The sequence below is a fragment of the Pseudolabrys sp. genome, assembly GCF_035943735.1.
Taxonomy (GTDB): Bacteria; Pseudomonadota; Alphaproteobacteria; order Rhizobiales; family Xanthobacteraceae; genus Pseudolabrys.
In genome coordinates, this window is the sequence record NZ_DASZBV010000012.1 from 1 (window position 1) to 56,475 (window position 56,475).

Annotated in this window: 55 protein-coding genes and 1 pseudogene (1 of these 56 only partly in view); 15 read left to right on the forward strand and 41 right to left on the reverse strand. The window is 67.4% G+C overall.

Features of this window, described 5'->3' with window-relative positions; all coding sequences use genetic code 11:
- Both VGV41_RS06780 and VGV41_RS06785 read right to left on the reverse strand, forming a co-directional pair.
- Positions 1–285: pseudogene (locus tag VGV41_RS06780) on the reverse strand (threonine synthase); the annotation flags it as partial.
- Between the two features lie 27 nt (positions 286–312).
- Positions 313–777, reverse strand: a complete 465-nt coding sequence (locus VGV41_RS06785; RefSeq protein ID WP_326863003.1) for a GtrA family protein — start codon at positions 775–777, stop codon at positions 313–315.
- Between the two features lie 103 nt (positions 778–880).
- On the opposite strand from VGV41_RS06785, the gene VGV41_RS06790 reads away from it, so the two are divergent.
- Genes VGV41_RS06790 through VGV41_RS06800 form a run of 3 tightly spaced genes read left to right on the forward strand, consistent with a single transcriptional unit; the run spans position 881 to position 3,632 of the window.
- Positions 881–1,921, forward strand: a complete 1,041-nt coding sequence (locus VGV41_RS06790; protein WP_414705070.1) for a glycosyltransferase family 2 protein — start codon at positions 881–883, stop codon at positions 1,919–1,921.
- Positions 1,918–2,781 (forward strand): ChbG/HpnK family deacetylase, encoded by an 864-nt coding sequence (locus tag VGV41_RS06795; protein WP_326863005.1) that lies wholly within the window; start codon positions 1,918–1,920, stop codon positions 2,779–2,781. The genes VGV41_RS06790 and VGV41_RS06795 overlap by 4 nt, the downstream gene beginning before the upstream one ends.
- Before the next feature lie 38 nt (positions 2,782–2,819).
- Complete coding sequence (locus tag VGV41_RS06800) at positions 2,820–3,632, forward strand: DUF2076 domain-containing protein (protein ID WP_326863006.1); 813 nt, start codon at positions 2,820–2,822, stop codon at positions 3,630–3,632.
- Positions 3,633–3,642: 10 nt separating this feature from the next.
- Here the strand turns inward: VGV41_RS06800 and VGV41_RS06805 are convergent, their stop codons facing one another.
- Both VGV41_RS06805 and VGV41_RS06810 read right to left on the reverse strand, forming a co-directional pair.
- Complete coding sequence (locus tag VGV41_RS06805; protein WP_326863007.1) at positions 3,643–4,263, reverse strand: hypothetical protein; 621 nt, start codon at positions 4,261–4,263, stop codon at positions 3,643–3,645.
- A 144-nt stretch (positions 4,264–4,407) separates the two neighbouring features.
- Positions 4,408–5,169, reverse strand: coding sequence for a L,D-transpeptidase (locus VGV41_RS06810; RefSeq protein ID WP_326863008.1), 762 nt, complete (start codon positions 5,167–5,169; stop codon positions 4,408–4,410).
- A gap of 208 nt (positions 5,170–5,377) precedes the next feature.
- Between VGV41_RS06810 and VGV41_RS06815 the strand changes: the two genes are divergently transcribed.
- The gene (locus tag VGV41_RS06815; protein WP_326863009.1) at positions 5,378–5,908 is read left to right on the forward strand and encodes a protein phosphatase CheZ; all 531 of its coding nucleotides are present in this window, start codon (positions 5,378–5,380) and stop codon (positions 5,906–5,908) included.
- On the opposite strand, the gene VGV41_RS06820 is transcribed toward VGV41_RS06815, so the two are convergent.
- Entirely contained in the window at positions 5,905–7,110 is a 1,206-nt protein-coding gene (locus tag VGV41_RS06820) for an MFS transporter (RefSeq protein WP_326863010.1), read from the reverse strand. The genes VGV41_RS06815 and VGV41_RS06820 overlap by 4 nt on opposite strands.
- A gap of 13 nt (positions 7,111–7,123) precedes the next feature.
- Positions 7,124–7,693 (reverse strand): hypothetical protein, encoded by a 570-nt coding sequence (locus VGV41_RS06825; RefSeq protein WP_326863011.1) that lies wholly within the window; start codon positions 7,691–7,693, stop codon positions 7,124–7,126.
- Positions 7,694–7,940: 247 nt separating this feature from the next.
- Between VGV41_RS06825 and groES the strand changes: the two genes are divergently transcribed.
- From groES to VGV41_RS06840, 3 genes are all read left to right on the forward strand, one after another.
- Positions 7,941–8,237: a co-chaperone GroES gene (gene groES, locus VGV41_RS06830; RefSeq protein ID WP_326863013.1), complete on the forward strand. Its 297-nt coding sequence runs from the start codon at positions 7,941–7,943 to the stop codon at positions 8,235–8,237.
- Between the two features lie 39 nt (positions 8,238–8,276).
- Positions 8,277–9,926 (forward strand): chaperonin GroEL, encoded by a 1,650-nt coding sequence (gene groL / locus VGV41_RS06835; protein WP_326863014.1) that lies wholly within the window; start codon positions 8,277–8,279, stop codon positions 9,924–9,926.
- A 276-nt stretch (positions 9,927–10,202) separates the two neighbouring features.
- The gene (locus VGV41_RS06840) at positions 10,203–11,207 is read left to right on the forward strand and encodes a cation diffusion facilitator family transporter (RefSeq protein ID WP_326863015.1); all 1,005 of its coding nucleotides are present in this window, start codon (positions 10,203–10,205) and stop codon (positions 11,205–11,207) included.
- Here VGV41_RS06840 and VGV41_RS06845 read toward each other — a convergent pair.
- The gene (locus tag VGV41_RS06845; RefSeq protein WP_326863016.1) at positions 11,158–11,595 is read right to left on the reverse strand and encodes a hypothetical protein; all 438 of its coding nucleotides are present in this window, start codon (positions 11,593–11,595) and stop codon (positions 11,158–11,160) included. The two genes, VGV41_RS06840 and VGV41_RS06845, sit on opposite strands and share 50 nt — an antisense overlap.
- A gap of 139 nt (positions 11,596–11,734) precedes the next feature.
- Here VGV41_RS06845 and VGV41_RS06850 point away from each other — a divergent pair, with 139 nt between their 5' ends.
- Entirely contained in the window at positions 11,735–12,589 is an 855-nt protein-coding gene (locus VGV41_RS06850; RefSeq protein ID WP_326863017.1) for a dienelactone hydrolase family protein, read from the forward strand.
- A gap of 7 nt (positions 12,590–12,596) precedes the next feature.
- On the opposite strand, the gene VGV41_RS06855 is transcribed toward VGV41_RS06850, so the two are convergent.
- Positions 12,597–13,931 carry an amidase gene (locus VGV41_RS06855; protein WP_326863018.1) on the reverse strand — a complete coding sequence of 445 codons (1,335 nt, stop codon included), beginning with the start codon at positions 13,929–13,931 and terminating at the stop codon, positions 12,597–12,599.
- A gap of 216 nt (positions 13,932–14,147) precedes the next feature.
- Between VGV41_RS06855 and VGV41_RS06860 the strand changes: the two genes are divergently transcribed.
- The gene (locus tag VGV41_RS06860; RefSeq protein WP_326863019.1) at positions 14,148–15,881 is read left to right on the forward strand and encodes an ABC transporter ATP-binding protein/permease; all 1,734 of its coding nucleotides are present in this window, start codon (positions 14,148–14,150) and stop codon (positions 15,879–15,881) included.
- Positions 15,882–15,944: 63 nt separating this feature from the next.
- Here the strand turns inward: VGV41_RS06860 and VGV41_RS06865 are convergent, their stop codons facing one another.
- The 7 genes from VGV41_RS06865 to VGV41_RS06895 all read right to left on the reverse strand — a co-directional run bounded on the left by VGV41_RS06865 (position 15,945) and on the right by VGV41_RS06895 (position 23,876).
- Positions 15,945–16,808, reverse strand: a complete 864-nt coding sequence (locus tag VGV41_RS06865; protein WP_326863020.1) for a TorF family putative porin — start codon at positions 16,806–16,808, stop codon at positions 15,945–15,947.
- A gap of 377 nt (positions 16,809–17,185) precedes the next feature.
- Positions 17,186–18,256, reverse strand: coding sequence for a hypothetical protein (locus VGV41_RS06870; RefSeq protein ID WP_326863021.1), 1,071 nt, complete (start codon positions 18,254–18,256; stop codon positions 17,186–17,188).
- Positions 18,257–18,477: 221 nt separating this feature from the next.
- The gene (locus VGV41_RS06875; protein ID WP_326863022.1) at positions 18,478–18,699 is read right to left on the reverse strand and encodes a hypothetical protein; all 222 of its coding nucleotides are present in this window, start codon (positions 18,697–18,699) and stop codon (positions 18,478–18,480) included.
- Positions 18,700–18,777: 78 nt separating this feature from the next.
- Complete coding sequence (gene glcF, locus VGV41_RS06880; protein ID WP_326863023.1) at positions 18,778–20,130, reverse strand: glycolate oxidase subunit GlcF; 1,353 nt, start codon at positions 20,128–20,130, stop codon at positions 18,778–18,780.
- Entirely contained in the window at positions 20,130–21,341 is a 1,212-nt protein-coding gene (glcE, locus tag VGV41_RS06885) for a glycolate oxidase subunit GlcE (protein ID WP_326863024.1), read from the reverse strand. The genes glcF and glcE overlap by 1 nt, the downstream gene beginning before the upstream one ends.
- Positions 21,342–21,354: 13 nt before the next feature.
- Complete coding sequence (locus VGV41_RS06890) at positions 21,355–22,380, reverse strand: LLM class flavin-dependent oxidoreductase (protein WP_326863025.1); 1,026 nt, start codon at positions 22,378–22,380, stop codon at positions 21,355–21,357.
- Between the two features lie 2 nt (positions 22,381–22,382).
- Positions 22,383–23,876, reverse strand: coding sequence for an FAD-linked oxidase C-terminal domain-containing protein (locus VGV41_RS06895; RefSeq protein ID WP_326863026.1), 1,494 nt, complete (start codon positions 23,874–23,876; stop codon positions 22,383–22,385).
- Positions 23,877–24,014: 138 nt separating this feature from the next.
- On the opposite strand from VGV41_RS06895, the gene VGV41_RS06900 reads away from it, so the two are divergent.
- From VGV41_RS06900 to VGV41_RS06910, 3 genes are all read left to right on the forward strand, one after another.
- Positions 24,015–24,410, forward strand: a complete 396-nt coding sequence (locus VGV41_RS06900; RefSeq protein WP_326863027.1) for a cytochrome c family protein — start codon at positions 24,015–24,017, stop codon at positions 24,408–24,410.
- Between the two features lie 129 nt (positions 24,411–24,539).
- Entirely contained in the window at positions 24,540–25,367 is an 828-nt protein-coding gene (locus VGV41_RS06905; protein WP_326863028.1) for a universal stress protein, read from the forward strand.
- 78 nt (positions 25,368–25,445) lie between these two features.
- Entirely contained in the window at positions 25,446–25,994 is a 549-nt protein-coding gene (locus tag VGV41_RS06910) for a GNAT family N-acetyltransferase (RefSeq protein WP_326863029.1), read from the forward strand.
- On the opposite strand, the gene VGV41_RS06915 is transcribed toward VGV41_RS06910, so the two are convergent.
- The 6 genes from VGV41_RS06915 to VGV41_RS06940 all read right to left on the reverse strand — a co-directional run bounded on the left by VGV41_RS06915 (position 25,991) and on the right by VGV41_RS06940 (position 32,288).
- Complete coding sequence (locus VGV41_RS06915) at positions 25,991–26,641, reverse strand: helix-turn-helix domain-containing protein (RefSeq protein WP_326863030.1); 651 nt, start codon at positions 26,639–26,641, stop codon at positions 25,991–25,993. The two genes, VGV41_RS06910 and VGV41_RS06915, sit on opposite strands and share 4 nt — an antisense overlap.
- Before the next feature lie 77 nt (positions 26,642–26,718).
- Positions 26,719–28,410, reverse strand: coding sequence for a thiamine pyrophosphate-binding protein (locus tag VGV41_RS06920; protein ID WP_326863031.1), 1,692 nt, complete (start codon positions 28,408–28,410; stop codon positions 26,719–26,721).
- Positions 28,411–28,513: 103 nt separating this feature from the next.
- Positions 28,514–28,855: an NIPSNAP family protein gene (locus tag VGV41_RS06925; protein ID WP_326863032.1), complete on the reverse strand. Its 342-nt coding sequence runs from the start codon at positions 28,853–28,855 to the stop codon at positions 28,514–28,516.
- 73 nt (positions 28,856–28,928) lie between these two features.
- The gene (locus VGV41_RS06930; protein ID WP_326863078.1) at positions 28,929–30,755 is read right to left on the reverse strand and encodes a glycoside hydrolase family 15 protein; all 1,827 of its coding nucleotides are present in this window, start codon (positions 30,753–30,755) and stop codon (positions 28,929–28,931) included.
- Positions 30,756–30,769: 14 nt separating this feature from the next.
- Positions 30,770–31,810 carry a glucose 1-dehydrogenase gene (locus tag VGV41_RS06935; protein ID WP_326863033.1) on the reverse strand — a complete coding sequence of 347 codons (1,041 nt, stop codon included), beginning with the start codon at positions 31,808–31,810 and terminating at the stop codon, positions 30,770–30,772.
- An 88-nt stretch (positions 31,811–31,898) separates the two neighbouring features.
- Positions 31,899–32,288, reverse strand: a complete 390-nt coding sequence (locus tag VGV41_RS06940; protein WP_326863079.1) for a hypothetical protein — start codon at positions 32,286–32,288, stop codon at positions 31,899–31,901.
- A gap of 92 nt (positions 32,289–32,380) precedes the next feature.
- Between VGV41_RS06940 and VGV41_RS06945 the strand changes: the two genes are divergently transcribed.
- Together VGV41_RS06945 and VGV41_RS06950 are read left to right on the forward strand one after the other, a co-directional pair.
- Positions 32,381–33,904, forward strand: coding sequence for an AAA family ATPase (locus tag VGV41_RS06945; RefSeq protein ID WP_326863034.1), 1,524 nt, complete (start codon positions 32,381–32,383; stop codon positions 33,902–33,904).
- Between the two features lie 141 nt (positions 33,905–34,045).
- Positions 34,046–35,200, forward strand: coding sequence for an MFS transporter (locus VGV41_RS06950; protein WP_326863035.1), 1,155 nt, complete (start codon positions 34,046–34,048; stop codon positions 35,198–35,200).
- 7 nt (positions 35,201–35,207) lie between these two features.
- Here the strand turns inward: VGV41_RS06950 and VGV41_RS06955 are convergent, their stop codons facing one another.
- The 19 genes from VGV41_RS06955 to VGV41_RS07045 all read right to left on the reverse strand — a co-directional run bounded on the left by VGV41_RS06955 (position 35,208) and on the right by VGV41_RS07045 (position 55,245).
- Entirely contained in the window at positions 35,208–36,410 is a 1,203-nt protein-coding gene (locus tag VGV41_RS06955; protein WP_326863036.1) for an NnrS family protein, read from the reverse strand.
- Between the two features lie 77 nt (positions 36,411–36,487).
- Positions 36,488–37,093: a hypothetical protein gene (locus VGV41_RS06960; protein WP_326863037.1), complete on the reverse strand. Its 606-nt coding sequence runs from the start codon at positions 37,091–37,093 to the stop codon at positions 36,488–36,490.
- A 10-nt stretch (positions 37,094–37,103) separates the two neighbouring features.
- On the reverse strand, positions 37,104–37,208 hold the full coding sequence (locus tag VGV41_RS23000) for a type II toxin-antitoxin system RelE/ParE family toxin (protein WP_414705071.1): 105 nt from the start codon (positions 37,206–37,208) through the stop codon (positions 37,104–37,106).
- Positions 37,209–37,383: 175 nt separating this feature from the next.
- Complete coding sequence (locus VGV41_RS06970; protein ID WP_326863039.1) at positions 37,384–37,644, reverse strand: hypothetical protein; 261 nt, start codon at positions 37,642–37,644, stop codon at positions 37,384–37,386.
- Between the two features lie 100 nt (positions 37,645–37,744).
- Entirely contained in the window at positions 37,745–39,673 is a 1,929-nt protein-coding gene (gene ftsH, locus VGV41_RS06975) for an ATP-dependent zinc metalloprotease FtsH (protein WP_326863040.1), read from the reverse strand.
- A gap of 126 nt (positions 39,674–39,799) precedes the next feature.
- On the reverse strand, positions 39,800–40,894 hold the full coding sequence (gene tilS / locus VGV41_RS06980; RefSeq protein ID WP_326863041.1) for a tRNA lysidine(34) synthetase TilS: 1,095 nt from the start codon (positions 40,892–40,894) through the stop codon (positions 39,800–39,802).
- Complete coding sequence (ybgF, locus tag VGV41_RS06985; RefSeq protein ID WP_326863042.1) at positions 40,881–42,008, reverse strand: tol-pal system protein YbgF; 1,128 nt, start codon at positions 42,006–42,008, stop codon at positions 40,881–40,883. The genes tilS and ybgF overlap by 14 nt, the downstream gene beginning before the upstream one ends.
- A 97-nt stretch (positions 42,009–42,105) precedes the next feature.
- A complete protein-coding gene (locus VGV41_RS06990; RefSeq protein WP_326863043.1) occupies positions 42,106–45,252 on the reverse strand; it encodes an efflux RND transporter permease subunit in 3,147 nt (1,048 codons plus the stop codon).
- Between the two features lie 11 nt (positions 45,253–45,263).
- Positions 45,264–46,424, reverse strand: a complete 1,161-nt coding sequence (locus VGV41_RS06995; protein ID WP_326863044.1) for an efflux RND transporter periplasmic adaptor subunit — start codon at positions 46,422–46,424, stop codon at positions 45,264–45,266.
- Between the two features lie 168 nt (positions 46,425–46,592).
- Positions 46,593–47,090 carry a peptidoglycan-associated lipoprotein Pal gene (pal, locus tag VGV41_RS07000; RefSeq protein WP_326863045.1) on the reverse strand — a complete coding sequence of 166 codons (498 nt, stop codon included), beginning with the start codon at positions 47,088–47,090 and terminating at the stop codon, positions 46,593–46,595.
- A gap of 213 nt (positions 47,091–47,303) precedes the next feature.
- Positions 47,304–49,010, reverse strand: a complete 1,707-nt coding sequence (locus VGV41_RS07005) for a DUF6895 family protein (protein ID WP_326863046.1) — start codon at positions 49,008–49,010, stop codon at positions 47,304–47,306.
- Entirely contained in the window at positions 49,010–49,222 is a 213-nt protein-coding gene (locus VGV41_RS07010; RefSeq protein WP_326863047.1) for a hypothetical protein, read from the reverse strand. The genes VGV41_RS07005 and VGV41_RS07010 overlap by 1 nt, the downstream gene beginning before the upstream one ends.
- A gap of 133 nt (positions 49,223–49,355) precedes the next feature.
- Positions 49,356–50,714 (reverse strand): Tol-Pal system beta propeller repeat protein TolB, encoded by a 1,359-nt coding sequence (gene tolB / locus VGV41_RS07015; protein WP_326863048.1) that lies wholly within the window; start codon positions 50,712–50,714, stop codon positions 49,356–49,358.
- A 19-nt stretch (positions 50,715–50,733) separates the two neighbouring features.
- On the reverse strand, positions 50,734–51,660 hold the full coding sequence (locus VGV41_RS07020; RefSeq protein WP_326863049.1) for a hypothetical protein: 927 nt from the start codon (positions 51,658–51,660) through the stop codon (positions 50,734–50,736).
- A gap of 7 nt (positions 51,661–51,667) precedes the next feature.
- Positions 51,668–52,129: a protein TolR gene (gene tolR / locus VGV41_RS07025; RefSeq protein WP_326863050.1), complete on the reverse strand. Its 462-nt coding sequence runs from the start codon at positions 52,127–52,129 to the stop codon at positions 51,668–51,670.
- A 6-nt stretch (positions 52,130–52,135) separates the two neighbouring features.
- Positions 52,136–52,849, reverse strand: a complete 714-nt coding sequence (gene tolQ / locus VGV41_RS07030) for a protein TolQ (RefSeq protein WP_326863080.1) — start codon at positions 52,847–52,849, stop codon at positions 52,136–52,138.
- A 349-nt stretch (positions 52,850–53,198) separates the two neighbouring features.
- Positions 53,199–53,648, reverse strand: a complete 450-nt coding sequence (locus tag VGV41_RS07035) for a DUF2852 domain-containing protein (protein ID WP_326863051.1) — start codon at positions 53,646–53,648, stop codon at positions 53,199–53,201.
- A gap of 227 nt (positions 53,649–53,875) precedes the next feature.
- The gene (locus tag VGV41_RS07040; RefSeq protein WP_326863052.1) at positions 53,876–54,523 is read right to left on the reverse strand and encodes a TetR/AcrR family transcriptional regulator; all 648 of its coding nucleotides are present in this window, start codon (positions 54,521–54,523) and stop codon (positions 53,876–53,878) included.
- Between the two features lie 68 nt (positions 54,524–54,591).
- Positions 54,592–55,245: a helix-turn-helix domain-containing protein gene (locus VGV41_RS07045; protein ID WP_326863053.1), complete on the reverse strand. Its 654-nt coding sequence runs from the start codon at positions 55,243–55,245 to the stop codon at positions 54,592–54,594.
- Between the two features lie 77 nt (positions 55,246–55,322).
- Between VGV41_RS07045 and VGV41_RS07050 the strand changes: the two genes are divergently transcribed.
- Positions 55,323–55,958: a glutathione S-transferase N-terminal domain-containing protein gene (locus VGV41_RS07050; protein WP_326863054.1), complete on the forward strand. Its 636-nt coding sequence runs from the start codon at positions 55,323–55,325 to the stop codon at positions 55,956–55,958.
- A gap of 114 nt (positions 55,959–56,072) precedes the next feature.
- On the opposite strand, the gene VGV41_RS07055 is transcribed toward VGV41_RS07050, so the two are convergent.
- Positions 56,073–56,475, reverse strand: the 3' portion of a protein-coding gene (locus tag VGV41_RS07055) for a methylated-DNA--[protein]-cysteine S-methyltransferase (protein ID WP_326863055.1). It continues 164 nt past the right edge of the window; only the last 403 of its 567 coding nucleotides appear in the window; the start codon falls outside the window, past its right edge; the stop codon is at positions 56,073–56,075.

Below are 56,475 nucleotides of genomic sequence, written 5' to 3' on the forward strand. Positions count from 1 at the left end.
CATCGGCACGATCGGCGTCATGATCTCGCCGAGGCTGACGATGTCCTCCTTGCGCCGCACCGGCAGCAATTCGCGATAGCGCCAGATATCGGCCGGGCGGCCGGCGAGCTTCTCTTTCGTCAGCGCCTTCTTCACGCCGGCGAGGTCGTAGCGCACCAGCAGCGGCTTGCCGGCGCGCGAAAGGTTGTGCACCTGATCCGCCTCGTGGCGCTCGCCGGTCATCGCGCATTCGAGATGCGTGACGAAGCTCGGCAGATCGGCGGTCAGGTTGTCGTCGTAGCGCATGTCCTCACCCGTGGCGCGGCGTTGTTCTTATTCGGTGGTCCCGCGCGGCCGGCGCGTGCGGAACACCAGAAAATGCGACAGCGAGAAGTTGACGACGAAGCTGACGCCGATCGCCGCCACCTTGCCGGCCCAGGCGGGCACGTGCGCCAGCTCGACCAGGCACCAGACAGTGGCCGTGTTGGCCAGGAAGCCGGCGAATTGCGACAGCGCAAAGCCGAGATAGCGGCGGATGGCGAGACTGCGGCCGGACTCGGCGGCGAACGTGATCGTCGAGTTCATCACGTAGGAGCCGGTCACGGCGACGATCCAGGCCATCGTGTTGGCCACGAGGATCGGCAGGCCCAGATAGTAATAGGCGAAGGAAAAGACCGCGAAGTCGACGGCGGAGTTGATGAGGCCGACAACGCCGAAGCTGATCGCCTTGATGAGGAGCGCGCGCTCCTGCCAGGCGACGGTGAGGCGCTCACGAAGGGTCTTGCGGGACGGGGTCATCGTCGGCCCCGATTAGCATGGTCCTTGGCCGCCCGGTAGGGCGGAGGCGACAGCGCCTTTGCCTTAAGCTATAGATCGGGGATATCGGAGAGAATTCGCGAAAATGCCGGTGAAAACAGCAAGATCGGGGGCACGCGGAACCCGGGCGAAGGGCGCGCCCGGCCTGTCGATCGTGGTCCCCGTTTTCAACGAGGCGCGCGGCCTGCCGGCCCTGCACGAGCGCATCGCCGAGGTGGCGCGCTACCTCGACGGCAAATACGGGCTCAAGATCGAACTCGTCTATGTCGACGACGGCAGCCGCGACGAGACGGCCGACGTGGCGCGGGCGCTGCCGGCGACGCCGTGCGACGTGCAGGTCGTGTCGCTGTCGCGCAATTTCGGCAAGGAGGCCGCCCTCCTCGCCGGCCTCGACCACGCCCGCCTCGGCGCCGTGATGTTCATGGACGGCGACGGCCAGCATCCGCCGACTTTGATCGAGACTTTGGTGTCGCGCTGGCTCGATGACGGTTACGACGTCGTCTACACCGCCAAGGCGCATCGCGAGAACGAGCCGAAGCTGCGCTCGGTCGGCGTCCACTGGTTCTATTCGATGATCAACTGGGGCCAGCGCCAGCCGATCCCCGAGGACGCCGGCGACTTCCGCCTGTTGTCGCCGCGCGCGGTCGAGGCGCTGCGGCAGATGCCGGAGCGCAACCGCTTCTTCAAGGGCATGTCGAGCTGGATCGGCTTCCGCCAGGCGCGCGTCGATTACGAGCCGGCGCTGCGCGCGCACGGCAAGACGACGTGGAACGTGTGGACCTTGATCGGCCTGTCGATCGAAGGCCTGACCTCGTTCACGGTGGCGCCGCTGCGGCTGGCGAGCCTTCTTGGTGCGCTGCTAGCGGCGAGCGCGATCATCTACGGCGTCTGGACCGCGATCACGACGCTGCTTTTCGGTCAGGACGTGCCCGGCTATCCCTCGCTGTTTGTCGGCGTGATGGTGATCGGCGGCGTGCAGCTCTTGATGATCGGCATCCTCGGCGAATACATCGGCAAGATGCTCAACGAGATCAAAGGCCGGCCGGTCTATTTCGTCGCCGAGCACACGGTGAAGTCGGCCGACGAAGCCAGGACGAAGTCCGAAGCAACGCGCGCCGCCGAATGAACGTGCTGCCGCGCCGCATCTGGCTCTGCGCCGACGACTACGGCATGGCGCCGGGCATCAACCGCGCCATCCGCACGCTCATCGCCCACGGCCGCCTCAACGCTACCTCGGTGATGACGGCGGCGCCGCATCTCGGCCACGAGGCGGACGAACTGACGAAGCTGAACGCCGGCGCGACACGGGCGCTCATCGGCCTCCACGTGACGCTCACCGCGCCGTTCAAGCCGCTGAGCAACCATTTCGCGCCGCTACGCCATCACGCCTTTCCGCCGCTGGCGGAGCTGATCCGGCTCGCGATGACGCGGCGGCTCAAGCGCGAGCATTTCACCGCCGAGATCGCGGCGCAGCTCGCGGCCTTCCGCGCTGCATTCGGCCGCGCGCCGGACTTCGTCGACGGCCATCAGCACGCGCACCTGCTGCCGGTCGTGCGCGACGCCTTCCTCGCCGTCATCGGCGCGCAGGCGCCGCACGCCTGGGTGCGGCAATGCGCCCGCGCGCCGCGCGCGCGACCGCTTCACGACCGCAAGGGCCTGGTGCTCGACGTGCTCAGCGTGCGCTTCCGCGCCAGGGCAAAGCGATTCGGCATCCGCACGAATCCCGCCTTCGCCGGCGCCTATGCCTTCACGCCGAAGGCGGACTTCCCGGCGATCTTCCCGCGCTTCCTCACCGGCCTGCCCGACGGCGGCCTGATCATGTGTCATCCCGGCTTCGTCGATCCGGCCCTAAAAAGCCTCGATTCCCTGACCGACTTGCGGGAACGGGAATTCGCCTATTTCGACTCGGATGCCTTCCCGCGCGATCTCGCGCGACATCACGTCGAACTGGCGCGCCCCGCTGGCGAAACGGGTCCGGCCGCCTAGATAGACCGGACAAGCCCCGGCCTTGAGAGGACGCGCCCATGACCCCGCAGGAACGCCAGATGATCGACGACCTGTTCGATCGCCTCGCCAAGCTCGAGACGGCGCCGCGCGATCCGGAGGCGGAACACGCGATCATCGACGGATTGAGGCGCGCGCCGAACGCCGCCTACGCGCTGGTGCAGACGGCCCTGGTGCAAGACGAGGCGCTCAAGCGCGCCGATGCGAAGATCCGCGAGCTCTCCGGCGAAGGTCAGCCGCAGCAGACGCAAGGTGGCAGCTTCCTCGACAGCATGCGCAATGCGTTCACGGGCAATGTGCGCACGTCGGTGCCGAGCGTGCATACGCCGGCCGCCGCCGCCGGCGCCGGCGGACCCGATCCGCGCTGGAATCAGGGCGGCACCACGCAGAGCGCACCGAACTATCAAAGCAGCCCGCAGCAGGGCTACGCGCCAGGCTATGCCCCCTCGGCCCCCTCGCCCAGCCTGTTCGGCGGCGGCAGTTCCTTCCTCGGCACCGCGGCGGCCTCCGCCGCCGGCATGATCGGCGGCTCGCTGCTTTTGAATTCGATCAGCTCGATGTTCGGCCACCACGGCAGCGCCTTCGGCTCGTACAACGACGCGCCGCCCACCTCGTCGCCGTGGGACAACAGCGCCGCCGGCAGCAACCTCGCGCAGGACGCCGGCATCAACGACATCGGCAATCAGCAGAGCGCGGTCGGCGACCAGCAGGCGGCCGGCCTGTTCGATAATCCGAACGACCCCGGCAACGCCGATGTCGGCAACGACTTCGGCGACGACTTGGGTGGCGATGCCGGTGACGGTGGCGACTTCGGCGGCAGCGATATGGCCTGATGCGCCCGCGTCAGCGGTCGATCGGCTCGCCGCCGATGGCCCGCAGGAACAGCATGTCCCGCGCCTGCGGCACGCGGCCCTCCGCCGTCGCTTCGGCATAGACGAAGCCCGGTGCGCTACGCCGGTTGAGCACGTACAGCTCGCGCACGAAATTCTTCGGCAACTGCAACGTTCCCGGCACGCGCAGGCCCATCCATTCCGCGACATCGGCGACGAAGCTGTTGCAGTTGTAGAAGGTCAGGTGCCAGAACGGCCGATCCCGGCGCAGCTCGCGAACCTCGGCCGGCAGCGCGCCATACCTGAACGCGCTGATCTCACGCCGGTACACCAGGTCGCTGCGCCTCGCGTCGCGCGGCTTGAACTTGATAAGCGACGGGGTCGCCAGCACGGCGAGCAACGGCGTGTCCTCAAGGATTCCGCTCGGATAAAACCCGGCATGACGCGGACGCAGCAGGCGGCCGCCTGCGTCGACGCGGCCGTAAGCGATATAAGCGTGCCCGAAGATGCCGCCGGAGCGCGCGCGGAATTCGATGGCGTAACGCTCGTTTGCACACGCCGGCGCCACGGCCGCCGCGGCCACCAACGCGGCAATCCCCATCAAAACGAACCGTACGCGCGATCTCGCGGCCATGCCGGTTCCGGCGGCTTTCCATATTTTCTTGTACCGGGCGAGAGTGCGTCCAGCGGGGGCGCAGGTTCAAGCGCCGGTGACCACGACGGTTAATGTCGGACCGGCCGCTTGAGGAATATCAAATGTTCGGCGCTGACCGCGCGCTCACATCACCACCACTTTGGTGCCGACCTTCACCCGATTATATAAATCGATGATATCGGTGTTGCGCATGCGGATACAGCCGGACGACACGTTGTGACCGATGGTCCACGGCTCGTTGGAGCCGTGGATGCGGTAGAGCGTCGAGCCGAGATAGAGCGCACGGGCGCCGAGCGGGTTGTCGGGGCCGCCGGCCATGAAGCGCGGCAGATAAGGCTGGCGCTGCAGCATCTCTTCCGGCGGCACCCAGTTCGGCCATTCCTTCTTCGCCGACACGTGATGTTCGCCGGACCAGGTGAAGCCGGGACGGCCGACGCCGATGCCGTAGCGGCGCGCCATGCCGTTGGCTTCGACCAGAAAGAGGAAGTGGTCGGGCGTATCGACCACAATGGTGCCCGGCGGCTCGCTCGTCCGGTACTCGACCTCGCGCGGCAGGAACTGCGGATCCATCGGCAGGTCAGGCCGGTTGATCTCCAGCACCGGGTCAGGCTGCGGCCCGACGTTGACGTAGAGCGGCTGCGGCGCAGCCTGCGGATAGGCCGGCGGCGGAGCGACGTATTGCGGCGGCGGCGCGGCGTAGGCCGAACGCTCCGCATGATCGCCGAACACGAATTCGATGAAGCCGCCGCCGAGCTCGTTCTGCATGCGCGGCGGCTGCGCCACCACCACCATCGGCGGCGACACCGCCATCTGCTGCGCCGCGGCCGGCACGGCGGCCGTGGCAATTAACGCTGTGGCGGCGTGGTGAATGAAACGTCTGCACATAGGCTCGAATACAAGCCGAAAGAGAAACCGAAACGTAAATTGCGCGGCCCTCGGGGCAATCGAGGCCATCTTTGCCGCGGCTTTCGCGTCAACAAGGTTGCCAGCGGGTAAAGCGCGCGCGCTTTTGGTAAAGGCGCGGTTACCCCGATCGGACACCGGGTATTAATGGCCCTGCGCTAGGGTCGCCCCGGACGGACGGGAGCGCGTGGTGCAGCAAAAGCAATTTCGCATCGAGCAGTTGCTCGCGGGCGAGCGCGGCCTTGCCGCGCCGGCGCCCGACGATACGGCGTCGCTGCGGCGCAGCCTCGCGGCCCTGGTGGTCGACGCCGACGGGCGGCGCCTGACGCGCGCTGCGGCCGAACTCGGCGCTGCGATCGAGACGATCGAGAAGGCGGCGCAGATCGTGCTGTCCGGCGCGGAATCGATCGACGATGGCGCCCGTGCGCTCGCCGCCGTCGAAACGACGGCCGACGGCCGCCGCCTCGCCCACGATCTGCAGGCGCGCGTGCAGCACATCTACGAAGCCTGCAATTTCCAGGATCTCGCCGGCCAACGCATCGGCAAGGTCATCGACCTGCTCGCCGATCTCGACGAGCAGCTCACGCGCGTCGTGTCCGACGTTGCGGTCGTCGCCGCGCCGGCGATCGCGGTCGGCCGCGACGGCCTGATCAACGGCCCTCGCCTCGACGGCGCGCCGGGCCACGTCAGCCAGACCGACGTCGATCTTCTGTTCGGCTAGGCCGGCCGCCGGATCAGAATTGCACACAGGAAGGCGACCGCGGCAAAGGCAGCGGCGAGCGCCAGCGCCGCGGCGTCGGAGATCTTCTCGACCACGAAAGCCATGACCAACGGCGCCGCCGACTGCACCAGCAGGAATGGCGCGGCGAGCCGACCCATCAATTTGCCATAGCCGCTGGCGCCGAACAGCGACAGCGGCACCGCGCCGCGCGCGATGGTGACGAGCCCGTTGGCGCCGCCGAACATCAGCGCGAACACCGCCGCCGTCAGCGTCGTGATGCCGGTCAGCGCCAGCAGCGCGAAGGCGACGAGCAACGCGCCGAACGCCGCGCGCGCGATCCATATCGGATGCAGATCGCGGCCGAAGGCGAACTCGATGAGCCGCGCGATGACCTGCGCCGGCCCGAACAGCGCGCCGATCCACACCACCGTGCCGGCGTCGATGCCGTCGCGCTGGAAGATCGCGAGCAGATGTGCCGACAGGCCGGACGGCACAAACGCATATGAGGCGAAGGCGGAGGCGACGAGCAGAAAGATCAGCCCGCGCGCCGGCAGCAGCGTCGTGGGCTTCGGCGTCGCGCGCGTGTCCGGTGTCGGCATGTCCGCGGCATGTCGCGTGCGCGGCAACAGGAACGCGTGCAGCGGCGCGTTGACGAGCGCGAGCGCCGCGGCATAGACGAGATAGCAGCCGCGCCAGCCGATGCTGTCGATGAGCAGATGCGTCATCGGCCAGCTCACCGTCGAGGCGAAGCCACCGGCAAGCGTCAGCGCGGTGATCGGCCGCCGCGCGCCCATGCCGAAGATGCGGCCGAGGCTGGCGAAGGCGGCGTCGTAGAGACTCGCCCCCATCGCCGCGCCGAGCAGTATCCACACGGCGTAGTAAGCGGCCGGGCTGGCGGCGAGCGTGATGAGCGCCAGCCCGAGCGCGCCGGCGAGCGAGCCGCAGGTCATCGTGATGTGGCCGCCGAGGCGGTCGATCGAAGCGCCGATCGTGCGCGCGGCGATGCCCGCGGTGAGCAGACCGAGCGAGAACCCGCCCATGGCGAAGGCGATCGACCAGCCGCGCTCGGCGGCGATCTGTGGCACGATCAAGACCGGCGTGTAGAAGATCGCGCCCCAGGCGATAATCTGCGTCACGCCGAGCACCGGCACGGCGCGCCAGGGGCCGTGAAGCAACGAGCGCGCGATGCCGGTCGTTGTCACGGCCTCACCGGCGTCAGCCGGCGGGTTTCGGCTTCGGCTTGGTCTTCGGCTTCGGCTTGGCCGCCGCGCGACGCGGCTTCTTCACGCCTTCGGCCGGGCAGCGCACGTAGACCATCGTGCCGTAGCGCCCCTGCACCTCCGGATCGATCCAGCGCAGGATCATGACGCGGCCGTCGAACTGCTCGACCTCGCGGTCCTGCTGGCCGCCCGGCGGGTCGTCGGCCGGGCCGATATAGGTCTTGCCGCCCGGCGCGCCCTTCAGGCGCAACTCGCTCGGCGTCGCCTGGTCGGCGAGATGCATCATCACGCCGCCGGTCGGGCCGAGCGTGATGACGTAAGGCTGCGTGCAGGCCTTGAGCGCGGCCGCCTCGGTGCGCTGGCGATCGGTCTCGACGTGGTAGGCGGCAAGTCCCCAGCGGCCGACGATAGCGCTCGGCGGGAAAGCCGGCGGCAGGGTCGGCGTCACCGGCGGCGCGGCCTGTTCCGGCGGCGGCGCGGGCGAGGTGGTGGTGCAGGCCGCCAATGCGAGGCCGAGCAGCGCAACGGAAACGATCGGGATGAGGCGGAGGGGGAACGGTCGCATCGGGACTCCTGCTTCGCGAAAACCGACATTGCTGGGGTGCGCCGGCAAGTGCAAGCAGAACCGTGGCTTTTGGCCGCAAGCGCGGCGGCGCACGGTAATCCGCGACGCCGCTCCGCCTTGACAGGTTTCCCGATCCGCAATATCTCCCGGGCGACCGTCTGGCACTCTCCGTTAATGAGTGCTAACGGCTTGCATTAGCGACACTTTCCAAAGTTCAGAGCCGCGCGGGAGCGCCGACGAGGAAGCCATGGCCAAGACCAAGTTCCGTCCCCTGCACGACCGCGTGGTCGTGCGCCGTATCGAGGCTGAAGAGAAGACCAAGGGCGGCATCATCATCCCCGATACCGCGAAAGAGAAGCCGCAAGAGGGCGAGGTTGTCGCCGTCGGCCCGGGCGGCCGTGACGAGAGCGGCAAGCTGACCCCGATGGACCTGAAGGTCGGCGACCGCGTGCTGTTCGGCAAGTGGTCGGGCACCGAGGTCAAGATCGACGGCGAGGATCTCCTGATCATGAAGGAGTCCGACATCATGGGCGTGATCGCCTGATCGCCCGCGCGCACAACACCATCATTGGAGTGAATTGAAATGGCTGCCAAGGACGTCAAATTCTCTGGCGACGCGCGCGATCGCATGCTGCGCGGCGTCGACATCCTCGCCAACGCGGTGAAGGTGACCCTCGGCCCGAAGGGCCGCAACGTCGTGCTCGACAAGTCGTTCGGCGCGCCGCGCATCACCAAGGACGGTGTGACGGTGGCGAAGGAGATCGAGCTCGAGGACAAGTTCGAAAACATGGGCGCGCAAATGGTGCGCGAAGTCGCTTCCCGCACCAACGACATGGCTGGCGATGGCACCACCACCGCGACCGTGCTTGCCCAGGCGATCGTGCGCGAAGGCGCCAAGTCCGTCGCCGCCGGAATGAACCCGATGGATCTCAAGCGCGGCATCGACATCGCGGTCGGCGCCGTCGTCAAGGACATCGAGAAGCGCGCCAAGAAGGTCTCGTCCTCGGCCGAGGTCGGCCAGGTCGGCACCATCTCGGCCAACGGCGACAGCCAAATCGGCAAGATGATCGCGCAGGCCATGCAGAAGGTCGGCAACGAGGGCGTCATCACGGTCGAAGAAGCCAAGGCGATGGAGACCGAGGTCGAGATCGTCGAAGGCATGCAATTCGACCGCGGTTATATTTCCCCCTACTTCGTCACCAACGCCGAGAAGATGATTGCGGAGCTGGAGGACGCCTACATCCTCCTGCACGAAAAGAAGCTGTCCGGCCTTCAGGCCATGCTGCCGGTGCTCGAGGCGGTGGTGCAGTCGGGCAAGCCGCTCATCATCGTCGCCGAGGACGTCGAGGGCGAGGCGATTGCCACGCTCGTCGTCAACAAGCTGCGTGGTGGACTGAAGGTCGCCGCCGTCAAGGCGCCGGGCTTCGGTGACCGCCGCAAGGCCATGCTCGAGGACATCGCGATCCTCACCGGCGGCCAGCTCATCTCCGAGGACCTCGGCATCAAGCTCGAGAACGTGACCCTCAACATGCTGGGCCGCGCCAAAAAGGTGATCATCGAGAAAGAGAAGACCACGATCGTCAACGGCGCCGGCAAGAAGGCCGACATCGAGGCGCGCGTGCAGCAGATCAAGGCGCAGATCGAGGAGACCACCTCGGACTACGACCGCGAGAAGCTGCAAGAGCGTCTGGCCAAGCTGGCCGGCGGCGTGGCCGTCATCAAGGTCGGCGGCTCGACCGAGATCGAGGTCAAGGAGAAGAAGGACCGCGTCGACGACGCGCTCAACGCCACCCGCGCTGCGGTGGAAGAGGGCATCGTGCCCGGCGGCGGCTGCGCGCTGCTGCGCGCCAAGAAGGCGGTCGGCAAGCTCACGAACGAGAACGCCGACGTGCAGGCCGGCATCAACATCGTGCTCAAGGCGCTGGAGGCTCCGATCCGCCAGATCGCCGAGAACGCCGGTGTCGAGGGCTCGATCGTGGTCGGCAAGATCCTCGAGAGCAAGGACGAGACGTTTGGCTTCGACGCGCAGAACGAAGAGTACGTCGACATGATCGCCAAGGGCATCGTCGACCCGGCGAAGGTCGTGCGCACGGCCCTGCAGGACGCGGCGTCGATTGCCGGCCTGCTGGTCACCACCGAGGCGATGGTCGCCGAGCTGCCGCGGGACGCTGCTCCGGCGATGCCGGGTGGCGGCGGCATGGGCGGAATGGGTGGCATGGGCGGCATGATGTAAGTGACGCCCGTCACGAACGAACAGACGAAAAGGCCGGCGCAAGCCGGCCTTTTTGCTTTTGGGCGCCCCGGCCGGCCCGCGTCCCCGGCGCGGTGCAGCATGCAATGCTGCGACGCTGACCCGGGACCCCGATTTTGCAACTGCCGCTTTCATCGGCACGCGAAACCCGGGGCCCCGGATCTGCACCGCATCACTTCGCTTCGCTCCGTGCTGCGGCGCGTCCGAGGCACCGGCTCTGTTATGAAACCCAAGTTCCGCCCCGTGCGTTGAGCGCGCATGGCCGCGGCACCCGCATCGAGACTCGTCGTTCATGCCGCGCTCGCCGGCAACTTGCTGGTCGCTGTGACCAAGTTCGTCGCCGCCTGGTGGACCGGCTCGTCGGCGATGCTCAGCGAAGCCATCCACTCAACCGTCGACACCGCCGACCAGATCGTCCTGCTCTACGGCCTCACGCGCGCCGAGCGGCCGCCCGACACGCTGCACCCGCTCGGCTACGGCCGCGAACTCTATTTCTGGAGCTTCATCGTCTCGCTGCTGATGTTCACGCTCGGCGCCGGCGTCACCGCCTACGAGGGCGTCGAGCACATTCTTCATCCACGCGCGATCGACAACCCGCTGGTCGCCTACATCGTGCTCGGCTGCGCTGCTTTGTTCGAAGGCACGAGCTGGGCCTTCGCGCTGCGCGAATTCCACAACGCCAAAGGCAGCGCCGGCTATTTCGAGGCCGTGCGCCAGAGCAAGGACCCGCCCACCTTCATCGTGCTGCTCGAGGACAGCGCCGCTTTGGTCGGCTTGCTCATCGCCTTCCTCGGCACCTTCTTCGCCTCGCATCTTGACCTGCCGGTCCTCGACGGTGCCGCCTCGCTTGGCATCGCGCTGGTGCTCGGCATCACCGCGCTGATGCTCGCGCGCGAAAGCAAGGGCCTGCTGATCGGCGAGCCCGCGAGCCGCGAGTTGCGCCAGGCGATCCAGCGCACCGCCAGCCGCATCGACGGCATCGAGCACGTGCAGATCGTGTTCACCGTGCACATGGCGCCGGATCAGGTCGTGGTGGCGCTCAGCCTCGAATTCCGCGACAGCATGACGGCGCCACAGATCGAGCGCGCCGTCGACGCGCTCGAAGCCGCGATCCAGGCGGCGCATCCGGAAGTGATCGCCATTTTCGTCAAGCCGGAGGACCAGGCGCAGCAGATCACCTTGCCCGGCCGCTTTCCGGGCCGCGTCCGCCGCATCAGTGGTCGTCCGCCAGGAAGCGCAGCGCGACCGGTCCCTCGAGCGTGACGCCGCCGCCGGCCTTGCGCCATGTCGTCACCTGCGCCAGCGCGTTGAGCAGGGTGACGTCGGCGTCCATGCGCTCGGGCGCGCACTGGCCGTCGCGCATGTACTGCGGCAAGCTCTCGGGCAGCGGGGCCGGCACGATGCGAATCTGATCGCCGTTCGTCGTCACCTGCGCACTGGCGGTCCGGCACCACAATTCCAGCCGCGCCGAGCCGTCCGAGTCGATGGTGATGCTCGGCGTCCGCCGCACCTTGCCCATCGGCGCGACGTCGAGCATCAACTGCCGGTCGTAGGGAAATACGTCGTTGCCGAGCGCGGGAGATGCGAGCAACAACAAGACCGTGGCGATACCGCGCGTCGAGCGGCGCGCGGCCGGGCGTAAATTCCACATCAAATTCTCCGGATTATCGACCGCGCTCGCGGCGCCAGCGTGCAGAGGAAGGGCCTCTACCTACTTCAGTCGCAATTCGATTGAAAGTAGGATAGCCGCCGCCGCGAACTGGCGTAGCAGGACTGCAAGGAACTCCGCCTTGGATCAACAGATCATCGACCTCTACGACCGGTTCACGCACGGCGAATTCAACCGCCGCGATTTCTTCGATCGCCTGGCGAAGATCGCCGGCTCGAGCGCGGCGGCGCTGGCGTTGTTGCCGCTGCTCACGAACGATTACGCGCGCGCCGAGACGGTCGCCGCCGACGATCCGCGCCTCGTGACCAACACCATCTATTACAAGGCGTCGCCATCGCGCATCGCCGCCTACATGGCGCGGCCGAAGGACAAGAACACCGTCCCCTCGATGATCGTCGTGCACGAAAACCGCGGGCTCAATCCGCACATTAAGGACATCGCGCGCCGGCTCGCACTGGAGGGCTTCGCCACTTACGCGGTCGACCTCCTGTCGCCGCTCGGCGGCACGCCCGCCGACGAAGACAGAGCGCGCGACCTGATCGGCAAGCTCGATCCGGCGGAGACGGCGGAGCACATCGCTTCGCTGGTGCCGATCCTGGCCGGGTCGCCCGGCTCGAACGGCAAGGTCGGCGCCATCGGCTTCTGCTGGGGCGGCGGCATGGTCAATCGCCTCGCCGTGCTGTCACCGGAGCTGAAAGCGGGCGTCGTCTATTACGGCCAGCAGCCGCCGGCGGCGCAGGTGCCGAAGATCAAGGCAGCGCTGCTCCTGCAATATGCCGGCCTCGACCAGCGCATCGACGCCGGCATTCCCGCCTTCGAGAACGCGCTCAAGGCCAACCACAAGCAGTTCGAGATCTTCGTCTATCCGGGCGTCAATCACGCCTTCAACAACGACACGTCGAGCCGCTACGACAAGGCCGCCGCCGAGCTCGCCTGGTCGCGCAGCATCGCCTTTCTCAAGCGCGAGTTGGGCTGAGCCCCGATTACTCGCCGAGCCGCCCGGCCAGCCAGTTCGCCGTGCGCAGGAGCCGCGCGTCGTCGCGCGGCGCGCCGACGAGTTGCAGCCCGAGCGGCAGGCCGGCCTCGCCGGTCAACAGCGGCAGCGACAAAGCCGGGACGCCGGCGAGCGTCCAGAGCGAGCAGAACATCGGGCTGCCGGTCGCCTCGCCGACCGGCGCGACGCCAACCGTCGCCGGCGTGATGATGGCGTCGTAATCGCTGAGGATGCCGGCGATGCCGTCGCGATAGCGGACGGCGTTGTCGCGCGCCTCGAGATAGCGCGCGGCACTAATCTCCCGCCCTTCGGCGAGGAAGGCGCGCAGCGTCTCGCTCGATTGCGACTCGTCGCCGCGCGCGATCATGCCCGAGAGGTTGTGCGCCATGTCCACCGCCATCACCACGCGCTGGTCGTCGACGGCGCCGGCAAACACATCCGGCAGGTCGACCGCGTCGCAATGATCGCCGAGCGCATCGGCGAGCTCCTCGAAGGCCGCGCGCGTCGTGGCGTCAGCCTTATCCCAGAACGGTGTGCCCACGAAAGCGAAGCGCGGCGGCGACGGCAATTCATCGACGGCGGTCGCGAGGAAGTCCGGCGCGGCGACCGGCCGCGTATCGGCGTCGCCCGCGTCGTGGCCGACGAGCACATCGAGCATCAGCGCAACGTCGCCGATCGTACGCGCGAAGACGCCGACATGGTCGAGCGCACGCGACAGCGTCAGCGCACCACGGCGTGAAATCGCGCCGTGCGTCGGCTTCATGCCGTAGACGCCGCAGAAGGCGGCGGGACGGATCATCGAGCCGTTGGTCTGCGAGCCGATGGCGAGCGGCACCATCTCGGCCGCCACTGCCGCGGCCGAGCCCGAGGACGAGCCGCCCGGCGTGCGGGTGAGATCGTGCGGATTGCGCGTCGGCCCCGGATGGTAATAGGCGCACTCGGTGGTCACGGTCTTGCCGATGATCACGGCGCCGGCCGCCCGCAGCTGCGCCACCGCCGCCGCGTCTTCGCGCGGCCGCCGTCCCTTGAGCAGCGGCGAGCCGCATTCGGTCGGATAATCGGCGGTGTCGAAGATGTCCTTGATCGCCACCGGCACACCATGCAGGGCGCCAAGCGGCTCGCCGTCGCGCTGCCGCTCGTCGAGCGCCTGCGCCTGCATGAGCGCCGCGTCGGGATCGAGATGCACGAAGGCGCGGACGTCGTCGTCCATCGCCGCGATCCGGTCGAGGCAGGCTCCGACATAGGCTTCGGAGGTGAGCTCGCCGTCGGCGATCAGCGCGGCGGCCTCGATGGCGGTCAGCGCCATGAGTTCGGTGTCGGCCACATTAAACTCCGTTAATCCGGCAGGCTTTATACGACGGAGCGGTGGCGCCGCTCCAATTTTTGTGAAGTCTGGACATGCCCATCGCGTGGGCGGCGACCCCTATGGCCTCGTACCCGCCGCATTCCTGCGTCAGCAGCGGACCGGGGCGCCCGAGCCCACCCGCCCAATCGCGGTATCGGCTATGACCATTGCCGTCAGCCAGACAGGAGCCCTCCCGTGAGAGGCATGCTTTCCACCCTCGCCACCGTGTGGCGTATTGCCAGCCCCTATTTCAGTTCGGAGGACCGCTGGGCGGGACGAATTCTCTTTGCCGCAGTCGTCGCCATCGAATTGTCGATCGTCGGCCTGACGGTCCTGTATAATTCCTGGAACAACGCTTTCTACAACGCACTGCAGGAGCGCAACTGGAACGTCTTCGTCTATCAGCTCGGTTATTTCTGCGTCATCGCCGCCGCCTTTGTGGCGCTCGCCGTCTATCAATTGTACCTGAACCAGTGGTTGCAGATCCGCTGGCGCCGCTGGCTGACCCGCGTCTATCTTGGCGATTGGCTCGAGCACTCCGTGCATTACCGCATGCAGTTGCAGGGCGATGCCGCCGACAACCCTGACCAGCGTATTTCCGAGGACATCCGTTCGTTCATCGAACTGACGCTGACCATCGGGTTGCAGGTTCTCAATTCGACGGTGACGCTGATCTCCTTCATGGTGATCCTGTGGTCGCTGTCGCAAGCCGCGCCGCTGTCGCTGTTCGGCGTCAACATTCCCGGCTATCTGCTGTGGGCGGCCTTCGTCTACGCCGTCTTTGGCACCGCGCTGACGCACCTGATCGGACGCCCGCTGGTGGCGCTGAACTTCCAGCAACAGCGCTACGAGGCCGACTTCCGCTTCAACCTCGTGCGCGTGCGCGAAAACTCCGAGCAGATCGCCCTGCTCGAGGGCGATGAGGCCGAGCGCGAGCGGCTGCTGATGCGCTTCGGCAACGTCGTCGCCAACTGGTACGCGCTGATGACACGCCAGAAGAAGCTGACCTTCTTCACCGCCAGCTATTCGCAGGCGGCGGTGGTGTTTCCGTTCATCATGGTCAGCCCCGCTTATTTCGCCAACAAGCTGCAACTGGGCGGCCTGATGCAGACCGCCAATGCCTTCGGCCAGGTCCAGAGCGCGCTCTCGGTGTTCGTCTCGCTCTATCGCAGCCTCGCCGAATGGAGCGCGGTGATCGAACGTCTGTCCGGGTTCGAGCAGTCGGTCGCCTCGGCGCGTCGGCTCGCGGCGACCAGCGGCATCGTCATCGACCGCGGCGAAGGTAAGGCGGTCGCCTTCAAGGATCTTGCCGTGCGGCTGCCGGATGGCGTGCCGCTGGTCAACGCCAGGGACGTATCGATCGAGCTCGGCGAGCACGTGTTACTGAGCGGGCCGTCGGGCACCGGCAAATCGACCTTGTTCCGCGCGCTCGCCGGCGTCTGGCCGTTCGGCGAAGGCCACATCACGCTGCCGAAGGACGCCAGGGTGATGATCCTGCCGCAGCGTCCGTATTTCCCGATCGCGCCGCTCGCCGCCGCCGTCGCCTATCCGGCCGAGACGGGCCACTACGATGCGGAGAAGGTCGCCGAACTGATCGCCGCCGTCGGCCTGCCGGGACTCGTGGACCGCATCGGCGAGGAGGCGCATTGGAATCGCATGCTGTCGCCCGGCGAGCAGCAGCGGCTCGGCATCGCGCGGGCGCTGGTGCACGCGCCGGATTTCCTCTTCCTCGACGAGGCGACGGCCTCGCTCGACGAGGCGGCCGAGGCCACGCTCTACCGGCTGCTGCAACAGCGGCTGCCGCACGCGACCGTCGTCTCCATCGGCCACCGCAGCACTCTCGCCGCCTTCCACAAGCGCCGCCTCGCGCTCGTGCATCAGGGCGACCACCACGTGCTGAGCGAAGCCAGCCTGACGCCGGCCGAGTGACAGGCAAAAACAAAACGGCGGCTCCCGGGGGAGCCGCCGTTCGTCTCAGATCGAAACGTCAGCTTACTTGAGGGCCGACAGCGTGGTGTCGAACTTCAAAGTCGCGACGAAGGTCGAGCCACCCAGATCCTTCGCGCCGTAAGCAACCGGCGACAGGAAGGTGTTGTGCTTGTTGGTGTCCCAGTAACGCAGGTCGAGGGTGACGGCCTTGTAGTTGAAGTCGAGGCCGACGTCCCAGTAGGTGTAGCTCGGCAGAGCGAGATTCGTGAAGACGTCCGAGCTGTAGACCTGGCGGCCGATTTCCGGGTTCAGCGAGATGGTGATGCCCGCCGGCTGCCAGGGCAACGTGATGACGGCATTGCCCGAATAGTAGTAGGCGACCGCATCGCCGGTCCACACGCCCGCGCCGCCCGCACCGCCGGCGACCTTGTCATTGAAATTGCTGCCGCCGTCGAAGATGCCGCCGACGGTCAGCCAGTCGTTAAACTTGTAGCTCGGCTTGGCGTAGAACTCGCCGTAGTTGCCGGTGCCGCTCGCCGTGACGCCGTTCGGATACTCGTACTGGACGTAGCCGACATCGAGGCCGAAGTTGCCCCAGGTGAAACGGGCGCCGGCGGTGATGTCGAACTCGGCATCGGCAAGTCCGGCGTAGAGGCTCGAGCCCCAGACGCCGGCATACAGCTTCACCCAGTCCGTGACCGTGTAATCGAGCTCGAAATAGCCCTGAACGGCCGGCTTACGGTTCGACTGCGAGATGCCGCGCAGCACGTAATCGGTGGTGAAGGCGGTGCCGAAGGCGATGTCGAACGGGCTCGGCGCGGGCGCCGCAGCCACTTTCGCCGCCTTGACCGGCATGTCCGCCGCGAAGGCGGGGACTGCGGCCGAAACCGCAAGCGCCGCTACGACTGACAAAACTACTTTCTTCATTGGAGCCTGCCCCTTTTCTTCGGTTCGATCGGACTTTGAGCCGATGCCTGTGTGCACGTCGCAATTGCGTACTGAATTCTCTTCCCCGGCTCCGATCGACCCGTACGCAACAGGACGCGCGGTACAGCCGGATTTACGCACCGGCGGTTCCGAAGCCCAAGGCGAAAACTTCGGCAGTTGCTGCCTTTTTGGGCGGTTGCGGGGGTCTTTGACAGGATTCAAATGCGCTGTTGCGCGGATGTCACAATTCTTTGCGTGAAATCGCCCGGCTTGGGGATAATTCCCGGCCGCCGACGGGCAAATTGGAATTAATAACCAATAAAAAACCCTGCCGCCGGGGCGGCAGGGCCGATTTTATATCGCGATGCGACTTATCTTCAGGCCGCGGCCTTCTTCCGGTTGGCGTCCAGCCGCGAATCCACCAGCGCGACAATGGCGTCGACCTTGTCGTTCTGCATGCCCTTCTGCCGGGCGATGAGTTGCACCAGCTTGTCGGCGCGTTCGATGTTCGGGGCGCCGTTCTGCAGCGCCCGCGCGGCCGAGGCCGGACGCGACAGGCTCTGCGCCGCCGCCGCGTATTTCTCGAACGGCACCAGGTCTTCCGGCTTGGCGCCGAGCTTGACGCACAGGTCGAACACGAAGTTGTAGACCTCGCGCGCCTCGGCGATGTTGGAATGCACGGCTTCCTGCGCGGTGCGCATGCCGTCCTTGGTGATGCAGCGGTAGTTGCCCGCGAGCAGCATCGACCACTTGGCCAGCGGCGTGAAGATCGATTCGTGCACGCGCAGCTTCACCGGCAGCTCGATCTTGGCGCCGTCGACGTCGTAGCGCACCGCGTCGATGTCCTTCTCGAGATCGCGCAGGATCTTCGTGTGCTTGTCGTCCTCGAACCTGGCCACCTTGAAGTTGGTCGGCAGCGTGACCAGCAGCTCGTTGGCCTTGCCCTCGGGCGGACGAATCGCCTGCGGATCGGGGCTGCACAGGGTGACGCGGCCGGGATCGAAACTGTCCCATACGCTTGCGTCGGTGTAGGCCGGCTTGAGCGCGTCGTAGTCGAGGCCGGGGATGCGCTTCACGTAGGGCAGCGGCGGCATGTTCATGATCGACATGCACGGCACCTTTGCCTTCGCCACGGCATCGAGCAGTTCGCGCACGCCCGGCGAGCGGTACTGCGGCTCCTGCATCGCCAGGCCGACGAGGTCGTAGTCGGCCGGGTTGACGCCGGCCGCGCCGCCGGCGGTCACCTTGCCGGGCAGCTTGCGCGAATCGAGCGTGATGCGGTCCTGCCGGCCCTTGACCGGCAGATAGACGCGGAAGCCTTCGGCGTTGATCAGGTCGGCTTCCGCGGGCAGGCAGACGAGATGCACCGAATGGCCGCCGAACAGGATCTTGGAGGCGAGCAGCGACCCGTAAGACGCTCCCATAAGTAGGATTTTGTACGTAGCCATGCTCGGGCTCCCTTTCGACTGGTTCTGTAATTGCGTGCAATGCGGGTTCCGCGCCCGGAAACCGCGCGCCGGCGCATGCTAAGCGTCGCCTAAAGGCGATGCAATCGGTGGTAATGACGGCGGGACCCGCGCCGGCCTTGCCTGGCGCGCTCGAATTCGGCCCTTCGCCTATCGGTGGAGACGCTGCCGGCGACCGCTGTGGCGATCGCCGGCGCGATGCTTCACTGGCCTTCCTTGCCGCCGCCGAGCAGGCCGCCCAGGGTCGACAGGATGGGCATCGGCGCAGCAGCCGGCGCCGGAGCGGGCTTCTTCGCCGGCTTGCGCGCGGCCTTCTTCTTCACGGCCTTCTTGGCCTTCACGGTTTTCTTCTTCTTGGCCGGGGCGGCGCGCTTCACCGCCTTCTTGGCTTTCTTCGCTTTCGCCTTCTTACGCTTCTTCGCCATTTCTAAGTCCTCCGGAATGGTTCAACCACTCAACCCACGCTGACGTCGGGCGGGACCGGGGGCGTCAACGAAACGCCGTCAGGCCTCGCTCCCCTTGCCGGCCACGGCAGCGACGCGCTGCTTCGCGGCCAGATCGCGCAAGCCCTCCGGCACCGGACCGCCGGTCGCCCAATCGATGAGCTCGACCGTATGGACGACCGGGATCGAAGTGCCGGCGGCGATCTGGGTGATGCAGCCGATATTGCCGGCCGCGACCACATCCGGCTCGAGCCGTTCGATGTTGGCGACCTTGCGGTCACGCAGCCTGTCAGCCAATGAGGGCTGGAGGATGTTGTAGGTGCCCGCCGAGCCGCAACACAAATGCCCTTCCGGCACATCTTTGACGATGAAGTTAAGTTTGCAAAGCAATTCTTTCGGCGCGCCGACGATCTTCTGCCCGTGCTGCAGCGAACATGCGGAATGATAAGCGACGGCGAGCGGCTTCGCGGTGCCGGTCGGCGTAAGCTCGAGTGTGTACAAGTACTCGCTGACGTCCTTGGCGAGACGCGACACCGCCTTCGCCTTCTCGGCATAGGCCGAATCGGTGCGCAGCAGGAAGCCGTAATCCTTCACGACGGTACCGCAGCCGGAGACGGTCATCAGGATGGCGTCGAGCCCCTCGCCGTCGATCTCGACCATCCAGGCGTCGATCAGGTGCTTGGCCTGTGTCATGGCCTGCGCCTCGCGGCCCATGTGGTGCACCAGCGAGCCGCAGCAGCCGTCGCCCTCGGCAATGACGACCTCGATGCCATGGCGATTGAGCACGCGGATCGCAGCCTCGTTGGTCGAGGGCGCCAGCACCGGGTTGATGCAGCCGGCGAGCAGCGCCACCCGGCCGCGCCGTTCGCCCTCCGCCGGATACACCTTGCGGCTGCGGTCGGACGGCGGCGCCGGCACGTGGCTCGGCGTGAGGCTGAGCATCGCCGCGAGCCGCTTCAGGCCGATCGCCTTGAGCGCCGGCGCGAACGGCTTGCCGACCAGGCCCGCCACCGCGGCCCAGCGGAACAGCGCCGGGTCGGGCAGCACGCGCGCCAGCAGATCGCGAATCAGCCGGTCGGCGAGCGGTCGCTTGTAGGTCTTCTCGATGTGGTCGCGGGCATGATCGACGAGGTGCATGTAGTGCACGCCCGACGGACAGGTGGTCATGCAGGACAGGCAGGAGAGGCAACGATCGACGTGCTTGACCACCTCGGCGGTCCCCGGGCGGTCGTGCTCCAGCATATCCTTGATCAGGTAGATGCGGCCGCGCGGCGAATCGAGCTCATCGCCGAGCAGCACATAGGTCGGACAGGTGGCGGTGCAGAAGCCGCAGTGCACGCAGGCGCGCAGGATCTTCTCCGCTTCGGCGGTCTGCGGATCGGCGAGTTGCGCGAGAGTGAATGAGGTTTGCATCAGATGCCCGCCCACATGCGACCGGGGTTGAGCACGCCCTTCGGGTCGAAGCTTTCCTTCACGCGGTGGCTGAGCGCGCGCAGGCCCGGCGGCTCCGGCTGGAACACATCGACCGCGGCACGTACCGCCGCCGGCGCACGGATCAGCGTGGCGTGGCCTCCGAGCTCGCCGACGGCCATGCGCACGGAACCGGCGTCGGGCTCGTCTTCATAAGGCATGCCGAGCCAGACCAGCCCGCCCGCCCAGTCGTAAAACATCTGCGCCGCCGGCGTGATCAGGTCGACGAGGCGATGCGCCTGCGCCGGCGCGGTGGAGATGCGCCATACCGGCCGGTGCCGCGCCGAGGCGACGGCGAAGGCCTTCACGTCGCGGATGTCGCGCCAGACCGCGCGCGAGGCGGCCGCGTCGAGAATGGACACCGGGCCGAAGGTTTTCATCAGCGCGGCGAGCTGCCCTTCGCGATGCTTCACCGACGGCGCCACGCCTTCCAGGCGAAGCACTGTCGCGGCCTCCGCCTTGAGGCCGGCGAACCAGGATGCGACGTGGTCGGGCAGATGCGCGGCGCCGGAGACGTCCGCCGACGAGCCGGTCGCCGCCGTCATGGCGGCGCAGGCCTGCGCATCGCTCAGGCCCTCGACCACCACGGTCGCCTCGGTCTCCGGCTTCGGCAGCACCTTGATCGTAATGTCGGTCATCACCGCCAGCGTGCCCCAGGAGCCGGACAGCACCTTGCACAGGTCGTAGCCGGTGACGTTCTTCACCACGCGGCCGCCGGTCTTGATGGTCTCGGCGCGGCCGGTCACGGCGCTGGCGCCGAGCACGTGGTCGCGCGCGGCGCCGGCCTTGATGCGGCGCGGACCGGAGAGATTGGCGGCGACGACGCCGCCAATCGTGCCCTGCCCCGCGGCCTGGCCGAACAGCGGTCCGTAATCGGCCGGCTCGAAGGCGAGCTGCTGACCGTGCTTGTCGACCAGCGCCTCGATCTCGGCAATCGGCGTGCCGGCCTTCGCCGACAGCACCAGTTCCTCCGGCTCGTAGAGCGTGACGCCGGTGAGGCCCGACACGTCGAGCGTCAGGTCGGTCTGGCTCGGCCGCCCGATGGCGCGCTTGGAACCCTGGCCGACGACGTCGAGCGCCTTGCCGTCGGACACGGCCCAGCGCACCGCCTCCTCGACGTCGCGCGCATCCCGGGGTTTGAGACGATCGGTCATGGGACGTGTTCTATCACTCGGCGGCGCGCGCGGCAGGCGCGTCGGCAAACGCCGGCATGATCTCGCGCGCAAAGCGCCGCAACTGGTCGGCGCCGCCCGAGATCGTCAGCAGGATGTAGGTGACGCCCGCGGCCCGCAGCGCCTCCAGCATGCCGGCGATCTCGTCAGGCGTGCCGAACATCGCGTTCTCTTCGGTCGCCCCGGCCTTGTCGGCGTAGGCGAGCACGTGCGAGCCAGTCTTGCCGTCCGGCGGCCGCGCCGAGGTGATGGTGCGCTGCGTGTACTGCCGCTGCTTCTCCAGCGCCGCCTCCTTGTCGGCTTTGTCCCTTGCCACATAGAGCTGGCGCGCAACCGCCACCTGCCCCGGCGCAAAGCTCAAGCCCCGTGCCTCGCGCTCGGCGCGGTAGACGGCGATGCGCTCGCCAAGCACGGCCGGCGAGGCGTACTGGTCGAGGATCAGGTTGAAGCCGCGCGCGGCGGCGTTGCGGATCGACTGCGGATGGCCGGCCGCCACCCAGAACGGCGGATGCGGCGTTTGCATCGGCGGCGGCTCGACGACGATGTCGTCGAAATGCCAGAAGCGGCCGTGATGCGAGAAGCGCTCGCGCGTCGTGAAGGCGCGCGTGAGCACGTCGAGGCCCTCCTCGAAGCGCGCATCGGCCTCCTCGCGCGGCATGGCGAAGCCCTTGAACTCGCTGTGCCGGTAGCCCTTGCCGATGCCGAAATCGAAGCGGCCGTCGGACAAGAGGTCAAGCGTCGCCGCCTGCTCCGCGAGCAACACCGGATTGTGCCACGGCAGCACCAGCACCGCCGTGCCGACGCGCAAGGTCTTCGTGCGCATGGCCAGCGCCAACAACAGCATCAAGGTGGCGGAGGCCTGGTTCCAGCCGCTGAAGTGATGCTCGACGGAAAAGCTCGAGCAAAGCCCAAGCGCCTCGGCCTCGATGTTGAAGTCGAGGTAGTCCTTGAAGCCCTGGCCGGTCTCCGGGCCAAAGCCCGCCGCGTCCGCCTTCGGCGAACAGAACAGTCCGAATTGCATATTCAAAACCTCGGAATATCCGGGAACGGCAGCTTGCCGCCGGAGATGTGCATGCGGCCGAGCTCGGCGCAGCGGTGCAAGGTGGGAAACACTTTGCCGGGATTGAGCAGGCCCTTCGGGTCGAAGGCGCACTTGACCCGCTCCTGCGCCGCGAGGTCGATCTCCGAGAACATCGTCGGCATCAGGTCGCGCTTCTCGACGCCGACGCCATGCTCGCCGGTCAGCACGCCGCCGACCTCGACGCAGAGTTTGAGGATGTCGGCGCCGAACGCCTCGGCGCGGTCGAGCTCGCCTTCCTTGTTGGCGTCGTAGAGGATGAGCGGATGCAGGTTGCCGTCGCCGGCGTGGAAGACGTTGGCGACGCGCAGGCCGTATGTCTCCGACATCTCCTTCATGCGCTTGAGGACGAGCGGCAGCTTGGCGCGCGGAATGGTGCCGTCCATGCAGTAATAGTCTGGCGAGATGCGTCCCGCCGCCGGGAACGCCGCCTTGCGCCCGGCCCAGAACAGCAGCCGCTCCTCCTCCGAGCGCGATGCCTTCACCGACACCGCGCCACGGTCGCGCGCAATCGTCTCGACGCGGCCGATCAAGTAATCGACTTCCGCCGAGGGACCGTCGAGCTCGACGATCAGCAGCGCCTCGACGTCGAGCGGGTAGCCAGCGTGGACGAATTCTTCCGCCGCATGAATTGCGGGCTTGTCCATCATCTCCATGCCGCCGGGGATGATGCCGGCGCCGATGATGCGCGACACGCATTCGCCCGCCTGCTCCGAGGTCGGGAAACCGACCAGCACGGCGCGCGCGGTCTCCGGCTTCTTCAAGAGACGCACCGTCACCTCGGTGACGACGCCGAGCAGCCCTTCCGAGCCGGTGACGAGGCCGAGCAGGTCGTAGCCGGCAGCATCGAGGTGCTTGCCGCCGAGGCGCAGGATCTGCCCGTCCATCAGCACGATCTCGCAGCCGAGCACGTTGTTGGTGGTCATGCCGTATTTCAGGCAATGCACGCCGCCGGAATTCTCGGCGATGTTGCCACCGATGGTGCAGGCGATCTGCGAGGATGGATCGGGCGCATAATAGAAGCCGGCATGCGCCACGGCGGTGGAGATGCCGAGATTGGTGACGCCCGGCTCGACCACCGCGAGGCGGCTGGCGAAATCGATCTCACGGATGCTGTTGAACTTGGCCATGCCGAGCAGCACGCCGTCGGCGAGCGGCAGCGCCCCGCCGGAGAGCGAGGTGCCGGCGCCACGCGGCACCACCTTGATGCCCTCTTCATGGCAGTATTTCAGCACCTCCGAGACCTGCCGCGTGGTCTCCGGCAGCACCACGACCATCGGCAGTTGGCGGTACGCGGTCAGGCCATCGCTCTCGAACGGACGCATCTCATGCTCGGTCGCGATCACGCCTTCGCCGGGCACGAGCTGACGCAGCGTCGCGACGATGCGCGCGCGGCGGCCGAGCACGGCCTGATCCGGCTCCGGCATGTGGACCGACATGATGCGACCTCCCGGCAATTCACATTCGAGGCGACGATAGGCCATTTGACGCCCGCCACCTAGGGCTGGCACAACACACGGAAACGGACGTTGGCTGCGGTCGGGGCGCCAGCGCCATGCATAAGAGGAACGCACGAGATGAAAGCTGGAATTGGGCTCGCCGCCGCCGCGGCTTTGGCCGCGCTGACGATGACAGGCGCCGCGCACGCGCAGGACGCCGCCGCGGGCGAGCAGGTCTTCAAGATGTGCCTGCCCTGCCATTCGATCGGCCCGGGCGCGAAGAACAAGGTCGGTCCCGAGCTCAACGGCCTCGACGGCCGCCACTCGGGCACGGCTGCGGGTTTCAGCTATTCCGAGGCCAACAAGTCGTCCGGCATCGTCTGGGGCAAGGATACGTTCGAGAAGTACATCAACGATCCGCGCGCGATGATCCCGGGCACGAAGATGATTTTCCCCGGCATCAAGGACGCCAAGAAGGTCGCCAACCTGTGGGCCTATGTCAGCCAGTTCGACGCGGACGGGAAGAAGAAGTAGCCAGTACGGCTGCGCGTGCGGCGCAAAAACGCTGCTGCTCCCGGTCTTTTGACTTCCGTCAAGGCCCCTTGATGATGGACCCTGCATGGTGGCGGCCGTGAGCGCCGTCGCTCATGCAGGAGAGCTGTCATGATCAAGGATCTCATTGTCAATTTAGGGCTGGGCGACCGCGATCCGGCCGGCGAATTTGCGATTTCGATTGCCGAAGAGTACGGCGCGCACGTGCTTGGCCTGGCCTTCGCCTACGAGCCGGTCATACCCGGCGCGGTGATGGGCGGCATTCCCACCGAATTCATCGAGTCGCAACGCTCCGAGGCGAACGACAAGGCGAAGGCCGCCATCGCCCGCTTCGAGGAAGCGGCGCGGCGCACCGGCGTCTCCTACGAGCATCGCATCCTCAATGCGAGCCTGTCCGGCGCCGCCGATCAGCTCGGCCGGCTCGGCCGCCGCTTCGATCTCGTGGTCGTCGGCCAGCCCGAGCGCGACGAAGCGATCCCCGAGGAGGTCATCGACGAGGCCGCGCTGTTCGAGTCCGGCCGCCCGGTGATCTTCGTGCCCTTCATCCAGCGGGACGGCATCAAGCTCGACCGCGTCATGATGTGCTGGGACGGCAGCCGCGCCGCCACCCGCGCCATCGCCGACTCGCTGCCGCTGATCAATCGCGCCAAGCAGATCGAGGTCGTGATCATCGGCAACGGCCCGGCCAAGAGCGGCGAGGTGCCCGGCGCCGATCTCGGCGCGCATCTCGCCCGCCACAAGCTCAAGGTCGACGTCAAGCGCATCACCGCGCCCGACATCGACGTCGCCTCGACCATCCTCTCCTACGCCGCCGATTCCTCGGCCGACCTGATCGTCATGGGCGGCTACGGCCACTCGCGGCTGCGCGAATTCGTGCTCGGCGGCGCCACACGCGGCATCCTCGAGTCGATGACCGTGCCGGTGCTGATGTCGCACTAAACCTGTATTGTCATTCTGGGCCCGCTCGCCATAGCGCGTCGAAGAGCGCGTAAACGCGCTTATGGCTCGCGTCCCGGAATGACGGAGAGTGTTTTGCGCGAACGCCACGTCACATTGCGCGACGGCGAGACGGTGTTCCTGCGGCCGCTCACGCCGCAGGACGGCGCGCTCTATCCCGACTTCCTCTCCGAGGTCACGCCGGACGACCTGCGCCTGCGCTTCTTCGCACCGATGCGGCAGGTATCGCCGGACCTGATCGAGCGGCTCATCCATTACGACCCGCGGAAGGCGATGGCCTTCATCGCCATCGCGGAAGCGAGCGGGCGCATGCTCGGAGTCGTCCGCCTGCACGACGACCCCGGGAGTGAGGGCACCGCCGAGTTCGCCATCCTGTTGCGCACGCGGCTCAAGGGCCACGGCCTCGGCTGGCTGATGATGAAGCACATGATCGCCAACGCCAAGGCGAAGGGCCTGACGACCGTGCACGGCCAGGTGCTCACCGAGAACGCGACCATGCTGCAGATGTGCGAGGAACTCGGCTTCCACACCGCCGACGATCCGCTCGAGCGCGGCGTCAAGGTCGTGACCCTGCCGCTCGCCGAGGTGCCGGCGGAGGCGCTGCCCTAGGGCAGCGGCACCTGCGCGACCAGGCCGCGGGCGCGCGCGTCGATAACGCCGAGCGCGCGCAGCGCCATCAGCGTCATCCCTTGCACCGCCTCGCGCGCCGCCCCGGCGTCGCCGTAGAACGGCGCCAGCGGCCCGAGCAGGCCCTCCAGCAAGGCCCCGACGATCGCCGGAGCGGCCACGCGCGCGTCCTGCTCCGGCAGGAGCTGGCGCGCGCGCGCGACGCGGATGCGCGCCTCGAACTCGGCCGCGATCGCCTGTCGGAAGTCCAGCCGCATGGCGTCGACCTCGCCGTCGGCCGGCTCGGCCAGCACCGCCCAGGAGAGCTTGCGGTCACGAAGCGCACGGGCGGCGAAGGTGGCGATGCAGGTGGCGAGCGCCGACAAGGGACCCGGCGCAGCGTCGGCGGCGGCGCGCATCGCCGCCATTTCGCGCGCCGAGACGGCGGCAATCAGCTCGGCGATGAGGTCGGTCTTGGCCGGGAAATAGCGGTACACCGTGCCGGCGGCGATATTGGCCCGCCTGGCGACCGCCGCGATCTGCACCGCGTGCATGCCCTCCTCGCCGGCCAGCGCCAGCGCCGCCGACAGGATCGCCTGCTCGCGCGCGGCGAGCCGACGGCGGACGTTCTCCGTGCGGCGATAGGGCATGCAATGAGTGAACGGTGATTCAGGCCGCGGACGCAAGCCGCCAACGACCGTCTTCCCCGACGCCCCGCCGCGTCAGCTCACTTGTGACCGCCGCCGCCGGCGAGCGACTTCTCACGGATCGCCGACAGGGTCGCGCTCAGGGTCAGCGCCTCGGGGTCGATCTTGAGGCGGATGATCGACGGCTTGCCGGACGCCTTGGCGGCGGCGAAGGCGGCCGGGAAATCCGCGGTCTTCTCCACGCTGACGCCGAAGCCGCCGAAGACCTGCCCGTAGCCGGCGAAGTCCGGATTTTTCAATTCCGTCGCCACCACGCGGCCCGGATAATCGCGCTCCTGGTGCATGCGGATGGTACCGTACATGCCGTTGTCGGAAATGATCACGATGATCGGCAGGCCGTACTGCACGGCGGTCGAGAAGTCCTGCCCGGTCATCAGGAAGTCACCGTCGCCGGCGACGCACACCACCGTGCGGTCCGGATGCAGCGTCTTCAGGCCGAGCGCCGCCGGGAAGCCGTAGCCCATCGAGCCTGAGGTGGAGCCGATCAGCCCGCCGAACTGGCGCGAGCGATAGAAGCGATGGACCCAGCCGGCGAAATTGCCGGCGCCGAGGGTGACGATGGCGTCCTTCGGCAGATTATCGCGCAGCCAGATCATCACCTCGCCGAGATTGACGCCGCCGGGCTGCGGCGTTGCCTTCTCCGTCCAGGCGATGAAGTCGGCATGCGCGGCGTCGCTCTCGCCGCGCCAGGCGATCTCGTTCGGCGGCTGCAAACCTTCGAGCGAGGCGCAGAAAGCGGTCGGCGAAGCATTGATCGCCAGCGCCGGATGATAGACGCGCCCGAGTTCGTCGGCGCCCGGATGCACGTGCACCAGCTTGGTGCCCGGCTCGGGAATGCCGAACGCGGTGTAGCTCTGCGACGCCATCTCGCTCATGCGGTCGCCGATCAGCAGCACGAGATCGGCGCCCTTCACGCGCGCCAGCAATTTCGGATTGGGACCGATGCCGAAGTCGCCCGCGTAGCAGGGATGCAGCGCGTCGAACAAATGGCCGCGGCGGAACGTCGTCGCCACCGGCAACTGGAAGCGCTCGGCGAAGCGCGCCAGCGCCGCGCAGGCGGCTTCCGACCAGCGGCTGCCGCCGGCGATGACGATCGGCTTCTTCGCCGCCCACAGCATCTTCTGCAGCCGGCTCATGTCGGTGAGCCCCGGCCACGTCTCGACCGGCTCGAAAGCTGTCGCGTCCGGCACGACGATGCGCTCGCGCAGCATGTCTTCCGGCAGCGCGATCACGACCGGCCCGGGCCGGCCGTTGCAGGCGGTGTGGAAGGCGCGCGAGATGATCTCGGGAATGCGCGCCGGATCGTCGATCTCGGTCGCCCATTTGGTCATGCTGCCGAACACGGCGCGGAAATCGAGCTCCTGGAACGCCTCGCGCTCGCGCATCTCGCGGCCGACCTGGCCGACGAACACGATCATCGGCGAGGAGTCCTGCATGGCGATATGGATGCCGGCGGAGGCGTTGGTGGCGCCGGGGCCGCGGGTGACGAAGCAGATGCCGGGCCGGCCGGTGACCTTGGCCATTGCTTCGGCGGCCATCGCCGCGCCGCTCTCGTGCCGGCAGACGGTCAGCTTGATGTCGCTGTCGTGGAGGGCATCGAGCGCGGCGAGGTAGCTCTCACCCGGCACGCAGAAGGCATGGCGGACACCGTGGATGCGCAGCTGATCGATGAGGATTTCGCCGCCGGTGCGCGCGCCGTCGTTGGACCGCATGTCAAGGAACTCCCGCTCGGATGCCGCCCGAGACCTATAGACGATAGCCGAAGCGAATCCACCCTCCCCGCGCCGCGAGCGGCGCAGGAAGGATGCAAGCCTGCTATGAGTGAATCTTCGGCATCGGGATCGGTGGCGAGAACGACGTCGGCGTCATCAGCACGGTGCGCTGCGAGGCGAGATTGCCGGCCTTGCCGTTCTCCGCGATGTAGACCTTCCAGGCCGGATCCTTGGCCATGCGCGCCCGCTTCTCCTCGCGGTCGGCGGCACTGGCATAGACCCACACATGGGTGATGGTGTTGAGCTCGCCGCTTTCGGCCGTGGCGTACATCAAGGGCTCGCCCATATAGCGCAACTGAACCGGATAGCCGTACTTCTGGTACAGTTCGAGCTGCGCCTGGACGCGGCCGGGATGACAGGTATAGGTGCGGACATCGAGTAGCACGCGCTCCTCCTCGGAAAGCAAAACCGCCAAACCGGCGGTGGGGGCGGACTTTCGACGCCGGGACGGCGGCAGGTCAAGTAACCCCCGCCTTTTCCTCGCCGTTGACTTCCACTTCGGCGCGCTGCTCGGCCGGCTTTTCATGATGCGCAAGGTTGCTGGCGGAATTGACCAGTGCCAGATGCGAAAAGGCCTGCGGGAAATTGCCGATCAGGCGTTTCGAGCCCGGCGCGTATTCCTCGCTGAGCAGACCGACATCGTTGCGCAGCGACAGCAACCGTTCGAACAGCGCCTCGGCGTCCTTGCGCCGATGCTGCATCAGGTAGGCGTCGACCAGCCAGAAGCTGCAGGCAAGGAACACGCCCTCGCCGCCGGCGAGGCCGTCCGCGGACTTTTCCGTGTCGTAACGGCGCACGAAACCGTCGACGAGCAGGTCGCGCTCGATCGCCGAAATGGTGCCCTGGATGCGCAGGTCCTGCGGCGGCAGGAAGCCGATCGCCGGCAGCAGCAAGAGGCTGGCGTCGAGCTCCTTGGAGCCGTAGGCGCGCACGAACGAGCCCATGTCGGCATCGTAGCCGCGCATGCAGACGTCGCGATGGATGTCGTCGCGCACCTTGCGCCAGTGCGCAAGATCGCCGGGCAATTTGTGCATCTCCGCGCTCTTGATCGCGCGGTCGAACGCCACCCAGGCCATCGCCTTGGAATAGGTGAAGTGCTCGGCGCCGCTGCGCACCTCCCAGATTCCTTCGTCGCGATGCTGCCACACCGACTCGACGTGCTTGAGCATCTCCGTCTGCAGGTCCCAGCCGGTCTCGTTGACGCCGAGGCCGCCCTGGCGCGCCTGATGCAGCGCGTCCATCACTTCCCCGAACACGTCCATCTGCCGCTGGTTGTGCGCGGCATTGCCGATGCGCACGGGCTTCGAGTTCTCGTAGCCGGGCAGCCACGGCACTTCCCACTCGGTCAACCGCCGCTCGCCGCGCAAGCCGTACATGATCTGGATCTGCTGCGGCATGCCGGCGGCGGCGCGCAGCAGCCAGTCGCGCCACATATGCGCTTCCTCGTAATAGCCGGCGTTCATCAGCGCGAGCAGCGTCAGCGTCGCGTCGCGCAGCCAGCAGAAGCGGTAGTCCCAGTTACGGCTGCCGCCAAGGCACTCCGGCAGCGACGTGGTCGGTGCCGCCACCATGCCGCCGGTCGGCGCGTAGGTCAGCGCCTTCAGCGTGATCAGCGAGCGCGTGACCGCCTCGCCCCACGGGCCTTCGATCTTGTTGCGATGCGACCAGTCGCACCAGAACTCCTCGGTGGCCCGCAGGCACTCCTCGGGGTCGGATTCCTCCGGCAGCGGTCTGTGCGAGGCGGCATAAGAGAGGACGAACGGCATCTGATCGCCGGCTTTCACCGTGAATTCGCCCACGGTCTTCAGGTTCTCGCCACGCAGTTTCGTTTGCGTGCGCAGGACCAGCATGTCGGGGCCGGCGACGAGGCGCAGCGTCACGTCGTCAATGCGGGTCACCCACGGAACCACCGCGCCGTAGCCGAAGCGCAGCACCAGTTCGACGGCGAACGTAACGCTGCCGCGCTCGCCCTTGACGATGCGGATGAGGTGCGAATTGCCGCGCCGCGGCGGCATGAAATCGATCAGCGTGGCGGCGCCGTCCGCGGTCTCGAAACGCGTCTCCAGAATCAGAGTATGCGGCCGGTAGCGGCGCGTGATGCGCACGCCGGGGTCTTTCGGCACGATCTGCCAGCGGCCATGATCGCTGGTGCCGAGCAGCGCCGCCAGGCACGCGTCGGAATCGAAACGCGGCCAGCACAGCCAGTCGATCGAGCCGTCGCGCGAAACCAGCGCGGCGGTGCCGAGATCGCCGATCATCGCATAGTCTTCGATGCGCGCTGCCATCCGCTTCGCGTCCTTCATGCCGTGAAGTCCAGCACCACCTTGATGTCGTCATCGCGACGCTCCAGCGCCTCCTGCCAGCGCTCGAGCGGCACGCGGCGGGTGATGAGCCCGGCGAGCCATTTGCGGTCGGCCTTGGCGAGAGCCTCCGCCGCCGCCGCGTAATGATCGCGGTTGGCGTTCACCGAGCCGAACACGACGCGGTTTTCCAGCACCATGGCGCGGTTGAGATCGCCGATGTCGAAGGGCAGCTTGCGCCCGCCCGAGGACACGCCGGCGAGGCAGACGATGCCGTCCGGCGCGGTGCGGCCCATGACGTCGAGGATCACCGTCGGGGCGCCGGTGCATTCGATAACGATGTCGGGACACAGCCCGTCGAGCGACGTGTGGAAAGTGGCGCCGAGCGCCTTCACCAGTTTCGGCTTCGGCCCTTCCGTGTTGCGGTCGAGCACGTGCATTTCGAGCCCGCGCTGCGCGCCGATCATCGCCGCCAGCAGCCCGACCGGGCCGGCGCCGGTCACCAGAGCGTTGCGCGGCGTCCACGCCCGCGCGCGATCGCCGATCCGCAGCACGTGGTCCCACGCCTTGGCGACGACGCTGGTCGGCTCCATCAGGACGCCGAGGATGTCGAGGGAAGGGTCGAGCTTGAGCAGGAAATCCGGTTCGACGCGGAAATATTCGGAGCCGTAGCCGTTGCGCTCCTTGATGCCGCGCTCGGTGTACTGGCCGTTGCGGCACATGTCCCAGACTCCGGCGGCGCAGGCCGGACACGGCACCGGGTCGGGCCGGCGCACGATGCCGGCAACGAGATCGCCCTTGGCGAAGCCGCAGTCGTCCGGCGCCGCCTCGACGCGGCCGAGCGACTCGTGGCCGAGGATGAGCCGGTCTTGGCCTTCCGGCGCCCAGCCATAGTCGCCGGCGACGATTTCGCGGTCGGTGCCGCAGATGCCGAGCGCGAGCGCGCGCACCAGCACGGATCCGTCGCTCTCCGGCGGCGGTGCTACGGCGTCCAACTGGATGGAATTCGGCGTCCCGGGCTTGACGGTGAGCGCGCGCATATAGACCAGGTCTCGTGCTGACGCCCCTCGGCATTAACGCACGAAATGTTCCCGGGTTCGCTGCCGAACATTGATTTTACGTAAGACCTTACGTCGCAGGCTCGACCGAGACGACCTGGTAGGTATGCATCTCCTCGTCCTCGCCGCGAATGGAGACATATTCGCCCGGGCGGAAGACATGCGAGGCGAAGCGGTAGCCGCTCTCGTCGTCGTCCTCAGCGGTCGCATCGTAGTCGAACACCCAACGGCCGTGCTCCGGCCCGCCCGGCTTGTGCACGAGGAAGCCGATCTCGTCGTCCTGGCCTTCCCAGAAGCGGCGCACCCGGCAATGGCCGCGGTCCTTCTTCCACTGCGCTTCGTCGATATGGCCGTCGGCCTTCAGCGGCGCAACGAATTCGTAACCGTGCCGCGGCGAGCCCTGCGGAAATTCGCGGGAGCGGGCAAGATTGAGGCGGATGCGCTTGAAATTGTGCGGCAGCGTCGTCACGGAATGCTCTCCATCGTCTAAACTGCGCTTCGTCTATGTCACGCCGGCCGGCCCGGCAGTTTGATTTATATCACCCCTCCCGCATGACCGACGATCCGCAGCAGGCCATCCTCGACTTCCTCGGCGCCGCCGCCACGCATGGCGGCGCGAAGGTCACGCGCATCGACACCCACGCCGCGTCGGTGTTTCTGGCGGGGCGGCGCGCGCTGAAGGTCAAGCGGGCGGTGCGCTTTCCGTTCCTCGACTTCTCGACCCTGGAGAAGCGCAAGGCCGCCTGCGAGGCCGAACTCAGGCTGAACCAGCCCTCCGCGCCGGCGATCTACAAACGCGTCCTGCCGGTGACGCGCGAAGCCGACGGCAGCCTCGCGCTCGGCGGTGACGGCGAGCCGGTCGAATGGGCCGTGGAGATGGCTCGCTTCGACGAGACCGCCACGCTCGACCACCTGGCCGCCAAGGGCCGTATCGACGCAGCGCTCGCCGACCGGCTCGGCCATGCCGTCGCCGACGCACATGCCAAGGCGGCGCCGGTGCACGGTTTTGGCTTTGCCGCCATGCTCGCCGAGATCGTCAAGCAGAACGACGCCGAATTGCGCGAGCGGCCGGACCTGTTCGCGACGGACGAGGTCGCCGCGCTGACGCAGGCCACCCAGGCCGCGCTCGCGCGGGTGCGGCCGTTGCTCGATGAGCGCGAGCGCGACGGCCTCGTCCGCCGCTGCCATGGCGACCTGCATCTCGGCAACATCGTGCTCATCGACGACACGCCGGTGCTGTTCGATGCCATCGAGTTCGACGACCGCATCGCCACGGCCGACCTGCTCTACGATCTCGCGTTCCTGCTGATGGACCTGATTGAGCGCGATCTCCCCGCCGCGGCGACGCAAGTGCTCAACCGCTATCTCGTCGTCGTCGCACGCGAGAGAGATCTCGACGCGCTCGCCGCGCTGCCCCTGTTCCTGTCGGTGCGCGCCGCGATCCGGGCCAAGGTCACCGCGGCGCGCGCGGCGCATGCGCGCGACCGCTCGCAAGCTGAGCAAAGCGCCCGCGATTATTTCGCGCTGGCGCGCCGCCTCATCGATCCGCCAAAGCCACGGCTCGTCGCCGTCGGCGGTCTGTCCGGCAGCGGCAAGTCGGTGCTGGCCCGCGCGCTGGCGGCTTGCGTGCCGCCGCCGCCCGGCGCGGTGGTGCTGCGCAGCGACGTCGAGCGCAAGACGATGTTCGGCGCCGGCGAAACCGAGAAGCTGCCGCAGCAGGCCTACACGATGGCGGTCACCGACCGCGTCTACGCTACGCTCGCCGCCAAGGCACGGCGCGTGCTCGCCGCCGGGCACTCGGCCATCGTCGACGCTGTCTTCGCGCGTGCATCGGAGCGCGCCGCCATCGCGCAGGCCGCGCAAGGCGCGTCGTTTCGCGGCCTGTTCCTCACCGCCGACCTCGCCACGCGCGTCGAACGCGTCGGCGCGCGCGAGGCGGACGCCTCGGATGCCAATGCCGAGGTTGCCCGGCAGCAGGAGCATTACGACCTTGGCGCGCTCGCCTGGGCGCAAGTCGACGCCTCCGGCACGCCGCAGGACACCCTCGCCCGGGCGCGCACGGCGCTCGCCGGCTAGCCATGCATTCGCGGGCGCAGGACCCGCCGCCCTGCCCCATGGCGCCCGGACGCGATCCGTTGCATAGCAATCCCTGCATTCGAACACGTTGATTGCCGGTTCCAGAGACGCATGACATCCGCCACGCCAGGCCGTCGTTTGTTGGCCATACGCATCGCCGCATGCCTGGCGGGCTTCTGCACCTTCATCAACCTGTACTCGCCGCAGGCGATCCTGCCGCTTCTGTCGGACGAGCTCGGCGTCGACGCCAAGGGCATCTCGGCGATCATTTCCGCCAGCACGCTGGCGGTGGCGCTGATCGCGCCCTTCTCCGGCACCGTCGCCGACGTGCTCGGGCGCAAGCGCGTCATCGTCACGGCGATGGTGGTGCTGTCGATCCCGACCGCCTTCTCGGCGTTCGCGCACAGCCTCGACGCGCTGATCATGTGGCGCTTCCTGCAGGGGCTGGCGATGCCGCCGGTGTTCGCCGTCACCATTGCCTATATCGGCGAGGAACTGAGCCCGCGCGAGGCGACCGCCGTGACCGGGGTCTACACCTCCGGCGCCAGTCTCGGCGGCTTCACCGGCCGCCTGCTCACCGGCATTCTCGCCGACGCGGTGAGCTGGCATTTCGCCTTTCTCTGCATCGCGGCGATGACGGTGGCCGGCGCGGTGCTCGTCGCCGTGCTGCTGCCGCGCGAACGGCGTTTCGTCAAATCGGAAGGCCTGCTCGCCTCGGGCCGGCAGATGCTGCGGCACCTGCGCAATCCGCAGCTCGTCGCCACCTACGCCGTCGGCTTCGGCGTGCTGTTCAACTTCATCGCCACCTTCACCTTCATCAGCTTCCGCCTCGCCGCGCCGCCCTACAACCTGTCGCCGACTCTACTCGGCGTCATTTTCGTCACCTATTTGACCGGCACCGCTGCGACGCCGCTGACCGGGCGTTTCGTCGGCCGCTTCGGCCGGCGCAATTTCGTGCTGCTGGCGATCGGCATCTGGCTGTGCGGCATCGCGCTCACCCTGCTCGGGCCGATGTGGATCATCCTGGTCGGGCTCAGCATCAGCGCCTGCTGCGGCATGCTCTGCCAGGCGGTGTCGACCGGCCACGTCGCCATCACCGCGCAGGCGGGACGCTCGTCGGCGGTCGGCCTCTACGTGACGAGCTTCTACATTGGCGGCAGCTTCGGCGCAGCCATCGGCGGCGTCGCCTGGATCTCCGGCGGCTGGCCGGCCTGCGTCGCCATGATCGCCGCGATGCTGACGATCATGGGCGCCATCGTGACGCTGACCTGGCGAACGGCGCAGCCGAAGGCCTAGCGCGGCTCTAACACCGCGCCGCCGCCCAGGCCGGCTTGCGCATAACCAGCAGCGGCGCATAAACGAGCGCGTAACCGGCAAATCCGGCGACCCACAGGATGCCGCCGATCTCGATCAGCGGCAGCGAGCCGCTCACCGCCGCGATCACGCGCAACAGCGCGCCGATCAGCACGCAGGCATAGATCGCTTGCGTTGCCGGTCCCGCCTCGAGCTTCTGTCCGGTATGCCCGAGCGTGGCGCGCGTCATCACCGCCAGCGTCATCAGCCCGACCGCGCCCGCCATCCAGGCATGGATGCCGGCGCTTGGCGGCACGTCGCCGGTCAGCGCGGCGATGCCGAGCAGCAGGAATCCCAGCGGCACGAAGGCGTAACCGACATGCAGCACCAGCACGAGGCGGTCGGCGAGCGCGCGGTCGCCGGCCCAGCGCGCCAGCCGTCCGCTCTGCAGCACGCCGGCGGCGATGAGCACGCCCCCGGTGACGACATGCGCCGGCGCGGCGATCCACAGGACGAGCGCGAGCGCCGAGAGGCCCATGGTCGCCACGTCGTAGCGCGAAAACGGCACCGGCAGGCGGCCGGGATTGTTGCGGGTGAGCCAGTTGTTGGTGAAGCTCGGCACGATGCGGCCGCCGATCAGCGAGATCAGCAGGATCGCGGCGCCGATGGCGATGCGAATGCCATAGTCGGCGCTGCCCTTCAGCAACACCTCGGCATGGAAGACGACGTTGCCGGCGATGAGCACACCGAGCACGATGAGGACGCGCAGGTTGCGCCAGTTCTTGCCGGCGAGGATCTCGCGCGCCGCCACGGCGGCGAGCGTCACGAGGAAGCTGACATCGATGACCGCCGCGGCGAGCCCGCCGATCTTCGCCGAGCAGAGGATGGCGATGCGCCCGGCGAGCCACAGCGCGACGAGGCCCGCCAAAGGCCAGCCGGACACCGGCAGCCGTCCCGTCCAGTTGGGGATGGCGGTGAGCAGGAAGCCCGCGACCGATGCCGCGACATAGCCGTACAACATCTCGTGGATGTGCCAGTCGAGCGGGCCGAAGGCAGTCGGCAGCGTCATGAGGCCGAGATATTGCGGCAGCCACAGCAGGATGCCGAACGCGGCCCACAGACCGGCGGCGAGAAAGAACGGCCGGAAGCCGTAGGCGAACAGCGCCGGCCCCGCATAGTCGCGGCGGCGCTGCAGAGCGGCGGGAGTGGACATGGCGCCTCGCAGGTTATGGGGCGTTTATAGGCCCGCCCGCCCGGTTCCAGTTTGATCTAAGCCAATGTTCTCGAAGATCAGCCGGCGCTCACGTGCCAGCGCGGCGCATAGCCGCGCCTGAGCACGGCAAGAATCGACGGCGGCGTCAGCACGTCGACGTCGATACCGCGTGGGCGCGGCCGCGGCGCGCCGTAGCCCTCAGGGGTCCAGGGCAGCATCGTGACGCCCCGCAATGCGAAGGCTTCGCCGCCGACCGCGATCATGCCGCCGTCCGGTAGCCTGTCGATGGCGGCGCGGTGCAGCCGTTTCGCCTTGCCGTTCAGCCGTTCGCAATTCAACACGTCGTCCATCGCTCCCGCGCTTGCGCGCGCAGAGCTGTCGGCGAACAGCCGTGCGAAATCCTCCGCATCCCTGCGCCGGCACTCGAAGCACGGCCGGTGCCCGGCGGCGAAGGCGGTCACTTCGTCGAGGAAGAACAATTCCGTGTAGAACCGGCCCCAGACGTCGCGCTGGCGGTTCTTAAAATCGAGCACGCAACAGATCCACTGTCGCGACGCCCAGCGCCGCGTGGTCAGCGTCCGATCGTCGGTATGGAAGCGGCCGCCGCGATTGCCCATCAGCGTGCCGCGCGCCGGCGCGGCGAACAGATTTCCGAAAGGGTCGACGCGGTTCTGCAGCGGCATGATGGATCTGCTAGCGGTCGCGCGCCTCGCGCCCGTGGAAAACGCGCAAGATGACGATGCGGTCGTCCTCGATACGATATTGAAGAACATAGGCCGCATTCAGGACGCGCAGCACGATCTGACGGTAATGTTCATATCCGGCAATCGATGCCCAAGTCTCGGATTTTCGCCCAGCACGCGCGTCTTCTCGATGAGATCGTGGCCGACCACCTTGGCCATTGCCGGGAAACGGTCGTGAAGGACGCGCGCAAATCGATCGAGGTCCGCGATCGCGTCACGCGACCACTCGATCACTGCTCAGACCACGGCCGGAATTGGGGCGTGCCCCACGTCTGGAGCCAATGCTCGACCTCAGCCTGAGGCACGGTATTCGATCCGCCGGCGACGGCCGCCCAGCGGCGATCGAGCTCGGCCAGCGCCGCGTCATTGACCGCCAGCGGCACGAGTTCGGCGATCAGGTCCGATACACTAACGCCACGCTCGGCGGCCCGCGTTTTCAATTCCGCGGCCGTGGCGCTGTCTAGCTCGATGGATTCGGTCCGACTGCCCATACTGAAATTGTAGGTCTGGCGCCTGGGGGATTCAAGGCAGCGACCGCCAAAAACGACATCGCCCGCTTGCGCGGGCGATGAAAGCTTCGGATTGGCGCGCTCAGCCCTGCGGCTGCGGGGCGACGTCGCCGGTCGGCGGGGCATCGGGGCGCGGCCGCGGCTTGCCGGCCGGCGGCACCGCCGACGAACGCGGACCGGCCGGCTCGATCACCGACTCGCGCACCGGCGGCTTGCCGTTGAGCAGGTCCTTGATCTCGTCGCCGGAGAGCGTTTCGAACTCGAGCAGGCCCTTGGCCAGAACCTCGAGATCGCCGCGCCGCTCGGTGAGGATGCGCGTCGCCTCGGCGAGACCGGCTTCGACCAGCCGCCGCACTTCGGCGTCGATCTTGCGGCTCGTTTCTTCCGAGATGTTCTGCTGGCGCGACACCTGATAGCCGAGGAAGACCTCGTCCTGGTTCTCGCCATAGGCCACCGGCCCGAGCGCATCGGACAGCCCCCAGCGCGTGACCATCATGCGCGCCAGCTTGGTGCCCTGCTCAATGTCGGACGCCGCGCCGGACGTCACCTTGTCGCGGCCGAAGACAAGATCCTCGGCGACGCGGCCGGCCATGATGATGGCAAGGCGCGATTCCATCTGCTCGAGCGACATCGACAGCTTGTCGCGCTCGGGCAGCTGCATGACCATGCCGAGCGCACGGCCACGGGGAATGATGGTCGCCTTATGCACCGGATCGGTCGCCTTGACGGTGAGCGCGACCAGCGCGTGCCCGCCTTCGTGATAGGCGGTGAGGAGCTTCTCCTCGTCCGTCATCACCAAAGTGCGGCGCTCGGCGCCCATCATCACCTTGTCCTTGGCGTCCTCGAACTCGGACTGCGTCACCATACGCTTGTTGCGCCGCGCCGCCATCAGCGCCGCTTCGTTGACGAGGTTCATGAGATCGGCGCCGGAGAAGCCCGGCGTGCCGCGCGCGACGATCTTCAGGTTCACGTCGGGCGCCAGCGGCACCTTGCGCACGTGCACTTTAAGGATCTGCTCGCGGCCGACGACGTCCGGATTCGGCACCACGACCTGGCGGTCGAAGCGGCCGGGACGCAGCAGCGCCGGATCGAGCACGTCGGGGCGGTTGGTCGCGGCGATGAGGATGATGCCCTCGTTCGCCTCGAAGCCGTCCATCTCGACCAGCAACTGGTTGAGCGTCTGCTCGCGCTCGTCATTGCCGCCGCCGAGACCGGCGCCGCGATGACGGCCGACCGCGTCGATCTCGTCGATGAAGATGATGCACGGCGCGTTCTTCTTCGCCTGCTCGAACATGTCGCGTACGCGCGACGCGCCGACGCCGACGAACATCTCGACGAAGTCGGAGCCCGAGATGGTGAAGAACGGCACGTTGGCTTCGCCGGCCACCGCGCGCGCGATCAAAGTCTTGCCGGTGCCCGGAGGACCGACGAGCAGCACGCCGCGCGGAATACGGCCGCCGAGGCGCTGGAATTTGCCGGGGTCACGCAGGAATTCGACGATCTCCTGCAGGTCCTGCTTGGCCTCGTCGACGCCGGCGACATCTTCAAACGTCACGCGGCCATGCGATTCCGCCAGAAGCTTGGCGCGCGACTTGCCGAAGCCGAGCGCCTTGCCGCCCGCTCCCTGCATCTGCCGCGACAGGAAAATCCACACGCCGATGAGCGCGATGAACGGCAGCCACGACACGAGCAGCGACACGAACCACGGCACGTTGTCTGACGGCGGACGCGCGGTGATCGACACGCCCTTGGTATAGAGCTTCTGCACCAGGCCCGGATCGCTGGGCGAATAGGTCTGGAACGACGTGCCGTTGGCGAAGGTGCCGTGGATCTCCGGACCCTGGATGACGACGTCGCGCACGCGGCCCTGATCGACCTCGGTCAGGAGCTGCGAGAAGGAAATGTCTTGCGCGGTGGTGCGCTGGCCCGGGTTCTGGAAGAGCGTGAACAACGCCAACAGCAGCAGGACGATGATCACCCAGAGGGCGAAGTTGCGAAGATTGGCGTTCATCTAGGCGTCCTTACCCGCCGCGCGGACCGAGCCCGCGGCCGTAGCGTTTATGACGAATCTTTGTGGCGACGTCACGTCGCCTCAATGTAGGCACCCCTCCGGGGCGGGGAAAGGGGCGGATTCCACCTAATCTAGCGGCTTTTGGCCCCCGCCTGAGGCAGCTGCTCGGCGCGTGGTTAAGGTTCGCCTGCGCCGCGCCGGCGCCCGCTCCACCGTCACCGTCCGAGGGGTCAGCGACACCAGGGCACCGGCGAGGCTGCGGCGAAACCGCGCCTTCGGATCGGCCGCGGCCGCATTCAGTGCCGTGCAGAGAACCTCGAGCTTGCCGAGTTCGACCGGCCCCTCGTCACCGGCGGCGTCGATGGCGCGGCCGAGGACACGCTGGGCGATTTCACCCGGAAGCGCGAGAAATCCGGAGCGATCGAAGGCGAGAATGCCCCTTTCGCCAGGTTTTGCGGCCAGTTGGCAGAGGGCCGCCGCCGCCGCCGCCGCCAGCGCTGCCTCGGCGCGCGCCAGGCGCCGCGCCAGCAACGCCAACCGCGCCGCGTCCAGCCCCTCTGCCGCAAGAATAGGCATCAGTCCGCGCAGCCGGGCGCGGGTGAACCGTGGGTCGTGGTTGCTCGGGTCTTCGGCGAAGGGCACCTTTGCCGCCTTCAGCGTGGCGATCAGGCGGGCCTTGGGGATGTCGAGGAAGGGGCGGACCAGCCGCGGCGGTTCGCCGCGACCGCCTGCATCGCCCGGCAGGGCCGACACTCGCTGCATCCCCGCCAGCCCGGTGAGGCCGCTGCCGCGGCTCATGCGGATGAGCACGGTCTCCGCCTGGTCGTCGAGCGTATGCGCGGTGAGGATCGCCGGCGCGCCGGCCTTGCGTGCCGCCGCGGCCAGCAGCCGATAGCGCGCCACGCGCGCCGCACGCGGCAAGCCGGTCTTCGGCTTGGCGCCGGTCCAGCGCAACGTTCGATGTTGGATGCCGAGTTGCCGCGCCAGCTTCGCCACCGCCCGCGCCTCGGCGGCCGACTCCTTGCGCAGGCCGTGATCGACGGTGACCGCGATCAACGCCGGACCATTCTTGCGCGCCTTGCGCCAGCGCGCGGCAAGCACCATCAGCGCGGTCGAGTCCGGTCCGCCCGAAACCGCCAGCAGCAATGCCGGAAAAGATGCGAGGTCCTCAAAAAGCGAAGCCGCTTCCGCCGCCGAGACGATCGTCTCAGCAGTGGACACGCTTCTGTTCCTGCGCCACCGAGTGCTTCACGCTCGCGGCGGCGTGCGGATATTTGCGGCCGACCTCGGCGAGCGTGGCGCAGGCCGCCTCCTTCTTGTGGAGCGCCGCGAGCGACTGGCCGAGCCGCAACAGCGACTCCGGCGCCTTCGGGCTCGATTTGTACTTGGTCGAGACCGCGAGGAAGGCTTCCGCCGCGTCGCGATACTTCTGCTGCTGGAACAGCGACTCGCCGAGCCAGTACTGGGCCTGCGACACGAGCTTCTCGTTCGGATACTTGCCGACGAAGTCATGGAAGGCCTGCGCCGCCAGGCCGTAATCCTTGTGCAGCACGTAGCCGTAGGCGAGCTCGTACTCGTCCTTGGGGCTGTGCGATGGCGGCAGCGTCGCGAGCTGCTGCGCGCCGGTCGCGCTGGGATTGCTCCGCGGCGGCGGCGGCAGTTGCGACGACACGCCGCCGCCCATCGGCGGCACCGCACCAGGCTGCCCCTGATTGCCGCCCATCGACGACAGATCGAGCGGGGCGCCGGCCTCGCGGCCGCCCGGAGCGCCGATGCCCGGCGCCGCGCTCACCACGCGGCCGTCGGAAATGGTCTCGCTGCCGAGCGTGCGCGGCACGCCGGGCGCATTCGGATTGCTGTTGGGATTGAAGGCGTCGCCGCGGCGGTCGGGCGACGGCGCGGTGTTCATTGGCTGCTGCGGCGCCGGCGGCATCGCGTTCGGCGGCGCGCCAATCGGGGCTGCGTTGCGCGGCATGCCGGAGGGCGGCATCAGCGAGCCTGGCCCACCCTGCGTCGAGGGACCGGCGATACCGGCGCGCTGCTGCAATTCGCGCACCTGCGATTGCAGCTGCTGGTTCTGGTACTGCAGCTGCTCGATGTTGCCGGTGAGCTGCCGCATCGTGTTCTCGATGCGGTCGAGGCGCACGCCGATGTCGTTGCCGCCGCCCCCGCCGCTGCCGCCCGCGGGGGGCTGCGACTGGCTCTGGTCGTCGCCGCGATTGAAGATGTTGTCGAGGAAGCCCGGCCTGTCCTGCGCCAGCGCGGCGCCGGCGGTCAGCGGAAGCGTCAGCGCGACGAGCGCCGCGAAGCGGAGACGGTGAATAGAGCGCGTCATGTGACCTTGGATGTGCCGGTGATCAGCCGAATTCGAGCCCGAGACCGGTAGCATAGAACGGGCTGCGTCGAAATTGTGTCAGCGGCGAAAATCGCCGCTATTCGGCAGCGAGTTTGTGCTGCCGGCGGTGCTTGCGCGCCGCCAGACGCTCCTCGAACCGCTGAACCACCACGAAAAACGACGGCACCACCAGCACGGCCAGGCAGGTCGAGGCCAGCATGCCGGTGAACACGGTGATGCCGATCGAGGCGCGGGCATTGGCGCCGGCGCCCGTCGCCAGCACCAGGGGCGCCACGCCGAGGATGAAGGCGAAGGAGGTCATCAGGATCGGGCGGAAGCGGGCGCGCGCCGCCTCGACCGCCGCCTCGGCGATCTCCTTGCCTTCCTCGCGCAGTTCGCGCGCGAACTCGACGATGAGGATGGCGTTCTTCGCCGACAGCGCGATCAGGAGCACGATGCCGATCTGGGTGTAGAGATTGTTGTCGATGTGCAGCACGCGCAGCGTCGCCACCGGCCCGATCAGCGACAAAGGCACGGCGAGGATCACGGCCAGCGGCCGGTACCAGCTCTCGTATTGCCCGGCGAGCACGAGGTAGACGAGCAGCAGCGCCATGGCGAAGACCAGGTACATCTGGCTGCCGACCAGCTTCTCCTGGTACGACATCGCCGACCATTCGTAGCCGACGCGCGGCGGCAGCGTCTTGGCGGCGACGTCCTCCATCAATGTCATCGTTTCGCCGGTCGAGTGTCCGCGCGCGGGCATGCCAATGATCGTTGCCGACGGATAGAGATTGTACAGGCTGATCAGCGACGGCCCCGTCATCGGCGTGATGTCGATCAGAGTGCCGAGCGGGATCATGCTGCCGGCGTTGTTGCGCGCGGTGAGCTGCGACACCTCGTCGACGTTGAGGCGGAATTTTGCGTCGGCCTGCACGAAGACCTGGAAGACGCGGCCGAACTTGGTGAACTGGTTGACGTAGCTCGAGCCGAGATAGCCGGCGAGCGCGGAGAACACCTGGTCGACCGTGACGCCGAGCGCCTGCGCTTTCACGCGGTTGACCGCGACGGCGTATTCCGGCGTGTCGGACCGAAACGACGACAGCACCAGGCCGATCTCCGACTGCGAGCCGGCATTGCCGACCACCGCGCGCACGACATTGGCGAGCTTGGTGAAGTCGAGCGAGTTGTCGCGTAATTCGACCTGCATGGTGAAGCCGGCGGCGAAGCCGATGCCCTGGATCGGCGGCGGCGGCAGCACGCGCACCGTCCCCTCCTCGACCGAGCTCATCGCCTTGTTCAGGCTGGTGAGCATCGGCAGGAGGCCCTGCTTCTTGCCGCGCACGTCCCAGTCCTTGAGGATGATGTAGGCGACACCGGCGTTCGACAGCGAGGCGTTGTTGTCGAGCGGCGACACGCCGGCGATGGTGATGACCTTGTCGACGCCGGGCGTCTGCTTGGCGAGCGCGCCGACCTTGTCGAGCACGGCCTGCGTGCGCGGCAGCGAGGCGCCGTCCGGCAACTGCACGGTCGCCAGCATATAGCCCTGGTCCTCGATCGGGATGAAGCCGGTCGGCACGCGCCCGAATTCGAAGACCGTCAGCCCGATCACCGCCAGCGCGATGATGACCAGCAGCCCGGCGAAGCCGACCATGCGCCGCATCAGCGCCGTGTAGCCGCGCTCGAGCTTGAGATAGACGGCGTTGAAGCCGCGATAGAAGACGTTGCGCTTCTCCATCGGCACCGAGGGCCTGAGCCACAACGCGCACTGCGTCGGCTTCAGCGTCATGGCGTTGACGGCCGAGATGAGCGCGGTGGCGGCGATCACCAGCGCGAACTGCGCGTACATCTGTCCGGTAAGGCCGGGCAGGAACGCCGCCGGCAGGAACACCGCCAGCAGCACCAGCGTGATGCCGATGATCGGCCCGAACAACACGCGCATCGCCTCGATCGACGCCTTCGGCCCGCTCATGCCGCGGTCGATGTTGTGCGCGGCGCCTTCGACCACGATGATGGCGTCGTCGACGACGATGCCGATCGCCAGCACGATGGCGAACAGGGTCGCGAAATTGATGGTGAAGCCGAGCGCCGCCATGGCGGCGAAGGCGCCGACGATCGTCACCGGCACCGTCGTCGCCGGCACCAGCATCGCCCGCCAGTCCTGCAGGAAGACGAGGATGACGATCAGCACCAGCACCGCCGCCTCGATCAGGGTCTTGTAGACCTCGTCGATCGACGCCTTCACGAACACGGTGGTGTCGAACGGCACGTCGTAGGCGAGGCCCTGCGGGAACGCCTTCGACAATTGCGCCATGCGCGCGCGCACCTCCTGCGCCACGTCGAGCGCATTGGCGCCGGGCGCCTGGAAGATGGCGAGGCCGGCGGCCGGCTTGCCGTCGAGCGTGAACACTTGCCCGTAGGTCTGCGCGCCGAGCACGACATGGCCGACGTCGCGCAGGCGCGTGATCTCGCCCGCCGAGCCGGTCTTGACGATGACGTCGTCGAACTGCGCCGGGTCGTCGAGGCGGCCGGCGACGTTGAGCGTGTACTGGAAGGCGACGGTGTCCGGCCCCGGCGGCTGGCCGATCTGCCCGGCGGTCACCTGCGTGTTCTGCTGCGACAGCGCGTTGATGACGTCCTGCACGATCAGGCCGCGCGCCTTCATCTTCTCCGGATCGAGCCAGACGCGCATCGCGTACTGACCGGCGCCGAACACGCTGACGCTGCCGACGCCGGGCAGGCGCGACAGGTCGTCCTTGAGGCTGATGGTGGCGTAGTTGGCGAGATAGAGACTGTCGTAGCGCGAATTCGGCGAAGACAACGTCACGATCTGCAGGATCGACGTCGACTTCTTCTGCACGTTGACGCCTTGCGCCTGCACCGCCTGCGGCAGCGCCGAGAGCGCGGCGGAAACGCGGTTCTGCACCAGGATCTGCGCGGCATTGAGGTCCGTGCCGATCTTGAAGGTGACGGTGAGCGAATAGCTGCCGTCGGCGGCGGCGTAGGATTGCATGTAGATCATGCCTTCCACGCCGTTGACCTGCTGCTCGATCGGCAGCGCCACCGTGTCGATGATGGTCGTGGCGCTGGCGCCGGGATAGCGCGTCGTCACCTGCACGGTCGGCGGCACGACATTCGGGTATTGCGCGACCGGCAGCGCGAACACCGCCACCGCGCCGATCACGATGGTGAGGACGGCGATGACGTTGGCAAGGACCGGCCGCTCGATGAAGAATTTGGAGATCATCTCGTCACCGATCAGCCCTTGCGGGCCGGCGCAGCGGCGGCGGCCGCCGCCGCCGGCTCGACCTTCTGCCCGGGAATGGCGCGCAGAAGGCCGCTGACGATGACGCGGTCGTCCGCCGACACGCCCTTCTCGATCACCCGCAGCGTGCCCTCGCGCTGGCCGAGCTCGACCGGACGCTGCTGCACGACATTGTCCTTGTCGACGACCAACAGATAACGGCCGCTCTGGTCGCTGCCGAGCGCGCTTTCCGGCACCATCAGCGCCTCCTGCGGCGCGCCGAGCGGAATGCGCACGCGCACGAAGAAGCCGGGCAGGAGCACGAGCTTGGGATTGTCGAACACGGCGCGCACGGCGAGCGTGCCGGTGGTGGAATCGATGGTCGGCGAGCGGTAGTCGAGCCGGCCGGTGTGCGGATAGCCCTCCTCCGTCTGCAGCCCGATCTCGACCGGCACCTTGTTGAGATCCTGCTGCGTCAGCCCGCGTTCACGGATCTCGGCGCGGATCTTGAGCACGTCGCGCTCGTTGATGCTGAAGTTCACGTAGATCGGGTCGAGCTGCACGATGGTGGCCAGCACCGTCGGCTGCGAATTGCCGCCGACATATTCGCCGACCGACAGTTTGCGCGCGGTGACGACGCCGTCGAACGGCGCTTTCACGTTGGCATAGTCGACGTTGAGCTTGGCGAGCTGCGTGTTGATCTCGGCCTGGCGCAGATTGGCGACCGCGGTGTCGCGGCTGGCCGTGGCGTTGTCGAGCGTCGACTTCGAGGCGCTGCCTTTGGCGGTCAGCTCGGCCTGCCGGTCATATTCGGCCTGCGTCTGCTTGACGGTCGCCTGCGCGCTCGCCTGCGCCGCCTGCGACTGCTGCAGCTTGAGCTGATAGGTCTCCGGCTCGATGGTGAAGAGGACCGTGTCCTTCTTCACCGCCTGGCCGTCCTGGTACTTGATGGCCTCGAGGAAGCCGGGGACGCGCGCCACTAGGTTGGTGGTGTTGACCGCGGCGGTGTTGCCGGTGGCGTCGAGGTACCGCGTGACCGCCTTCTTCACCGGCGGCGCCACGGTCACCTTCGGCGGCGGCGGCGCGACATAGGCGTTCTTCTGATCGCAGCCGCCGAGCGCGACAAGCGCCAGCACCAGACCGCCCGCAAGAATCGGCCATGCCGCCCTGATCATGCCGTTATCCCCCCGTCCGCGGGGTGGATGTCAGAAATACGGCACCGCCCCGGTAAGGGCAGAAGCATCCGACTTTAGCGGGCGTTTGCAAGTGACAAAATTTGAGCGGAAACGACAACGGGCGGCGCCGAAGCGCCGCCCGTTCAAACGCGAAGCTGCCGGCGCGCTTTAGGAGCTGGCGCCGAGGACCGTCACCGCGCGGCGGTTCTGCGACCAGCAGGAGATGTCGTCGCACACCGCGACCGGCCGCTCCTTGCCGTAGGAGATGGTGTGGATGCGGGCCGCCGCGATGCCGCGCGACACCAAATAATCGCGCACCGTCTGCGCGCGGCGCGCGCCGAGGGCGAGGTTGTATTCACGCGTGCCGCGCTCGTCGGCGTGGCCTTCCACGGTGAACTGCGAGTACTGCGAATAGCGGTTGAGCCACTGCGCCTGCTTGTCGAGCGTGGCGCGCGCCTGCGGCGTCAGATCCGACTGGTCGGTCTCGAAGAACACGCGGTCGCCGACATTGACGACGAAGTCCTGCTGGCTGCCCGGCGTCGCGGCGCCGGCGGCATTGGCCTGCGCGTTCGGGTCGGGATTGTTGGCGCAGGCGGAGATCGCCAGAGCGACGGCGAAGACGGCGGCGAATTTCGCGCCGTGCAGCATTTTCCTGAAATCGATCATACCGGTTGGCTCCATTTACGCGCAGCGATGCACGCTTCACACGTACGGACATTCTCAAGACGCACCGCCACGTCGGGCATGGTGCGCGGCTGAAAATGTCTAGCAGCGCGTTCGTTAAGCGAACGTTCCATCAACCTTGATGGAACCTTGCCGAGGTCGTTTAAACAGATGCGACCCCCGTGAACCGTTTGTGATGGTTAAGAGACGGTGAATTTAAGGCAGCGGCGTGACAGGGCCGATCTTGTCCGCGCGGCGTGACGCGGCGGCAACGCTTTTTCGCAGCCGGGTTCCAATGACGCGATGTTGCGCGCGGGCGATTGCCAGCCGTCCGGCCACCGCTCGCGAGGGCTCGTCGACCGCCGGCACGAAGCCAAAGGGCAGGCTTCGCGCATCGAACGAGCGGATGAAGGCCTCGATCGCGGGCGGCGCAGCGCGACGCAGCGAGACGGCCCGCATATTGGCGATCGCCATGACGGCGGCGATATCCGCCTGGCCGAGACGCCAGATCAGGACCTTGTCGAGGATGACATGCGCCGCCGCCGCATCGGCGTCAGCGAAAGCCGGCAGGCCGAGGGCGAGCACGCAAGCCTCGTCGGTTTCGATCGCGTAGGGCGGCATATCGCGCAGCCGGGCCAGCAAGTGTCGAAGCTCGGTCGCGTGCACGGCGAAATGGGCCCTGCCCTCGCGCGCCAGCCCGGCCGTGAGCACGACCCGGGCCAGACGCATGTCGTTCCAGGCGCGCGCCGGCGCGATTGCCGTGAAGGGTTGCAAGGCGCGCGGCGTTCGCTGCGGCGGTCGTCCCAGAACCCTGCGCACGAGATGCCATTCCACCGCCGGGACGACGGTGGACGGATCGGCAAGCAGCGAAGCCGGCAATTCCGTTGCGGTCGCGGTCGCGAGCCGGCAATACGCCCGCACGAGCGTCGCGACGGGCCCGCGCGCCGGCAGGCCACGAGATTCGCGATTCGACCGGGCCCGCAACGCGCGAGCCGGTCTCGATGCGGGATGCGGCCGGCGCGACGCGGAGCGCGGTCGGGAGGCGGCCAGCGCTTCGGCGCACACCAACGTCGTGTGGTAGTCGGTGAGGAACGGCCAGTGGGCCTGCGCCACATTCTCCTCGCGCAAGGCATGCGCGACGTCCGCCGGAGCCGGCCACGACCCGTCGGGGCGCGAAACCGATGCGATCGCGGACAATTCGCCGGCCAGAGCCTCGACCGGTGTGCGAAGATAGCGCCGCGCCAGCACGAATTCGCCGCGCAGATCGAAGTTCGTGCGATTGTCCGGCCGCCAGGCGAGCGACGCCAGGATCGCGTCGAGTTCGGAGACGCCGGCGAGACCCGCCGGCCAGGCGCGCGCACCGAAGTCGGTGCAATAAAAGACGGTATGCGTGACCGCATAATCATCCGCCGTCGACAGCGAGGTCACATTGGCGCCGGCACGCAGGCATCCGCGCCGCGCGGCATCGTTCATCGCAGCGAACAGCGTTCGCCGGCCTGTCAGCTTCCAACAGACATGCAACAAGTCGACCGAGCGAAAGGGGATCCGCTCCATCGTTTGTGCGAGCGCCAGATCGGCCAGCAGGCGGACATCGGCCACGCCCCGCCGGTCCAGCAGGCCGCGACGAAAGCAGGCATACAACAGCGGCAGAAAAAGATTGGCATGCTGGATATTGTGACGCGCCATGCCCAGCAGCCGGCCGCCGTCGAGAACTTGCGCAAGACAGTCATCGACGGCCTGCACCAAGATCCGGTCGTACCGACGCAGTCGGGTCGCAACGAAAAAGGCGATCTCGCAGATCGCCTTCAGGCCGCGCAACGAGGTTCCGTCACGAAGCGCCGGCTGCAAGGCCGAGGAAAGGCCCGCCGCGAGCCACGCATCGGCCGCGGCGAGCCGCGCATCGACGTCGCTTCCAGCTCGCATCAGCGTTGACTGATGACGACCTCGCTTGCGACGTTCTTCGCCACCACCAGGACGTAGCGGTCCCACGCGGCGACATAGCCGGCGACCTGGTCGAGATCGCTCGAGAACCGCTTGACCACGTCCTCCAACGTCGCTTTGCGGTCGACGAGACCGCTCGCGAAGACGGCATCGACCACACGCTTGATGGCTTCCCCTTCCTTCTCGCTTGCCATGTTCCGCCCCTCTGTTGCGTGCCAGGTACTGGCACGTGCGAGAGGCTATCATCTCTATCTAGAGTTGTATATATCGATCGCGCAACCCGTCGCGAGCTTAGCCCGCCGAAACTCTGTGAATTGGGCGTCCGCCTTACGACAGCAGCGGCGACCAGGCCGGGTCGGAGGCGAAATTCGGCGACGGTTCCTTCTGCTCGTTCCGTCCGGTGATATCGACCGTGAACAGGAACGGCCCGGGACCGAGATCGCGGAAGAACATGATGACGCGGCCGTTCGGCGCGAAGGTCGGCCCTTCGTTGTGGAAGCTCTGCGTCAGGATGCGCTCGCCGGAGCCGTCAGGCTTGAGGATGCCGATCGAGAACTGGCCGCGGTCGCCGTTCGACTGGCCGGTGAAGGCGATGAAGTCGCCGCGCGGCGACCACACCGGCGTCGAGTGGCTGCCCTGCCCGAAGGAGATGCGCTGCGCCGGCCCGCCCGAGGCCGACATGACGTAGATCTGCTGCGAGCCGCCGCGATCGCTCTCGAAGCAGATGTACTTGCCGTCCGGCGAGTAGCACGGCGCCGTATCGATCGCCGCGGTGTCGGTCAGCCGCGTCGTCTGCTTCGAGCGCAAATCCATCGTGAACAAATTGGCGTTGCCGCCCTGCTGCAGGCTCATGATCACGCGCTGGCCGTCGGGCGAGAATCTCGGGGCGAACGTCATGCCGGGGAAATTGCCGACGATCTCGCGCTGCCCCGTCTCGATGTTGAACAGATAGACGCGCGGGCCCTCGCGCCCGTAGGACATGTAGGTGATTTCCTGCGACGTCGGATTGAAGCGCGGCGTCAGCACCAGGTCCTCGCCGCGCGTCAGGTAGCGCACGTTGGCGCCGTCCTGGTCCATGATTGCGAGCCGCTTGACGCGATTGATCTTCGGCCCGCTCTCGTCGACGAAGACGACGCGGGAGTCGAAATAGCCGCCTTCGCCGGTGAGCCGCTGGTAGATCGCGTCGGAGATGATGTGGCCGATGCGGCGCCAGTTCTCCTGCGTGGTGAAGTACTGCTTGCCGTCGAGCTGCTGCCCGGCGAACACGTCCCACAGGCGGAATTCCGCCTTCAGGCGGCCGTCGCCCTGGCGCGTGATGCGCCCGGTCACCAGCGCCTGCGCGTTGATCTGACGCCAGTCGGGGAAGCGCGGCACGGCGTCGGAATTGGTGACCTTCTCGATGAAAGCCGCCGGATCGATCGGCGCGAACAGGCCGCTGCGCTTGAGGTTATTGGTGATGATCTGCGTCACCCCCTGCGCGGTCGGCGTTTCGGTCGGCGCGCCGGCGACGAAATCCGGGATCGCGATCGAGATCGGCTGCAGGTTGCCCTGCGAGATGTCGACGCGCACGGCGGCGTGCGCCGGCTGCGTCAGCACGCCGGTCGCGGCGGCGAGCGTGGTGCCGCCGGCCAGTTGCAGGAGATGCCGGCGCGAGAGCGCGGGCGGGCGGATGAATGACTTGGTCATCGGGAGATCTGCACTTTCTTTAGCGGAACATGTCGCGCAGGTTGAATTCCATTTCCATGTCTTTCCATTGCGCATAGTGCTCCTGGTGCAGCATCGTATAAGGCTGACATTGCAGGATTGCGCGACGGGCGCTTTCGGCGAAAATCGGTCCAAGCGCGGAGGGCGCGCCCTCGACCACGTCGGGTCCGCGCATCACCGTGCCGTTGCGGTTGAATATCACGTGGAAGACGACCTGCAGATCGGCCGCGTTCTCGGCGCCGACCGGCGGCTGCCAGCACTGCTTGATGCGCTCGCGCAGCGCGTCGATCTCGCTCTGTGACAGTTGCGCCGCCAGGCCCTTGGCGCGGCCGAGCGTGGCGTTCGGATTGAGCTCGTCGCCGGTGACGGCGTGGCGCTGCGGCGCGCGCTGGTCGAGCAGCGCCGCGATCTTGCTCGGATCGAAGTCGGGCTGCTTCTTCTCGGGCTTCTTCGGCGGCAGTTGCTTGGGCTGCGCCTTCGCTTCCTTCTCTTTCTTCTCTTCTTCTTTCTTGAGCTCTTTGGCGATGACGTCGGGCTTGACCTCGGCCGGCTTCGGCTGCGGCGGTTTCTCCGCGGCCTTCGCTTCCTGTTTTTCCGGCGGCTTCGGCTCGGGCGGTTTCGGCGGCGTCGGCGCCGGCGGCTTCTGCGAGGTCTCCTTGATCTCCTGCTTCTCGGTGATCTTCGGCTTGATGTCCTCGACCTCGGGCGTCGGCGGCGCCTTCTTCTCGACCAGCGGTTTCGGCTTCTCGACCGGCTTCGGCGCGTCCATCGCGCCCTTGGTCATCTGCGAGAAGTCCTTGTCGGAGACGAGATCGACCGGCAGCGATTCCGTCGGCGTCACGTCGTAGGCCTTGCCGGAGAGCGACAAGGTCGCCCACACCAGCACTGCCACGTGGAGGCCTGCCGAAATCGCTGTGGCCTTGCGCATCACGACCTTACTTGCCCGCCGAGCCCTGCTCGAACTCCGTCACCAGTGCCACCTTGTGGAAGCCGGCGCCGGACAGCCGCCCCATCACCTTCATCATCGTGCCGTAATCGACCTTCTTGTCGCCGCGCACGTAGATGCGCGCGTCGGTGCCGCCGCGGGTCTGTGCGATCGCCTCGAGCTTCGGCAGCAGCGCGTCGACGTCGATCTCGGTGTTCTGCAGGTAGACCTGTCCCTTCTCGTTGACCGAGATGGTGAGCGGCTCCTTGTCCTGGTTGAGGCTCTTGGCCTGCGTCTGCGGCAGGTCGATCGGCACGCCGACGGTCAGGAGCGGCGCCGAGACCATGAAGATGATGAGCAGCACCAGCATCACGTCGACCATCGGCGTGACGTTGATCTCGGCCATGACGCCGCGGCGATGGCGCCCCCGGCGTCCTGAGCCGATGGCCGGTGTGCCGGCGTTCATGGCCATCTGTTGCTACCCCCGCTCGTCGATCTGGCGCGACAGGATCGCGGCGAATTCGTCGGCGAAGCCCTCAAGCCGCTGCGCCTGCTTGTTCACTTCGGAGGCGAACTTGTTATAGAAAATGGTCGCCGGTATGGCGGCGACAAGGCCCATTGCGGTCGCGAACAGGGCCTCGGCGATGCCGGGCGCCACGACTGCTAACGAAGTGTTCTTCGAGGCGGCGATCGACTGGAAGCTGGTCATGATGCCGACCACCGTGCCGAACAGGCCGACGAAGGGGCCGGCCGAGCCGACCGTCGCCAGCACCAGAAGCCGCCGCTCCAGCCGTTCGATCTCGCGCGCGATCGACACCTGCATCACCTTCTCGATGCGCATCTGCAGGCCGGCGATCGAGCGGCCGCTGCCCTCGAACGAGCGCTTCCATTCGCGCATCGCCGCGACGAACAGCGCCGCCATCGAGTGGTTCGGCTTGCCGGAGAGCGTGCGGTAGAGGTCCTCGAGCGACTCGCCGGACCAGAACGCGCCCTCGAACTTGTCCATGTCCTTACGAGAGCGCGCGTAGAGCACGATCTTGTCGATGGCGATGGCCCAGACCCAGATCGAGCAGACCAGCAGCCCGACCATTACGCCCTGGACGACGAAATTGGCGTGCGAGAACAGCGCCCACAGCGAAAGACCGGTGGCGGACGGTGCAATATTGGTCCCGACCACAGGGACAGTCTGCAACAGCACGAGCTGGTCCTTTCCCGCCTGATGCGGCTCGGATGGCGCGAGGCAGACGTCCGGGTTGCCGCGGCCAGAAAAAGTGGGTCGCTCACGCCTTCGACGTGAAGAATTCGCGCTTGTCCCGATGACCCCGAAAGACCACCGAAATCCCCGCGAAATCTGGCCAAACTAGGGCGTTTGAGCGGGCTTTCAGGCCCGTAACAGCGCTGATTGTGGTTAAGGATGCGTTAGCGCCGTTTCACCCTTCCCCTGGAGGGGGAGGTGGAGCGTGCTCGCGGCTGAAAACAAAAAAGGCCGCCCCTTGCGGGACGGCCTTGAGGCTTGGGGGGAAGCAAGCCTCGGAGAAGGCTCAGGCCTGGTGCGGCGGCGGCTCCGGCGGACGGTCGCGGCGGTCGGCCATGAACTGATCGAACTCGGCCTTGTCCTTGGCCATGCGCAGACGATCGAGGAAATCGCGGAACTCCCGCTGCTCGTCCTCGAGCCGGCGCAAGGTCTCGCTGCGATACTCGTCGAAGGCGCGGTTGCCGCTCGACGGTCCGCGCCAGGCGGGACCGCTTGACGCGCCGCCACTCCACGGAGCGCCGCCCATCCGCGAGCGCACCCAATCCATCTTGCGCTGTAGTCGGTCCATCTTGTGCTGCCAGCGATCATGGCCGTGATAACCGCATCCCATGCGTCCGCTCCATACTGTGAAGGCGAGGATTGCGAGGCCCAGCGGCCAGAAGGCCCAGAAGCCGAGGACGATCAGCGCGATCCAGGCGGGTTTGCCGAATTCGTCGAGCTTGGCGGTGATGGGCATGGTCAGCCTCGCGTGAATGTAAATAACATTTACATTTATGGGGACGTCCGGGGCGGATGTCAACACCCTTCACATTCAAATAGGCGGGCCGACGGCGGGCGGAAGGTCCCTGCCCGTGCGCCGCGCCACCGCCGGGCTTGCCGGCAAACCGCGGGGCGCCGCGCAAGGGTTTGTTCGTGCTTGTGGATTTCGCCCCAGCAAGGCGCAGCCGGAACCGCTGAAAATTTTTAGCTGCGGCTCGCGGTCGCGGGCGCGGTGAGGCCGAGCCCGCGCAAATAGATGAGCACCGCCGCCTCGAGCAGCTCTTCCGGCGGCATCGGCAGCGTACGCCGCGCCGCGTCGCCGCGGCCGAACAGCGAAGCGATGCCGTGCGTCATCGACCAGACGTGCAGCGCCACCATCAGCGCGGGCGGCCGGCCTCTCGCCGGCATCAGCGCGACCAACTTCTCAGCCGCCGCGCGCAGCACGGCGAATGCAGTGTCGCTCGCCGTGCGCAATTCCGGATCGCTGTCGGGCGCAACGCCGCCCGCCTCGAACATCGCTGAGTAATAAGCCGGCTGCTTGCGCGCGAAATCGAGATAGGCGCGGCCGAGCCGTTCGAACGCCGGCAGCACGTCCGGCTTGCCGTCGTCCCACGCCTTCGCCAGCGCCGCGGCGAAGATGTCGAAGCCACGCCGCGCCACGTCGGCGATGAGCGCGTCGCGATCGCGATAATGCCGGTACGGCGCCGCCGGGCTGACGCCCGCCCAGCGCGCGGCATCGGCGAAGGTGAAGCCGGCCGGCCCCTTCTCCGCGATCAGCTCGAGCGCGGCGCGCACCAAAGCTTCCTTCAGATTGCCGTGGTGATAGCCGCGCGGGCCCTTGCCCCAGGTCATGCGAGAATCCCGACGCGATTGAGATGTGAAGGGTTCTTACATGACGCCGCTGCGCGCGTCGATGGCGTTCAGCGCGCCGGGCCGCAGATGGTGTCGATGGCGGCGGCGGCGAGCGCCTCGAGATCCTTGCGCGCCAGGCCGGCACGGGCGCGCACCGCCATCGTGTGCAGCATCGCGGTCGCCACCTGCGCCAGCGCCGCCGCATCGGCGCTGCGCGCGATGTCGCCGCGCTCGCGCGCCTCCGCGATCAAGCGCGTCAGGAACATGTCGGTGCCGCGGATCGACTCGGCGACGAAGGCGCGCACCGTCGGATCGGTCACCGATTGCGTCGCCGCCGTGCCGATCATGTAGCAGCCGCGCGCGCCGCCGTTGAGATAGAGATCGAGCGCCACCTTGTAGAAGCGCGCGAGATAGACGCGCAGCGGCGGCTTGTCCGCGAGCAGCGACAGCGACACCGTCCGCGCCTCGTCGCGATAGTGCTGCAGCGTCTTGAGATAGAGGGCGCGCTTGTCGCCGAAGGCGGCGTAGAGGCTCGGCCGGTTCATGCCGGTCGCCGCCGCGAGATCGTCGAGCGAGGTGCCGTCATAGCCCTTCTTCCAGAACACGTCGGCGGCGCGGGCAAGCGCGATCGCCGGATCGTAGGCGCGCGGACGCCCGCGCGGCCGCGTGCCGGCGGTGGCTACGGCTTTGGCCCGGGTCGGCCTTTCCGCTTTTTGTACCATTTCGCAAAAAATCCTTGACGTCGCTAATTTGGTGCGAAACAGTACAAAATACAAACCGCACCGCCAAGGAGGCTAGCATGGACCTGTATTTCTCGCCGCTTGCCTGTTCGCTCGCCAGCCGCATCGCGCTCTACGAGGCGAACGCCGACGCGCGCTTCATCGAGGTCGATCCGCAGACCAAGCTGACGCTGGCCGGCGACGACTATCGCGCCATATACCCGCTCGGCCTCGTGCCGCTGCTCAGGCTCGACGACGGCGCGCTGCTGCCGGAGGGCGCCGCCATCCTGCAATACATCGCCGCGCGCTATCCCAAGGCCGAGCTCGGCGGCCGCGACGATCTCGAGCGCGCGCGGCTGCAGCAGTGGCTCGGCTTCATCGGCACCGAGCTGCACAAGGCGCTGTTCATCCCGCTGTTCGACAAGGGCCTGTCGGAGGAGGCCAAGGCGCGCGTCCGCGCCAAGGGCGAATCGCGGCTCGCTTTTCTCGACAACTACCTGCGCGGCCGCGAATTCCTGCTCGACCGCTTCAGCGTCGCCGACGCCTATCTCTACACGGTGCTGAACTGGACCGCATCGACCAAGGTCGATCTGACGCCGTGGACCGGCATCACCGCCTATCACAAGCGGCTGCAAGCGCGGCCGAGCATCGCGCGCTCGTTCAAGGAAGAACTGGCGCTCTACCAGGCCGAACTCGCGCGCCACAAGGCGGCGTGACTTGGACCGCAATCGCTCGGTTCTCCCGTTCATTCCCGCGATAGCGGGAATCCAGCAGGACCGAACTTTGTGGCACATCCGCGCTGGGTCCCCGCTTTCGCGGGGACGAACGGGTCATGAGCGCCGGGCCTGGAGCGGCAGGTGATCGAACAGAGTCGGCCCGCCCGGCTGCGCATTCTCGATACTGAGAATCTTCAGCTTGGTGTCCACGCCGCCCGCGGCGGAGAAGCCGCCCGTTTTGCCGTTGGCCGCCAGCACGCGATGGCACGGCATCACGATCGGGCACGGATTCTCACCGAGCGCCTGGCCGACCGCGCGCGAGAGCGCCTTGTCGCCAAGCCGTTCGGCGATCTCGCCATAGGTCAGCGTGTCGCCCGGCGGGATTTTGCGCGCGATGGCGTAGACCTTCTTGTTGAAGTCCGGTGTGGCCTCGTCATCGATGACGATGTCGGCGAGATTGCGCGGCTCGCCGGCGAGCAGCGCAACGATGCCCTCGATGGCTGCGCGGATCGCCGAC

Coding starts and splice junctions, on each gene's coding strand:
- VGV41_RS06785 (WP_326863003.1), bottom strand. CDS start 777: ATGACCCCGTCCCGCAAGACCCTTCGTGAGCGCCTCACCGTCGCCTGG.
- VGV41_RS06790 (WP_414705070.1), top strand. CDS start 881: ATGCCGGTGAAAACAGCAAGATCGGGGGCACGCGGAACCCGGGCGAAG.
- VGV41_RS06795 (WP_326863005.1), top strand. CDS start 1,918: ATGAACGTGCTGCCGCGCCGCATCTGGCTCTGCGCCGACGACTACGGC.
- VGV41_RS06800 (WP_326863006.1), top strand. CDS start 2,820: ATGACCCCGCAGGAACGCCAGATGATCGACGACCTGTTCGATCGCCTC.
- VGV41_RS06805 (WP_326863007.1), bottom strand. CDS start 4,263: ATGGCCGCGAGATCGCGCGTACGGTTCGTTTTGATGGGGATTGCCGCG.
- VGV41_RS06810 (WP_326863008.1), bottom strand. CDS start 5,169: ATGTGCAGACGTTTCATTCACCACGCCGCCACAGCGTTAATTGCCACG.
- VGV41_RS06825 (WP_326863011.1), bottom strand. CDS start 7,693: ATGCGACCGTTCCCCCTCCGCCTCATCCCGATCGTTTCCGTTGCGCTG.
- groES (WP_326863013.1), top strand. CDS start 7,941: ATGGCCAAGACCAAGTTCCGTCCCCTGCACGACCGCGTGGTCGTGCGC.
- groL (WP_326863014.1), top strand. CDS start 8,277: ATGGCTGCCAAGGACGTCAAATTCTCTGGCGACGCGCGCGATCGCATG.
- VGV41_RS06840 (WP_326863015.1), top strand. CDS start 10,203: ATGGCCGCGGCACCCGCATCGAGACTCGTCGTTCATGCCGCGCTCGCC.
- VGV41_RS06845 (WP_326863016.1), bottom strand. CDS start 11,595: ATGTGGAATTTACGCCCGGCCGCGCGCCGCTCGACGCGCGGTATCGCC.
- VGV41_RS06865 (WP_326863020.1), bottom strand. CDS start 16,808: ATGAAGAAAGTAGTTTTGTCAGTCGTAGCGGCGCTTGCGGTTTCGGCC.
- VGV41_RS06870 (WP_326863021.1), bottom strand. CDS start 18,256: ATGGCTACGTACAAAATCCTACTTATGGGAGCGTCTTACGGGTCGCTG.
- VGV41_RS06875 (WP_326863022.1), bottom strand. CDS start 18,699: ATGGCGAAGAAGCGTAAGAAGGCGAAAGCGAAGAAAGCCAAGAAGGCG.
- glcF (WP_326863023.1), bottom strand. CDS start 20,130: ATGCAAACCTCATTCACTCTCGCGCAACTCGCCGATCCGCAGACCGCC.
- glcE (WP_326863024.1), bottom strand. CDS start 21,341: ATGACCGATCGTCTCAAACCCCGGGATGCGCGCGACGTCGAGGAGGCG.
- VGV41_RS06890 (WP_326863025.1), bottom strand. CDS start 22,380: ATGCAATTCGGACTGTTCTGTTCGCCGAAGGCGGACGCGGCGGGCTTT.
- VGV41_RS06895 (WP_326863026.1), bottom strand. CDS start 23,876: ATGTCGGTCCACATGCCGGAGCCGGATCAGGCCGTGCTCGGCCGCCGC.
- VGV41_RS06900 (WP_326863027.1), top strand. CDS start 24,015: ATGAAAGCTGGAATTGGGCTCGCCGCCGCCGCGGCTTTGGCCGCGCTG.
- VGV41_RS06905 (WP_326863028.1), top strand. CDS start 24,540: ATGATCAAGGATCTCATTGTCAATTTAGGGCTGGGCGACCGCGATCCG.
- VGV41_RS06910 (WP_326863029.1), top strand. CDS start 25,446: ATGACGGAGAGTGTTTTGCGCGAACGCCACGTCACATTGCGCGACGGC.
- VGV41_RS06915 (WP_326863030.1), bottom strand. CDS start 26,641: ATGCCCTATCGCCGCACGGAGAACGTCCGCCGTCGGCTCGCCGCGCGC.
- VGV41_RS06920 (WP_326863031.1), bottom strand. CDS start 28,410: ATGCGGTCCAACGACGGCGCGCGCACCGGCGGCGAAATCCTCATCGAT.
- VGV41_RS06930 (WP_326863078.1), bottom strand. CDS start 30,755: ATGGCAGCGCGCATCGAAGACTATGCGATGATCGGCGATCTCGGCACC.
- VGV41_RS06935 (WP_326863033.1), bottom strand. CDS start 31,810: ATGCGCGCGCTCACCGTCAAGCCCGGGACGCCGAATTCCATCCAGTTG.
- VGV41_RS06945 (WP_326863034.1), top strand. CDS start 32,381: ATGACCGACGATCCGCAGCAGGCCATCCTCGACTTCCTCGGCGCCGCC.
- VGV41_RS06955 (WP_326863036.1), bottom strand. CDS start 36,410: ATGTCCACTCCCGCCGCTCTGCAGCGCCGCCGCGACTATGCGGGGCCG.
- VGV41_RS06960 (WP_326863037.1), bottom strand. CDS start 37,093: ATGCCGCTGCAGAACCGCGTCGACCCTTTCGGAAATCTGTTCGCCGCG.
- VGV41_RS06970 (WP_326863039.1), bottom strand. CDS start 37,644: ATGGGCAGTCGGACCGAATCCATCGAGCTAGACAGCGCCACGGCCGCG.
- ftsH (WP_326863040.1), bottom strand. CDS start 39,673: ATGAACGCCAATCTTCGCAACTTCGCCCTCTGGGTGATCATCGTCCTG.
- ybgF (WP_326863042.1), bottom strand. CDS start 42,008: ATGACGCGCTCTATTCACCGTCTCCGCTTCGCGGCGCTCGTCGCGCTG.
- VGV41_RS06990 (WP_326863043.1), bottom strand. CDS start 45,252: ATGATCTCCAAATTCTTCATCGAGCGGCCGGTCCTTGCCAACGTCATC.
- VGV41_RS06995 (WP_326863044.1), bottom strand. CDS start 46,424: ATGATCAGGGCGGCATGGCCGATTCTTGCGGGCGGTCTGGTGCTGGCG.
- pal (WP_326863045.1), bottom strand. CDS start 47,090: ATGATCGATTTCAGGAAAATGCTGCACGGCGCGAAATTCGCCGCCGTC.
- VGV41_RS07005 (WP_326863046.1), bottom strand. CDS start 49,010: ATGCGAGCTGGAAGCGACGTCGATGCGCGGCTCGCCGCGGCCGATGCG.
- VGV41_RS07010 (WP_326863047.1), bottom strand. CDS start 49,222: ATGGCAAGCGAGAAGGAAGGGGAAGCCATCAAGCGTGTGGTCGATGCC.
- tolB (WP_326863048.1), bottom strand. CDS start 50,714: ATGACCAAGTCATTCATCCGCCCGCCCGCGCTCTCGCGCCGGCATCTC.
- VGV41_RS07020 (WP_326863049.1), bottom strand. CDS start 51,660: ATGCGCAAGGCCACAGCGATTTCGGCAGGCCTCCACGTGGCAGTGCTG.
- tolR (WP_326863050.1), bottom strand. CDS start 52,129: ATGGCCATGAACGCCGGCACACCGGCCATCGGCTCAGGACGCCGGGGG.
- VGV41_RS07035 (WP_326863051.1), bottom strand. CDS start 53,648: ATGCCCATCACCGCCAAGCTCGACGAATTCGGCAAACCCGCCTGGATC.
- VGV41_RS07040 (WP_326863052.1), bottom strand. CDS start 54,523: ATGACCTGGGGCAAGGGCCCGCGCGGCTATCACCACGGCAATCTGAAG.
- VGV41_RS07045 (WP_326863053.1), bottom strand. CDS start 55,245: ATGGTACAAAAAGCGGAAAGGCCGACCCGGGCCAAAGCCGTAGCCACC.
- VGV41_RS07050 (WP_326863054.1), top strand. CDS start 55,323: ATGGACCTGTATTTCTCGCCGCTTGCCTGTTCGCTCGCCAGCCGCATC.